Origin of the sequence: Rathayibacter sp. AY1D9 (assembly GCF_002932395.1) — a bacterium.
Lineage (GTDB): Bacteria > Actinomycetota > Actinomycetes > Actinomycetales > Microbacteriaceae > Rathayibacter.
The window spans coordinates 57,672-98,609 of the sequence record NZ_PSVQ01000006.1; the positions used below are offsets into that span (position 1 = coordinate 57,672).

A 40,938-nucleotide genomic window follows, 5' to 3' on the forward strand; every position below is an offset into this window, starting at 1 on the left:
CCTGGACCACCTGGGAGGCGTCGACCATCACCCTCCTGCAGAAGCCGGAGCTGATCGCGGACTGGTCCGATCCCGTCTTCGCGCTCGCCTTCGCCCGCATCGAGAACCACTTCTTCGTGCACAGGGGCTGGTTGGAGGAGGGGCAGCTGATCCGCGACGCCGGCGTCCTCCGCGACATCCCGGCCGTCATCGTGCAGGGCCGCTACGACATGTGCACCCCGGCCTTCACGGCCTGGGACCTGCACCGGGCCTGGCCCGAGGCCGACTTCCGGATGATCGCCGACGCGGGCCACGCCTTCGACGAGCCGGGGATCCTCGACGCGCTGATCGAGGCGACGGACCGCTTCGCGTCCTGACGGGCGGGGCGGTCCGCGCCTCGCGGCCGGGATGCCCGGGCGCCCGTGCCTGAGCGTCCCGCGCCCGGTGCCGTCGTGTCCCGGGAGCGGGTCTACCCTGATCAGATGCGCGCGGACGACGCCTCCGGGATGGAGGACTGGCCCACCGGCCGGCTGCTCTCCACCGCCTCCCGGATGGTCGAGCACGCCTGGCACGGCGCCCTCGCCGAGATCGGCCTCACCCACGCCGGCCTGATCGTGCTGCACCTCCTGCAGGCGGGTCCCGTCGCGCAGAAGGAGCTGGCCGCCGCGGCCCACGTCGAGGTGCAGACCATGTCGCGCACCATCGAGCGCCTCGAGCGCGAGGGCCACGTCTCGCGCACCACGGATCCGTCGGACCGCCGCCGGCAGCTCGTCGCGCTCACCGACGTGGGCAGCGAGGCCTGGCGCCGGGCGCACCGCCTCGAGGTCGACATGTTCCCGGGCTCGCTCGAGCACGGCCCCCTGCGCGAGGCGCTGCTCGAGATCATCCGCTCGGCCAGCGAGTCGCGCTGGGGCTGACCGCAAGCCCGAGCGGAGCCCGTCCGCGGAGCGCTAGCTTCGTCGGCATGACCTTCAACGACGACTCCCAGCTCAGCGGCGGCAAGGTCCGCCGTCGCGGCCGCACCACCGGCATCGCCGTCGGCGGGGGCGCGGTGGGCGTGGTCGTGCTCGCGCTGCTCTCGCAGCTGCTCGGCGTGAACCTCTCGGGCCTCGGCGAGGTGTTCGGCGGAGGCGGGTCCTCGCCGGAGGGCGTCACCTCCACCGCGGTGGCCTGCGACAGCGGCGCCGACGCGAACACGCAGGTCGACTGCCGCCTCGAGGGTGCGGCTGAGTCGCTCGACCGCTACTGGGGCGAGCAGACTCCGACCCTCGGAGTCGCCTACACGACCCCGACCGGCGTCGACCTGTTCGAGGACAGCACCACCACCGGCTGCGGGAGCGCGACCGCCGCGGTCGGCCCGTTCTACTGCCCGCCGGATCGGACGATCTACCTCGACACCGACTTCTTCGACGAGCTGCGCACCCGGTTCGACACCTCGGGCGGATCGCTCGCGCAGATGTACATCCTCGCCCACGAGTGGGGCCACCACATCCAGAACCTGACCGGCGCGATGGAGTCGGCGGACCGCTCCGGCACCGGCCCCGAGTCGGACTCGGTGCGCCTCGAGCTGCAGGCCGACTGCTTCGCCGGAGCCTGGGTGGGCGACGCCTCGACGGTGCCCGACGAGACCGGCACGCCCTACCTCAAGCCGGTGACGGCGCAGGAGTACCAGGACGCGCTCGGCGCCGCGGCCGCCGTCGGCGACGACCGCATCCAGGAGCAGGCCACCGGCACCGTCGATCCGGAGGGGTGGACGCACGGCTCGGCCGAGCAGCGCCAGCGCTGGTTCCAGGCCGGCTTCGAGGGCGACGCCATCGACTGCGACACCTTCGCCGCCGCGCAGCTCTGACCCGGCGCCGCTGAGCGCTCCTCGCCGCTCGATGAGGACCCGCGCGGGTCAGGACACGGAGTCGGCCGGCTCCTCCATGTACCACTCGGTGAACGAGCGCGCCCGCCCGTCAGGGGCGAAGCGGATGACCCAGAGGTTCAGGTAGGTGCGGTCGCCCGGATAGACGGTGCGCGCCTCCACCACGGCGGTCTCCTCCGTCAGCGCGACCAGGCCCCACGCGAACGTCGGGTCGGCGGGCTCCTCCTCCGCCAGCCACCACTCCACGATCGCGTCGCGCGGAGTGATCGCGTCGCGGTGCGGCGCCGTGAAGTACTCGGCGTCCTCGGTGAACAGTGCGGCCACATCGGCCGCGTCGTCCGTGGCCCAGGCCTTCTCGTAGCGGGCGATCCAGCTCTCGATGTCGATCATCCGCCCATCCTCGTCCTGCCCGACGCGCGCGGGAAGGAGAAGGAGGGAACAAAGCGGCGCCCCGCGCTGTTGAGCCCCGAGCCGGTCGAAAGCAGAGCCGAGCGATACGATCCCGCCGACGACGGCCCGCCCGCCGCCGCGGTCCGGGTGCGCGTCCGCCGCCGACACGAAGGACAGCCGTGCCCGACTCCGACAGACGCTCCCTGACCCGCTCGCCGGACCCGCGCCTCATCACCGCCGTCCTCGCCTTCGCGGGGATGAGCGCCTCCTTCATGCAGACGCTGGTCGTCCCGATCCAGTCCGAGCTGCCGACGCTGCTCGGCGCCGACCGCACCGAGACCGCGTGGGTGATCACCGCGACGCTGCTCAGCGCCTGCATCCTCACCCCGGTCTCCGGCCGCCTCGGCGACCTCTACGGCAAGCGGCGGATGGCCGTGGCCGCGCTGGTCGTGCTCGTGATCGGCTCGATCGTGTGCGCCTTCGCGGGGGACGTGTGGACGCTGGTCGTGGGCCGGGCCCTCCAGGGCGCGGTGATGGGCGTCATCCCGCTCGGCATCTCGATCCTCCGCGACACCCTCCACCGCGACCGGCTCCCCGGTGCGATCGCCCTGGTCAGCGCGACCCTCGGCATCGGCGGCGCGCTCGGCCTGCCGCTCAGCGCCCTCATCGCGCAGAACACCGACTGGCACGTCCTGTTCTGGATGTCCGCGGGCCTCGGCGTCCTCGACATCGTCCTCGTCCTCCTGGTCGTACCGGTGTCGACGCTGCGCTCGCCCGGCACCTTCGACGTGGTCGGCACGATCGGCCTCGCCCTCGGACTGAGCGGCGTGCTGATCGCCGTCTCGCGCGGCAACGACTCCGGCTGGACGAGCCCCGCGATCCTGGGCTCCGGCCTCGGCGGCATCGCCGTCCTGCTCCTCTGGGGCTGGTACGAGCTGCGGCAGGAGAGCCCGCTCGTCGACCTCCGGGTGGCCGCCCGCCCCGCCGTGCTCTTCACCAACCTCGCCTCGGTGGCGGTCGGCTTCGCGTTCTTCGGCGCCCAGATCACCCTGCCGCAGCGCCTCGAGCTGCCCGCCGCGTCGGGCGTCGGCTTCGGCCTGAGCCTGATCGTGGCGAGCCTCGTGCTCGCCCCCTCGGGCCTGGCGATGATGGCGACGTCCCCGCTCGCCGCCCGCCTCTCGGCGCAGTCCGGGCCGCGGCTCGTGCTGATCGCCGGCTCCGGGCTGATCGCGGTCTCGTACCTGCTGATCCTCCCGTTCGGCGGCGAGGTGTGGCAGATCCTGGTGATCAACGCCCTCATCGGCGTCGGCCTGGGCCTCGCCTACGCCGCGATGCCGACGCTCATCATGCACGCCGTCCCCGCCTCGGAGACCGCCGCCGCGAACGGGCTGAACTCGCTGATGCGCACCCTCGGCACGACGCTCTCCTCCGCCGTGACCGCGGGCGTGCTCGCGCAGCTGACCGTGTCCGTCGGCGACGTGCAGCTGCCGAGCTCGCAGGGCTTCGAGACCACGTTCGTGATCGGCGCGATCGGAGCGCTGGTCGCCGTCGCCCTCGGCCTGCTCATCCCGCGGGCGCCCCGCCCTGAGGCGCGACCCGCTCTGCCCTGACCGGCCCGCGCGTCGTCGGCCGCGAGTGCTCCTCGCTGAGGAGACCTGGTCGCGGCCGGCGACGCGCGGCCCGCTACTCGTCCTCGAGCAGCATCCGCTCGATCTGCAGCTCGCGCAGCCGCGTCGAGGCCTGCAGGTTCTCGCGCGCGGCGAGCACCAGGCGGCACAGCAGCACCAGCAGCACGATCGCGAGCACCGCGACCGCCGTCACGACGACTCCGTACAGCGCGGTCAGGACTCCCCAGGTCTGGATCATCCCTCGACGCTACGGAGCCGCACCCGCCCTCGCGTCCCCCGCCCGACGGAGTGCGCGGGGCGGGGCGAGCGGCCCGTGCAGGGGCAGCGGACGCGCAGAGCCCTGCCCGCAGGGGCTCAGCCCGCGAACGCCCCGCGGTACGCCCGCGCCGGGTGCGTCGCCGGCAGCTCGTCCGTCCCGAACAGCTTGCGGCGCAGCGTCCCCTCGGCGTACTCGGTCTGCGCGAGGCCCCGCTCCTGCAGCACCGGCATCACCCGGTCGACGAACTCCTCGTAGCTGCCGGGCAGGATCCAGTTGACGACGTTGATCCCGTCGATCCCCGCGTCGCGCCAGCCCGCCAGGTGGTCGGCGATCTGCTCCGGAGTGCCGACGACCCGTCCGCGCAGCTTCGCCGAGAGCCGGGCCAGGTCGCGGACGGTCGGCTCGCGGTCGGGGGAGGCGTCGCGGATCCACTGCAGGTGGCTCTGGCCGGCGTAGGTCTCGATCGCCGAGAGCGGCAGGTCGGGGTCGAGCTTCTCGCCCGTCGTCGGGTCGAAGCCGAGGTTCGAGTGCACGAGGAAGGCGTCGGAGGAGAGGTACTCGTCGATCTCGCGCTCAGCGCGGCGCGCCTCCTCCTCCGTGTCGCCGGTGATGAAGGAGAGCCCCAGGTAGAAGGAGGGCGCACCCGCGCCGCGACCGGCCGCCGCGGCGAGGGCCCGCGTGTCCTCGATCAGCTCGCGGGTCTTCTCCGGCGACCCCGAGAACACGAACTGCGCCTCCGCGTTCCGCGCGGCGAAGCGCCGGCCCGCGGGGGAGGAGCCGGCCTGGAAGAGCACGGGCGTGCGCTGGGGCGACGGAGCCGAGAGGTGCGGCCCCTGCACGCGGTAGCGCTTCCCGACGTGGTCGATGCGGTGGATGCGCGCCGGGTCGGCGAAGGAGCCGCTCTTGTCGCGCAGGAGCGCGCCGTCGTCCCACGAGCCCTCCCACAGCTTGTAGACCACGTCGAGGTACTCCTGCGCCCAGGCGTAGCGCTCGTCGTGCTCCTCGAGCCGGTCGTAGCCGAAGTTGCGGGCCGCGCCGTCGAGGGCGCTGGTGACGATGTTCCAGGCGATCCGCCCCTTCGAGAGGTGGTCGAGGGTCGAGACCTTGCGGGCGAAGTCGAACGGATGCGACTGCAGCACCGAGCTCGTGAACGCGAAGCCGAGGTGCTCGGTGCTCACCGCCAGGGCCGAGAGCAGCACGGACGGGTCGTTGCTGGGCAGCTGCAGCCCCTCGCGGGCGTTGACGTCCCAGTCGCCGTCCGCCGGCCCGTAGAGCCCCGCCACGTCGGCGAAGAACATCGCGTCGAAGCGGCCGCGCTCCAGCGTCCGGGCGAGGTCGACCCAGAGCTGCACGTCGTCGAACTCGTGCTGCCGGGCGTCGGGGTGGCGCCAGAGGCCGTGCTGGATGTGGGAGGCGGTGTTCATGACGAACGCGCAGAAGCGCAGCGGGCGGGGCTCGGTGATCACGCTCCCAGGCTAGGCCGGGCGCCTCCCACCGGTCTCGAACGACTCCGCGCGTAGGGTGTCCGACTGTGGAATCCCGCATCCCCGAACCCGCGCACGCCGTCCCTCCGCTGACGGACGCCGTCGCCGAAGCGCTCGACGCCACCACCGTCGCCGAGATCCGCGCCCTGCGCGACGACTTCGCGCGCTTCATGCTCCAGTACAAGTTCGGGATGGACGAGATCGTCACGAAGGTGTCGATCCTGCAGGAGGAGTTCCGCGAGCTGCAGGAGTACAACCCGATCGAGCACGTCACGAGCCGGCTCAAGTCGGCCGACAGCCTGATCGAGAAGATCGAGCGCAAGGGCTGCGAGACGACCTTCGACGGCATCGCCGACGCGATCACCGACATCGCCGGCGTGCGGATCACCTGCAGCTTCGTCTCGGACGTCTACCGCGTCTTCGACCTGCTCACCTCGCAGTCCGACGTGACGGTGCTCGAGGTGAAGGACTACATCGCCGAGCCGAAGGAGAACGGCTACAAGAGCCTGCACGCGATCGTCGAGGTGCCCGTGTTCCTCTCCGGCGGATCGGTCGACGTCTGCGTCGAGGTGCAGTTCCGGACCATCGCGATGGACTTCTGGGCGAGCCTGGAGCACAAGATCTACTACAAGTACGACCGCCAGGTCCCGCAGGAGCTCCTCGACGGCCTCGCCGACGCGGCCCGCACCGCCGCCACCCTCGACGCCGACATGGAGCGCCTCCACCGCCAGGTCCACGGCCCGCTGCCCGGGGCGCGCACCTACGACGTCTGACGCGCCACCCCACGCCCCCGATCGGGCCGCCCCGACTCCTGCCGATCGAGCACCCCGCGCAGCGGGCCTCTCGAGATCCCCCTACGGAGTCAGCAGCGGCAGCAGCGCCAGCAGCAGCACCGCGGAGCCGTTCAGCGTCGCGTGCGAGACGATCGCCGCTCCGAGCCGCCCGGTGGTCGTCGCGATCCAGCCGTGCGCGAGTCCCGCGGTGACCGTCGTCACGCCGAGCGTCACGATCGTCGCCGGGTTCACCATCTGGTGCCCGTGCAGCAGGGCGAAGACCGCCGTGGACGCCAGGATGCTGAACGCCATCGCCCAGACGCGGCGGCCGCGGGTGGGCGCCGACTCCGCGGAGCCCCGGAGCATCCGGTTCCGCACCGCGCGCATCACGACGCCGCGGCAGAGGACCTCCTCGACCAGCGGCGCGACGACGACGGGGATGAGGACCGAGCTCAGCACGAACCACAGCGGATCGGGGTCGATGTCGAGGTTCCCCTGCGCGTCCTGGAGGAGCGGAGCGAACGCGGCGAGCACGAACAGGATCACGACGCGCACCGCGATGCCGAGCCCGATCCCGATGGGCACGTCGATCCAGCGGAACCGCAGCCCGAAGTCGGCCGCCATCGTGCCCAGCCCGCGCAGCCGAGACGCCGCGAACGGGACGATCAGCGCGACGAGGTAGCTCGCGAGCGCCCCCGCGAAGGCGAGTCCGGCGGAGTAGGGGAGCACGCCGAACCCGAACAGCAGGATGAGCACGGCCAGCGGCAGGACGATCCCGACGATCGTGAGCACGGCGGTCGGCAGGCCCCAGCGGACCCGAGGATCGGGCAGGTAGAGGAGGGAGGAGTAGGGCGCGTGGACCGAGGGGAGGGGCTCGGCCGGCCAGGACGTCGTCGCAGCGGAGTCGGGCGCGAGCGTCGCGGGATCGGGCGGCGGGAAGGCGTCGGGTTGCATGGCCGGGCCAGCCTACGCAGACCGCCTGGACGGGATCCGGGCTGCCGTCACTGCTCGGCGCGGTCCGGATCGGCAGGACGGGCGCACGTAGCGGATCGCGGCGGCGGGGACCTCCGGGTACGAAGAAACCCCCGCCATGTAGAAGCTAGGCGAGGGTTCCAGTGGCTCCGACGGGCGTCGATCCCGTGACCTCACGATTTTCAGTCGTGCGCTCTACCAACTGAGCTACAGAGCCGTTGCGACGTGATGTCGCTGGAGAGGTGATCTCCTGAAAAAGGCCCTTCCTCTCGGAAGGGCCTCTTTGCGACCCTGACGGGACTTGAACCCGCGACCTCCGCCGTGACAGGGCGGCACGCTAACCAACTGCGCTACAGGGCCTCGTTGCGAAGACAAGCATACTGCCTTCGAGGCTGTTCTATTTTCACGCCCCGACCCTCTCGAGCCGGCGCACTTTCCGGTGGTGCTGGTACTTCTGGTGGTGCTGGTAGTACCGACCCATCCGTGACCCCAACGGGATTCGAACCCGTGCTGCCGCCGTGAAAGGGCGGTGTCCTAGGCCACTAAACGATGGGGCCGGAGACTCGCGGGGCGACCCTGCGGCCGACCCCCCATGACTACCGACACGCAAGCATAGAGGGCCGCGGCGCAGGATGCAAAATCGACGGTTCCGCAGGCGACGTGCACCCCGTCCGGGGTTGACCCGGGTCTAGGAGATCGGGCAGGGCCGCGGTTAGGGTGGGGCGGAATCGCTCTTCCCCCCACCCGCGCGCCGGAGCCGCACCGCCGCGGAGGGAGGGCCCCCTATCCCCGAGGTCCCATGCCCCACTCCCTGCGCCGTCCGCGTTCCGCTCGCCTCCCCGGCGCGCCGCGACTCGGGCGACTCCGAGGTGCTGCCCTGGCCTCCGCCGTCGTCGCGCTCGTCGCCGGCCTGCTCGTCGCCACTCCCGCCCAGGCGGTCGAGTACCCGTCGTGGGCCGACGTCGAGGCGGCGAAGGGCGACACCGCCGCCGCGGCCGCTCAGGTCGACCGGATCACGTCCCTGATCGGCGACCTCCAGAGCGAGGTCGCCTCCGCTCAGCAGCTCGCGCAGCAGCGCGGCGACGAGCACTTCGCCGCTCAGCAGGCGTTCGACGAGGCCTCGGACCAGTCGAAGAAGCTCGAGGACCGGGCCGCCGCCAGCGCCGAGGAGGCCGACAAGGCCTCGCAGCAGGCGGGCCTGCTCGCCGCGCAGCTCTACCGCAGCACCGGCACCGACCTGTCCGTCAACATCTTCCTCGACCAGAAGGCCGGCCAGGCCGACCAGCTGCTGTCGAAGATCGGGAGCATGACCAAGCTGGTCGAGCGCTCCTCCGCGATCTACGAGCAGGCCAGCACCGCCCGCAACACCGCGTCCTCCCTCGCCGACCAGGCCGAGGTCGCGCAGACGGAGCGCGAGCGCCTCCGCGTCGCCGCCGAGCAGAAGCTGGCCGAGGCGACCGCCGCCCAGGAGGCGTCCGAGGCCGCGCTCGCCGAGCAGCAGGAGCAGAGCGTCGTGCTCGAGCAGCAGCTCGCCGCGCTCCGCGACACCGAGTCGAAGACCGTGGCCGAGTACGAGGCCGGCGTCGCCGCCCGCGAGGCCGAGCGCCTCCGGAAGCTCGCCGAGGAGGAGGCCGCCCGCCAGGCCGCCGCCCAGGCCGAGGCCGCGCGCCGCGAGGCCGCCCGGGCCGCGTCCAGCGGCGGCAGCGGTGGCGGCGGCGGGTACGTCGCCCCCTCGGGCGGCGGCGGCTCCAGCGCCGTCAGCGACTCCGGCTGGGTCCGCCCTGCCGGAGGCCGCATCACCGGCACCTTCGGCCCGCGCGACAGCATCTCGACCGGCGGAGGATCCTCCGGCTCGTACCACCGCGGCACCGACCTCGCGGGCGGCTGCGGCATCCCGATCTTCGCGGCGCACAGCGGCACCGTCTCCTACGCGGGCCCCAACGGCACCTACGGCAACTGGGTTCTGATCGACCACGGCAGCGGCATCAGCACCGGCTACGCCCACATCATGTCCGGCGGGATCTTCGTCCGCGTCGGCCAGCAGGTCCAGGCGGGCGAGCAGATCGCCGCCGTCGGCTCGACCGGCGCCTCCACCGGCTGCCACCTGCACTTCGAGACCCGCGTCAACGGCTCCGCCGTCGACGCCCAACCTTTCATGGCCCAACGAGGAGTCACCCTTGGCTGACGCACAGACGACCGCACGCACCTTCACCCCGGCACCCCGGGAGCGCGCCTGGAAGGGCCGCCTCCCGCTCGTCATCTCCGCCGCCTTCGCGGTCACGGCGGTCACAGCGTCCCTCGGCATCACCCCGGCCCTCGCCGACGACGCGAAGTACCCCTCGTGGGACGACGTGCAGAACGCGAAGAAGGACGAGGCGAGCAAGCAGGCCGAGATCGACTCGATCACCGGCCTCATCGCGAGCCTGCAGACCGCGGTCGACGAGAAGTCGATCGCCGCGATGAAGAAGGCCGAGGCCTGGCGCCAGGCCAAGGAGGCGCTCGACGCCGCTGCGAAGGCCGTCGCCGACCTCGAGGAGAAGGCGACCACCGCCTCCGCCAAGGCCCAGACCTCGAAGATGCGCGCCGGCCTGCTGGCCGCGCACCTCTCGCGCGCCGCCGGCGGCGACCTTTCCGCCAGCCTCGTCGCCAAGGGCAAGGACGCGGGCGACCTGCTCTACCAGCTCGGCGCGATGTCGCAGCTCTCGGAGCAGTCGCAGAAGGTCTACGCCGACGCCCTCGCCGACAAGCAGAACGCGGAGTCGCTCGGCGACCAGGCCGACCGCGCCGTCACCGAGCACCAGGCGCTCTCGGACGAGGCCGACGCCGCCCGCAAGGACGCCGACGCCGCCGCCGAGTCGGCCCGCGCGTCGCTCTCGGCGCAGGAGGAGAAGTCGCAGGAGCTGGTCGCCCAGCTCGCGCTGCTGAAGGACTCCTCAGTCGAGGCCGAGACCCAGTACCTCGCGGGCGAGCAGAAGCGCCAGGCCGACGAGGCCGCCGCCCAGGCGCAGGCCGAGGCGGAGGCCGCCGCTCAGGCGCAGTCCACCGCCCGCTCCGCCCAGCAGCAGTCCTCGGCGCAGGCCGACACCGCCGCCCCGTCGCGTCAGACCGCGTCCCTCCCGCAGCCCGCCGCGCCGCAGCCCGCGCAGCAGCAGCCCGCTCCTGCTCCGGCCCAGCCCGCTGCTCAGCCGGTCGCCCAGCCGGCGGCTCAGCCGCTCCCGCAGCCGGTGACCGCTCCGGTCCTGGTGCCGACCAGCGGCGCCGTCGAGAACGCGATCTCGTACGCGATGGCTCAGCTCGGCGAGGAGTACGTCCTCGGCGGCATGGGCCCGGACCAGTGGGACTGCTCCGGCCTCACCAAGGCCTCGTACGCGTCCTCGGGCATCTACATCGGCACCCACTCGGCGACGAACCAGTACAACACCATGGCCGGCGCCGGCAAGCTCGTCCCCTACAGCCAGCGCCAGCGCGGCGACCTGATCTTCTGGGGCGGCGGCGGAGACTACTACCACGTGGCCATCTACCTCGGGAACAACCAGATCATCGAGGCCGCCGACTACGGCAAGCCCGTGCGCATCTGGAACACCTGGGGCACGCCCGCCGGCATGGTCGGCCGCCCGGCCGCCTGAGCCGCGGCCGTACCGCGCAACGAGAGAACCCCCTCCTGTCGAGACGACGGGAGGGGGTTCCTTCGTCGGTGCGAGGGGTCAGTGACCCTCTTCGGCCAGCTTCTTGATGCCGTCCTGGACGATCTGCTCCGCCTCGGCGGCGTCGCCCCACGCGTCGACCTTGACCCACTTGCCGGGCTCGAGGTCCTTGTAGCGCTCGAAGAAGTGCTTGATCTCGTTCTTCGTCTGCTCCGGGACGTCGCCGATGTCCTGGATGTGCTGCCAGCGCGGGTCCTTCGCGGGGACCACGATCACCTTCGCGTCGGAGCCGGCCTCGTCGCTCATGTTGAGCACGCCGACCGGGCGGACGGAGACGCCCACGCCCGGGAAGACGGGGTACTCGAGCAGCACCAGCGCGTCGACGGGGTCGCCGTCGAGGCCGAGGGTGTTCTCGAAGTACCCGTAGTCCGTCGGGTAGACGAAGGAGGTGAAGAGCACGCGGTCGAGGTAGACGCGACCGGTCTCGTGGTCGACCTCGTACTTGTTGCGGCTCCCCTTGGGGATCTCGACGACGACGTCGTATGCGGCCATGCTCTCTCCTTGAGTCGGTGGCGCCGTGAGCGGCGCATCGGCGGACGGATCGGCCTCCGGAACGCTCGCGCGGGTGCGCGCGCGGGAGGGGCGGATCGCTGGCATTACGTTACTTGATGTGCCCGATCGCCCCCGCCTGACCCCCGCCGTCGCCGATCTGCGGCGGGCGGTGCGCGAGAGCCTCGACGGGCTCGACCCCGGAGCGCTGGTGCTGGTCGCGCTGAGCGGGGGAGCGGACTCGCTCGCGCTCGCGGCGGCGGTCGCCTTCGAGGCCCCGCGGGGCGGGAGGCGGGCCGGCGCGGTGATCGTCGATCACGGGCTGCAGGAGGCGTCGGCGGAGGTCGCGCGGCGGGCCGCGGAGCAGGCGCACGGGCTGGGGCTCGCGCCGGTGCTGCGCGAGGTGGTGACGGTGTCCGCCGAGGGCGGTCCGGAGGCGGCAGCCCGAAGCGCTCGCTACCGCGCCTTCGACGACGCGCTGACCGCGACGGGCGCCGCCGCGATCCTCCTGGGCCACACCCTCGACGACCAGGCCGAGACGGTGCTGCTGGGCCTGGCACGAGGAGCCGGTGCGGCCTCGCTGCACGGGATGGCGCCGGTGAGCGGGCCGCTGCGTCGGCCGATTCTGGGCCTGCGCCGCGAGACGACCCGTCTCGCCTGCTCCGACCAGGGGCTCGTGCCGTGGGACGACCCGCACAACGACGACCCCCGCTACTCGCGGGTCCGGGTGCGGAACCGCGTGCTGCCCGTGCTGGAGGACGAGCTGGGGCCGGGAGTGGCCCAGGCTCTGGCGCGCACGGCCGAGCAGCTGCGGGAGGACGGGGACGCGCTCGACGCGCTCGCCCTCGACTGGGCGCTCGAGCTGGTGGGCCAGGACGAGGCGGGGCACGTCACGGTCGACGCGCGCGGGCTCGCGGCGGACCCGCCGGCGCTGCGGCAGCGGATCATCCGCCTGGTCGTGGCGAACGAGTTCGGAGTCGCGCTCTCGCGCTCGCAGACGCTGGCGGTCGCCGCGCTGGTCACCGACTGGCACGGCCAGAAGGGCGTCGACCTCCCCGGCGTCCTCGCCACCCGCCGCGGCACCACCCTCGTCTTCGCACCCGCGGCCCCCTGACCCCGTTTCCGCGAGGCCGGTCCCCGCGAGACGCCCGGCCCCTCCCCGCAAGATGCCGCTCCGGCACGCGACTCGCCGGCGGAGGTGTACAGGAGCGGAGTCTCGCGGAGGGGAGACGGGGGCCGGGCACCCGTAGAGTGGCCGGGTGGAAGCAGCCGACATCGCCGACGACATCACCGAGGTCCTCTACACCGAGGCCGAGATCCACGAGCGGATCCGCGCCCTGGCCCGCGCGATCGAGCGCGACTACGCGGGCGAGAACCTGCTCATCGTCGGGGTGCTGCGCGGCGCCGTGATGGTGATGGCCGATCTGGCCCGCGAGCTCAAGCTCGACATCGTCATGGACTGGATGGCCGTCTCGTCCTACGGGAGCGGCACCAAGTCCTCCGGCGTCGTGCGGATCCTGAAGGACCTCGACTCCGACATCACGAACCGCAAGGTGCTGATCGTCGAGGACATCATCGACTCCGGCCTCACGCTCTCGTGGCTGCAGGGCAACCTCCGCAGCCGCGGCGCCGAGTCCGTCGAGATCTGCGCGCTGTTCCGCAAGCCCGCGGCCGCCAAGGTCGAGGTCGACGTGGCCTACGTCGGCTTCGACATCCCGAACGAGTTCGTGATCGGGTACGGGCTCGACTACGCCGAGCGCTACCGCAACCTGCGCGATGTCGCCGTCCTCGCCCCGCACGTCTACGAGTAGCGCCGCGGACACCGCGCAGGAGAGCCTCGAGCGGCTCTTCGCGGTGCCCCTGCTGGGCTATCACATGAGCTACCCGACCTCCCTGCGGGCCGACCTCGAGTTCAACTACTGGTGGCTTGCGCACGCGATCGACGCGGCCGTCGACGCCTTCGAGCGCACGGGCGACGAGGCGCACCTGGAGCGTGCCCGGCGGATCCACCGGGCGATCCGCCTCCGCAACGGCGGGCGCCTGGTCAACGGCTACTTCGACGACATGATGTGGCTCGGCGGCGCGCTCGCCCGCCTCGGGGAGGCCTCCGGCGACCCGCGGTTCCTCGACCGGGCCGACCGCCTGTGGCGCTTCGCCGTCGCGAAGGGCTGGAACCTCCGGCACGGGGCGAGCCTCGCCTGGCGCCGCCGGCAGCTGGACTACAAGAACGCGCCCGCGAACGGCCCGTTCGCGATCCTCGGCGCGCGCCTGGAGCGGCTGCGGCCGGACGGCCGGGAGGAGCTCTCTCGCGCCGCTCTGGACTGGATGCACGTGCGCCTCCGCGACGACGACACCGGATTCGTCGCCGACGGCATCGGCCGCGAGGGCGGCTCCGCGCGCGACGACTGGGCCTTCAGCTACAACCACGCCGTCTACATCGGCGCGGCGCTCGCCCTGCACCGCCTGCGGCCCGACCCCCGCCTGGTCGCCCACGCCTCCCGCACGGCCGAGGACCTGCTGGACCGGCTCGCCCCCGACGGCGTCTTCGTCGACCAGGGCTCGGGGGACGGCGCCCTGTTCGGCGGCATCGCCTACCGGCACCTCGTCGACCTCGCCACGACGAGCGGAGTCGCGCCCGCGGTGGCGGCTCGCGTCCGCGGTTTCGTCACCGGCAGCGTCGCCGCGCTGCAGAGCTCGAGTGTCCGCCGCGGCGTGCTGCTGGCCGGGCCCCGCTGGGACGTGCCTCCGTCGCTGCCCGCCACACTCTCGGCCGAGATCGGCGCCGTGCTCGCCCTGGAGGCGTCAGCGCGACTGGACCGGTCGCCGGTGCCGTCAGACTGACGGGGTGAAGGCACCCGAGAAGCGCACCGTCGCCGTCGTGATCAACCCGAGCAAGTTCGACGACGTCGGCGCCGCGGAGGACCTGGTCGCGACGATCGCGCGCCGCCACGGCTGGAACGAGCCGCTCTGGTTCGAGACCAGCCCGGGCGACTCCGGTGCCGCCGCGGCCCGCGCCGCGCTCGAGGCGGGCCCGGACCTGGTGTGCTCGATGGGAGGCGACGGCACCGTCCGCGCCGTCGCCACAGTGCTGCGGGGGACCGGCGTCCCCTACGGCCTGCTGCCCAGCGGCACGGGCAACCTCCTCGCGCGGAACCTCGGGATCCCGCTCGGCTCGCTGCCCGAGGCGGTCGAGATCGCCCTGCTCGGGCAGGACCGCGCCATCGACGTGGGCACGGCCGCGTTCGACGACGGCGAGGAGCGGGTGTTCATGGTGATGGGCGGGGTGGGCCTGGACGCCGAGATCATGGACAAGACGGACGAGGAGCTGAAGAAGCGGGTGGGCTGGGGCGCCTACTTCGCGGCGGGCGCGCCGGCGATGTTCAAGGCCGGATTCGAGGTGACCCTCACGATCGACGGCGCGGAGGAGCCTCCGCAGCGCTGCTTCATGGTGCTGGCCTGCAACTGCAGCTCCGTGGTGGCGAACATCGAGCTGGCCGCGGGCGCGGTGCTCGACGACGGCGACCTGGAGCTGGTGCTGCTGCGTCGGCGCTTCGGCCTCGCGCTGGATGTCGCGACCGGCAACCGCAACGGGCTCGCCTCCCTCCGGCAGTGGCCCGGCCGCGAGTTCTCGTTCGAGCTCGACCAGCCGGTGCTCGCCGAGCTGGACGGCGATCCGGTCGGCCGCACCCGCTCCGGGCGCTTCGGCGTGGATCCGGGCGCCCTCCTCGTGCGCCTGCCGGTGCCGACGCCGCGGAGCCCGGGACTGACTCCGCACGACTCGGTGATCGTCGACACGTCCGCCATCGCGACGCTGCTCCCGGAGCCGCCCTCCTCCTGACGCTTGCGCGCTCTTCTTTACGGTTGTAAGTTATCTTACGGACGTAAAGAAGGCGCTCCTCGCGCCGGGAAGAAGGACCCCGTGACCGATCCGCGGCTCACCCGCTCGCGCGAGCTCCTGCTCACCGCGATCACGAGTGCCCTCGACCGCCCGGGCGACGACCAGCCCTCCATCACGGAGCTCTGCGGCGCCGCGGGCGTCAGCCGCCCCACGTTCTACCAGCACTTCGGGGATGTGCCGTCACTGATCGAGGCCGCCGCGGTGGAGCGGATGCATGCGCTGTTCGGCGACGTCGCTCCCGGCACCGCCCCCGCCGACTGGGAGGGCGCGGTCCCCCGCATCGTCCGCGGGCTCCTCGAGGGCCTGCTCGTGCACGCCGACTTCTACCGCCGCGTGCTGAGCGGAGGGACGGCCCGCGCCGTGCAGGAGTCGGTCGTCGCGTTCCTCGCGCAGCGGCTCCTCGCCTTCTCGCCCCTCGCTGAGCGCGGATCGGGCGGCGGCGACCACGCCCGCGTCGAGCGCTTCGCCGTCCTCCTCGCCGCCGGCACCACCTGGCTGGTCGTCGGCTGGCTCCTCGACGGCGACGCCCGCCGTCCCGTGGCCTCGGCCTCCGCCGACATCGCCGAGCTCCTCGTCACCGGAGTCGCCTCGCCGCGGCTCGCCGCCCTGCACTCCACGAAGTAGAAGGACCATGACCACCTCCCCGCTCCGCCGCGCCCTGCGCGCCGTGAACCCGCGCCTCGTCGTCGTCTTCGCCGCGATCGCGCTCATCCCGCTGATCTACGCGGGACTGCTGACCTCGGCCAACCTCGATCCCACGCACCACCTCGACACGGTGCCCGCCGCGATCGTCAACGAGGACACCGGCGCGACCGCCTCGGACGGCTCCGCGCTCGCCCTCGGCGACGACCTGACCGAGCAGCTCACCACCGACACGTCCGGCTGGGACTTCGCCTGGACGGCGACCGGTGCCGACGAGGCGTCCCGCGAGCTCGCCTCCGGCGACGTCCTCGCCGTGCTGACGGTGCCGGCCGGCTTCTCGGCCGACGTCGCCTCTGTCGGTGGCGACGACCCCGCCGCGGCCGTGCAGGCGAAGCTGTCGATCGAGACGAACGACGCGGCCAACCTGATCGTCGGCAACATCGCCTCCACCATCGGCACCACCGTGACGAGGACGCTGGAGGAGAAGGTCGGCGCGACCTACCTCGAGAACGTCTACCTCGGCTTCACCGATGTGCACTCGAGCCTCGAGCAGGCGGCCGACGGCGCCGCTCAGCTGGCGGACGGCGCCGGGACCGCCGCGTCCGGCTCCTCCGAGCTGGTCGTCGGGCTCGCGCAGCTGCAGGACGGCACCGCGCAGCTGGCGACCGGCGCCGACTCCCTCCGCTCGGGCGCGGGGAGCGCGGCCTCCGGAGCGTCCGACCTCTCGTCGGGACTCCAGCGGATCGCGAGCGGGACCGGGCAGCTGCCCGACCAGGCGGCGGCGCTCGACACGGGAGCCCGCACGGTCGCCGACGGCGCCCAGCAGCTCGACGGCGGAGCGGCGTCGCTCGCCTCGGGCGCCACCGACCTCGCCGCGGGGACGTCGACCCTGAAGGACGGCGCGGTCTCGGCGGCATCCGGTGCCGCGGCGCTGGCCACCGGGTCCGCCTCCCTCTCCGACGGAGCGGGGAAGGCCCTCGCAGGAGCCCAGCAGCTCGCGACCGGCGCGGGAGCGCTCGCGACCGCCACTCCGCAACTCGCCATCGGAGCGACCGGAGTCGACTCCGGCCTCGCCTCCCTGCTCTCGCGGTACGACTCGCTGTCCGATGCCCAGCGCGTGGCCGAGCTGACCGCCCTCGAGCAGGGTGCGGCCGCTCTCGCGGGCGGAGCCGCCTCGGCGGACGCGGGCGCGCAGACGCTCGCCTCCGGTGCGACCGCGCTCGTCGGCGACGACGGCAGCGGACTGACGGCGCTCGCCGCCGGTGCCGCCACGGTCTCGAGCGGAGCCGCCGACCTCGCGACCGGCACCGCCGCTCTGTCCACCGGGGCGACCTCCGCCGCCGACGGCGCCCAGAAGCTGCAGACCGGTGCGCAGGCCCTCGCCCAGGGAGCTGCGACCCTCGACGGCGGAGCCGCGCAGGTCGCCGGCGGAGTGGACACCCTCTCCGGCGCGGTCGGCCCGCTCACCAGCGGGATCGCCTCCGCGGCCGCCGGCGCCTCCGACCTCGCCTCCGGGACGGCCGCCCTCGCGACGGGCGCGTCGGACCTCGCGGACGGCGCCGAGACCGCCGCGACCGGCTCGGCCGACGCGGCCACCGGTTCGCAGGAGCTCGCCGACGGGATCGACTCCCTCGCCTCCGGATCGCGCACCCTCGACACGAAGCTCTCGGACGGCGCGGACGACGTGCCCACCTACACCGGCGAGCAGGCGCAGGAGCTCAGCACCGTCGCGGCCGCCCCGGTCGGGATCGACGCCGAGCGGATGAACCGCGTGCCGTCCTACGGCTACGGCCTCGCCCCCTACTTCATGGCTCTCGCGCTCTGGGTCGGCGCGCTGGCCTTCTACCTGATGAGTGCCCCGCTCAGCTCCCGCCTCCTCGCCGCGCGCCGGCCCGCCTGGGTCATCGCGCTGCGCAGCTACCTGCCCGGCGCGCTGATGGCGGTCGCCCAGGGCGTCCTGGCCGCGCTCGTCATCCGCTTCGGAGCGGGCGTCGAGGCGTCGAACCTGCCCGGGCTGATCGGGATCGCCGTGCTCACGAGCCTCACCTTCGTGGCGATCAACCAGGCGCTGATCGCGCTGCTGGACGCCCCGGGCCGGTTCCTGGCGCTGCTGATGATCGTGCTGCAGCTGTCCTCGGCCGGAGGCACCTACCCGGTCGAGACCGCTCCCGCCTTCTTCCAGGCGATCCACGGAGTGCTGCCGCTGACCTGGACGGTGGAGGCGTTCCGCTCGCTGATCGCCGGCGGCAGCATCGGAGTCGCGCACGCGGTCCTGGTGCTCGTGCTCTGGCTGGTCGGGGCGCTCGCCGTGACCGTGCTGGCCGCCGCCCGCCGCCGCCGCGGCCTCGTGCCCGCCCTCCGCGACCCGGAGCCCCTCCTCGAGTCGGCCTGACCCGGGCCGGGCGGGCCCGGTCCGTCCGCGTCTGCCGCCCCTCGTCGCGGCACGCCCCGCCCGGACACCTTCGCCCCCCACCGAGACCGCAGTAGTCGTCGCTGTCGAGCTCGAGTGCGACAACTCCTGCGCTCTCGCGGCGCGCCCCGCTCGGACACCTTCGCCCCTCCCGAGACCGCAGTAGTCGTCGCTGTCGAGCTCGAGTGCGACAACTCCTGCGCTCTCGCGGCGCGCCCCGCTCGGACACCTTCGCCCCCCACCGAGACCGCAGTAGTTGTCGCTGTCGAGCTCGAGTGCGACAACTCCTGCGCTCTCGCGGCGCGTCCTGCTCGGACACCTTCGCCTCCTTCCCGAGACCGCAGTAGTCGTCGCTGTCGAGCTCGAGTGCGACAACTCCTGCGCTCTCGCGGCGCGTCCTGCCCGTGAGACTTCCGCCTCCACCCGCAAGGCAGAGGACGCGGACCGGGAAACGCGTGCCAGCGTTTCCCGGCAGTCCGACAGCACCCGCTCTGCGAAACGCACCCCGTCGCGAAGCCGACCGCGCGCGGGGATGCGGCCCGCCGCATCCCCGCCAGACGACACCGCCCGCGGCCGTTCGGCCCACGGCGAACGCGTGGGCGGCGCTCAGAGTGCGGGAGGTAGCCTGGCAGGCACAATCTCCTCGTCAGAAAGGCGCCGGGTGTCGCACCCGCAACAAGCATGAACGTGAAGCGCATCTTCCGGGGTCCCATCCTCTACGTCGTCCTGGCGATCGTCGCGGTGTGGATCGGCTCCTCGCTGATCACCATGTCCGGCTTCCGGCCGGTCACGACGCAGGAGGGTCTCGACCTCCTGAAGGACGGCAAGGTCGACTCGGCGAAGATCGTGGACGGCGAGCAGCGCGTCGATCTCACGCTCAAGCAGGCCGACGGCGACAACGGCACGCAGGTGCAGTTCTATTACGTGGCCCCTCGGGGCGCGGAGGTCGTCGACGCGGTGTCCGCGGCCGATCTCGGCAGCACCGGCTACAACGACGAGGTCCCGCAGACCAACTGGTTCCTCTCGGCTCTCGGCTTCCTGCTCCCCATCCTGCTGATCGGCGCGTTCTTCTGGCTGATGCTCTCGGGCATGCAGGGCGGCGGCAACCGCGTCATGCAGTTCGGCAAGTCGAAGGCGAAGCTCGTCTCGAAGGAGTCGCCCAAGGTCACGTTCGGCGATGTCGCCGGCGCCGACGAGGCGATCGAGGAGCTGCACGAGATCAAGGAGTTCCTCAAGGAGCCCGCGAAGTTCCAGGCCGTCGGCGCCCGCATCCCGAAGGGCGTCCTGCTCTACGGCCCTCCCGGCACCGGCAAGACCCTGCTGGCGCGCGCGGTCGCGGGCGAGGCGGGCGTCCCCTTCTACTCCATCTCCGGATCGGACTTCGTCGAGATGTTCGTCGGCGTCGGCGCGAGCCGTGTCCGCGACCTGTTCCAGCAGGCGAAGGAGAACTCGCCGGCCATCATCTTCGTCGACGAGATCGATGCCGTCGGCCGCCACCGCGGCGCCGGGATGGGCGGCGGTCACGACGAGCGCGAGCAGACCCTCAACCAGCTGCTGGTCGAGATGGACGGCTTCGACGTCAAGACGAACGTCATCCTGATCGCGGCGACGAACCGCCCCGACATCCTCGATCCCGCGCTGCTGCGTCCGGGCCGCTTCGACCGCCAGATCGGCGTCGACGCCCCCGACCTGCTCGGCCGCAAGCGGATCCTCGAGGTCCACGGCCGCGGCAAGCCGCTCGCCGGCGGAGTCGACCTCGAGGTCGTCGCCCGGAAGACCCCGGGCTTCACCGGCGCCGACCTGGCCAACGTCCTCAACGAGGCCGCGCTGCTCACCGCCCGCTCCAACGCGCAGCTGATCGACAACCGCGCGCTCGACGAGGCCATCGACCGCGTCATCGCGGGGCCGCAGCGCCGCACGCGGGTCATGCGCGACAAGGAGAAGCTGATCACCGCCTACCACGAGGGCGGACACGCTCTGGCGGCGGCGGCGATGCGCCACACCGACCCCGTGACCAAGGTCACGATCCTTCCGCGCGGTCGCGCCCTCGGCTACACGATGGTGCTCCCGCTGGAGGACAAGTACTCCACGACCCGCAACGAGCTCCTCGACCAGCTCACGTACGCGATGGGCGGCCGCGTCGCGGAGGAGATCGTCTTCCACGACCCCACGACCGGAGCGTCGAACGACATCGAGAAGGCGACCTCCATCGCGCGCAAGATGGTCACCGACTACGGCATGTCCGCGAACGTCGGAGCGGTCAAGCTCGGCCAGTCGTCGGGCGAGATGTTCCTCGGCCGCGACATGGGCCACCAGCGCGACTACTCCGAGCAGATCGCCGAGACGGTCGATGCCGAGACGCGCCAGCTCATCGAGCAGGCGCACGACGAGGCGTGGCAGGTCATCAACGACAACCGCGACATCCTCGACCGCCTCGCGATGGAGCTGCTCGAGAAGGAGACGCTCGACCACGACCAGCTGGCCGAGATCTTCAAGGACGTCCGCCGCATCGACGAGCGCCCGCAGTGGCTCTCGAGCGACAAGCGCCCCCTGTCCGACCTGCCGCCCATCGCGGTCCCGGTCGCCAAGGCGCCGATCGACTCGGGTGCGACGGACGGGGGAGTCTCCTCCGCCGGTGCGGACGAGGTCGCGCCGAAGCGTCCGCCGCTGATCAACCCGCGCCCCGCGACGGCGTAGCGCGCGCGTGCCCGTCGACAAGGCGCGCATCGAGGCGGCCGTCGCCGAGATCCTCGCGGCCATCGGGGACGACCCGGGCCGCGAGGGACTCCTCGACACGCCGCGGCGGTTCGCCGAGGCGTACGAGGAGTTCTTCGGCGGGTTCGACGACGACGCCGCGGCCCAGCTGACCGAGACGTTCGCGGTGGTGGAGGGCGGCCAGGAGTCGCCGCTCGACCAGACGGTGATCGTGCGCGACCTCGCCTTCCGCTCCGTCTGCGAGCACCACCTCCTGCCGTTCCTCGGCGTCGCGCACATCGCCTACCGGCCGCGCGAGCGGGTCGTCGGCCTCGGCCGGCTGCCGCGCGTGGTCGAGACGGTCGCGTCGCGACCGCAGATCCAGGAGCGGATGACCGAGCAGATCGCCGACGCGCTCGAGCAGGGCCTCGCTCCCGAGGGAGTGCTCGTCGTGGTCGACGCCGAGCACGGCTGCGTGCGGATGCGCGGGCCGCGCCAGACCGCGAGCTCGACCGTGACGGTCGCCGCACGCGGCTCCCTCGCCGACCCGGCCGCCCGCGCCGAGATCATCGCGCTGATCGGCGCCGCGCGGGGGGAGTGACGTGGCCACCACCGTCGCCGACCTCACGCCGACCGGCCGCGCCGCGCTCCTCGGGATCCTCAACGTCACTCCGGATTCGTTCAGCGACGGCGGACGCTGGCTGTCCGTCGACGACGCCGTCCGCCACGGCCTCGACCTGACCCGGCCCGCCGGGGACGGACCCGCCGCGTTCGGCGCGGACCTGGTCGACGTCGGCGGCGAGAGCACCCGCCCCGGTGCGGCGCGCGTCGACTCCGCCGCCGAGCAGGGCCGCGTGCTGCCCGTCGTCCGCGCCCTCGCCGCGGAGGGGGTGCGCGTCAGCATCGACACGATGAGCGCCGCCACAGCGGAGGCCGCTCTGGACGCGGGCGCCGTCGTCGTCAACGACGTCTCCGGCGGCCTCGCCGATCCGCGGATGCTCCCGCTCGTCGCCGAGCGCGGCGCCGTCTACATCGCGATGCACTGGCGCGGGCACAGCGCGGGCATGACCGCTCTCGCGTCCTACGGCGACGTGGTGGCGGACGTCCGCGGCGAGCTCGAGCGCCGCGTCGACGCCGCCCGTGAGGCCGGGATCCGTGACGACCGCCTCCTGCTCGACCCGGGCCTCGGCTTCGCGAAGGTCGGCGCGCATGACTGGGCGCTGCTGGCCGGCCTCGACGCGATCGTCTCGCTGGGCTTCCCGGTCCTGGTCGGCCACTCGCGCAAGCGGTTCCTCGCTCCGTTCGCCCCCGCCGGCGCCCCGGCCGCCGAGCGCGACGAGGTCTCCGCCATGCTGAGCCTCGTCGCAGCCGAGCACGGCGCCTGGGGCGTCCGGGTCCACGACGTCCGCTCGTCCGCCCGCGCCCTGGCCCTCGCCGCCCGACTCCAGGAGGAGACCCCGTGACCGCGATCGACCCCGCCGCCCTCGCCGTGCGCGACTCCATCACCCTCACCGGGCTGCGCGTGCGCGCGCACCACGGCGTCTTCGACTTCGAGCGCGAGAACGGCCAGGACTTCGTGATCGACGCGACGGTCTGGCTCGACACCGCGCCGGCGGCCGAGGGCGACGCGCTGGCCGAGACGGTGCACTACGGCGAGCTCGCGATCGCCCTGGCCGACGCGGTGACCCGCGACCCGGTCGACCTCATCGAGACTCTGGCCGAGCGCCTCGCCCGGGTCGCCCTGGGCTTCCCCGCCGCCGACGTCGTCCGCATCACCGTCCACAAGCCGGACGCGCCGATCCCGCTGCCCTTCGAGGACGTCGCCGTGCAGATCACGAGGACCCGCTCGTGAGGCCGCGGCAGGAGCGCGTCCGCCCGGTGCGCCACGTCGTGCTCGCGCTCGGCAGCAACCTCGGCGACCGCCTCGCGCACCTCGAGGAGGCGCTGCGGGCCCTCGCCACGACGCCGGGCCTGCGCATCGAGGCGGTGTCCAAGGTCGTCGAGTCGCCCGCGTGGAAGCCCGAGGGCGTCGACGAGGACGCGCCCGGCTACCTCAACGCGGTCGTGACCGGCTCGACCGTCCTCGAGCCCGACGACCTGCTCGCGGCGACGGCGGCGATCGAATCGGCCGGCGGCCGGATCCGCGGCGAGGGCGAGGAGCGCTGGGGCGACCGGACCCTCGACATCGACGTGATCGCGGTCGGCGGCGTGCTCCGCGACGACGCGCACCTGACCCTCCCGCACCCGCGGGCGGCCGAGCGGGCGTTCGTGCTCGAGCCGTGGCTCGACGTCGAGCCGGCGGCGGTCCTTCCCGGGGCCGGACCCGTGGCCGAGCTGCGCGCACGGGCGACCGACCGCGTGACCGACCACCCGGCCGGGCTGATCTGGCCGGGGCGCGACTCCGCCCGCGGCAGCACCGCCGATCCCGAGAGCAGGACTCCGTGAGGCGCACCCGCATCAGCACCCTGCTCGGACTCGGCCTCGCCGGGGCCGTCGCGGGGTTCCTCCTCGACCTCGCGATCGCCGCCGCCGGCCGCCCCGTGCTCATCCCGCCGCTGACGGTTCCGCTGACCCTGATCGTGGTCGCGGCCCTCGTGCTCGGCTTCGCCGTCCCGATCCACCGCGCCACGAAGGGCACGCTGCACCGGCCCATCGATCCGTTCCGGGCGATGCGCGTCGTGGTGCTGGCGAAGGCGTCCAGCCACGTCGGTGCTCTGCTGCTCGGAGCCTCCGGCGGCATCCTGGTGTACCTGCTGAGCCGTGCGATCCCTTCGCTAGGCTCCGTGTGGCAGGACGTCGCGACCATCGTGGGTGCGCTCGTCCTGCTGGTGGCCGGCCTGGTCGCCGAGCACCTGTGCACCATCCCGCCGAGCGACGACGACGACACCGCCGTCGGCGAGGTGAACCACGCCTGACGCCGACGCCCGGACCGCCGCGGGCAGTGAGGACGACGCCATGCCCGCCGAGCCCGAGGACGCGTCGCCGACGACCCGCCGCGACGCGAGGGGACGCCGGCGGGACCGCCTCGACATCACGGGGGAGTGGCGCCGCGTCTCGCCCCGGTACGTCGCGGTCGAGATCGTGTCGGCCGTCGTGTCGAGCGTGCTGCTGCTCGCCGTGCCCGTGGTGCTGATGCTGATCGGCCTGCCGTGGGGCTGGATCCCGCTGGCCGCCGCGGCCGCCCTCGCGGTGACCCTCCTGATCGTGGCCCCGCGCCGTGCGCGCGCCTACGGCTACCTCCTGCGCCAGGACGACCTCCTCTTCCGCCGCGGCATCATGTTCCAGCGCTTCGTGTCGGTGCCGTACGGGCGGATGCAGCTCATCGACGTCAACCGCGGGCCGCTCGCCCGGGCGCTCGGCCTCGCCGACCTCCGCTTCGTCACCGCCGCCGCGGCGACCGGCGTCAGCATCCCGGGCCTGGCCGAGCAGGACGCGGAGGAGCTCCGCGACCGCCTGGTCGAGCTCGCCGAGTCGCGCCGGGCCGGCCTGTGACCGAGCTCCGCGCCGTCGAGACGGACCTCGCCGACGGGGAGTGGCACCGCCTCCATCCCGCGACCCCGGTCCTCAAGGGCGGGATCGGCCTGCTGGTCGTCCTCGGCATCGTGATCACGAACCTCCGCGAGCGCCTGGTCGAGCTGTTCCTGCCCGGGCCTGAGGGGTACGAGAGCGGCGATCCGGTCGACGAGCTGCTGCGTCGCGGTCTCGTCGGCTGGGCGCTGCTGGCGGTCGCGGTGGGCCTGGCGGTCGCCGTCTTCGCGTTCTGGCTGTCCTGGCGGATGCACACCTTCCGCATCACGGACGAGCTCGTCGAGGTGCGCTCCGGCGTGCTCTTCCGGACCAACCGGCGGGCGCGGCTGGACCGCATCCAGGGCATCGCGGTGCAGCGTCCGCTGTTCGCGCGGCTGTTCGGGGCCGCGAAGCTCGAGGTGAGCGTGGCCGGGCAGGACGCGAACGTCCAGCTGTCGTACCTCGGCTCGCGGCTGGTGGACGCCCTGCGTCGCGACATCCTGCGGCTCGCCTCCGGGGTGCGCGAGCGGGAGGCGACGGTCGACGGTGCGGCTCCGGCGGGCGGGTTCCTGGCGCGCCGGCTGGAGGAGTTCGGCGAGCCTCAGGACGAGACGCCGCCCGAGTCGGTCGTCTCGATCCCGGCGGGCCGACTCCTCGGCTCGCTCGTCTTCAGCGGCTTCACGCTGTTCCTGGCCGCCTCGGTCGTCGCCGTGGTGTTCGTCGCCGTCTACGGCTCGCCCTACGTGCTCTTCGCGATCCTGCCGGGCCTGATCGGCTCGGGCAGCTACTACGTCCGCCAGTTCGTGCGCTCGCTCCGGTACTCGATCGCCGCGACGCCCGACGGAGTGCGGGTCGGCTACGGCGTGCTCTCGACCAGCAGCGACACGATCCCGCCCGGCCGGATCCACGCCGTCGAGATCACGCAGCCGCTGCTCTGGCGCCCCTTCGGCTGGTGGCAGGTGCGGATCGACCGCGCCGGACACGCGGCCTCCCGCGGGGCGAACGGCGAGCCGAACACCACGATCCTGCCCGTGGGCGACCTCGCCGCGGTCGAGCGCGTCCTCGCCCTCCTGCTGCCCGGACCGGCCGAGGGAGCGGAGTCGACGCCCGTCGGCGACGCGCTCCGGCACCGCGACGCGGCCGGCTTCACCCGGGCGCCGCGCTCGGCGGTGTGGCTCCGCCCCTTCTCGTTCCGGAGGACCGGGTACCGGCTGACGGACGAGGTCGCGATCCTGCGCAGCGGAGCGGTCTGGCGGCGGGTCGCCGTGGTGCCCCTGGCGCGGATGCAGAGCGTCGGGGTCCAGCAGGGACCGCTCCAGCGCCTGCTCGGGCTGGCCTCGGCGCGGGTGCACACGGTGGCCGGCCCCGTCACTCCGCTCGTGCCGGTGATGAGCGCAGCCGACGGACTCGCCTTCTTCGAGAGCCTCGCGACGGCCGGAGTGCGGGCCGCCGACCGCGACGCGAGCCACCAGTGGGGGCGGCGGGCGGCCGCACCCGCCCTGCCCGACTGGCCCGCTCCGGAGGGGGAGCCGCATGCCTGAGAACCGCCGCGACGGACGCCTGGGCGTCGGCGTGATCGGTGCCGGACGCGTGGGCCCGGTGCTCGGTGCCGCGCTCGCCGGGGCCGGCCACGCCGTGATCGGTATCGCCACCACCAGCGAGAGCGGCCGCGAGCGCGCCGACGCGCTGCTCCCCGGAGTCCCCGTGCTCGCGATCCCCGAGCTCGTCGAGCGCAGCGAGCTGGTGATCGTCGCCGTCCCCGGGAGCGAGATCGCCGCCCTCGTCGCGGGGCTCGCCGCGACCGGAGCGTGGCAGCCCGGCCAGCTGGTGCTGCACACGGCGCCTGAGCACGGCTACGGGGTGCTCGCTCCGGCGCTCGCCTCCGGGGTCATCCCCCTGGCAGTCCACCCGGCGATGGCCTTCAGCGGCACCAGCCTCGACCTGGCGCGCCTCGCCGAGACCTACTTCGCCGTGTCGGCACCGGGCCCGGTGCTGCCGATCGCGCAGGCGCTGGTGGTCGAGATGGGCGGGGAGCCGGTCACCGTGGCGGAGTCGGACCGCGCCGCCTACGCGGAGGCCGTCTCGACCGCCACGACCTTCTCGACCGCGATCGTCGACCAGGCGGCGGGACTGCTGGCGGGCATCGGCGTCGAGAAGCCGGGCTTCTTCCTCTCCAGCCTCGTCCGCTCCTCCGTCGACGACGCCCTGCGCCGCGCGGCGGGCTGACGGGCGGCGCCGCTCGAGACGCCGCTCCCCGGGCCGGACGCCGCTCGGGAGGCGGCGCCTCGCGGAGGAGCGCGGCGTCCCGGTGCCGAGGGCCCCGGCGGCCGCGGGCCCGCCGGTAGCATCGTCGGGTGATCAGCACCGTCCACCGCATCGGCGACCTCCGCGAGCGGCTGCAGGAGGCGCGGCGGGCCGGTCGGCGCATCGCGCTCGTGCCGACGATGGGCGCCCTGCACGCCGGGCACCTCGCCCTCGTCGAGCGGGCTCGCGAGCTGGCCGACGTCGTCGTCGTGTCGGTGTTCGTGAATCCGCTGCAGTTCGGCCCGTCCGAGGACCTGGACCGCTACCCGCGCGACCTCGAGGGCGACACCGCCCTGCTCGACGCGGCCGGGGCCGACCTCCTCTTCGCTCCGGGAGTCGCCGAGATGTACCCCGACGGGCCGTCCTCCACGAGGGTCGTCGCGGGCGAGGTCGGCGGCCTCTACGAGGGGCGCGCGCGGCCGGGGCACTTCGACGGGATGCTCACCGTCGTCGCCAAGCTCCTGAGCATCGCCCAGCCGGACGTCGCGGTCTTCGGGCAGAAGGACGCGCAGCAGCTGTTCCTCGTGTGCCGCATGGTCCGCGACCTCGACCTGCCCGTGGAGATCGAGGGCGTCGGCATCGTGCGGGAGGAGGACGGGCTCGCCCGCTCCAGCCGCAACCGCTACCTCGACGAGGAGCAACGCCGCGCGGGCCTCGTGCTGCCGCGCCTCCTCGCGGCCGCCGCGGAAGCCGCGGACCGCGGTGCCGCCGCGGCGATCGAGGCCGCCGAGGCCGTCGCGCACGCCGAGCCGCTCGTTAAGCTGGACTACCTCGTCGTCGTGGATCCCGCGACGCTCCTCCCGGTCGACGCCGACCACCGCGGCCCGGCACTCGTGCTCGTCGCCGCGATCGTCGGCACCACCCGCCTCCTCGACAACGCCCCGATCCTGCTCGCCTGATCGCGGCCGTCCGCCCCGAACCGAAAGCACCGCGACCCCTCATGGCCGACACCCCCGACGTCCCCGAGTCCACGACCCCCGCCGCCGAGCAGTCCGACTCCGAGCAGGCCGCCGCCGAGCGGGCCGCGCAGCAGGAGGCCTCCGAGCAGAAGGCCGTCCGCCTCGCCAAGCGCGAGCGCCTGCTCGAGCTCGCGGGCGACGACCTCGGCGCCGGCGCCTACCCCGTCGCGGTCGGAGTCACCGACAAAATCGCGGCCGTCCGGGCGCGACACGAGGGCATCGAGCCGGACGTGAAGACCGGCGAGCGCGTCGGCCTCGCGGGCCGCGTGGTGTTCCAGCGCAACACGGGCAAGCTCTGCTTCGCGACGCTGCAGGCCGGCGACGGCGAGCGGATCCAGGCCATGGTCTCGCTCGGCGACGTGGGCGAGGAGTCGCTGGCGGCGTGGAAGGAGCTCGTCGACCTGGGCGACCACCTCTTCGTCGAGGGCGAGGTCGTCTCGAGCAAGCGCGGCGAGCTGAGCGTGTGGGTGTCGCAGTGGACGATCGCCGCGAAGGCGATCCTGCCGCTGCCGAACCTGCACAACGAGCTCGGCGACGAGACCCGGATGCGCCAGCGCTACCTCGACCTGATCGTGCGCCCCCAGGCCCGCGAGACGGTCGTCACCCGCGCCCGGGTGAACGCCTCCCTCCGCGACACCTTCGCCTCGCACGAGTTCCTCGAGGTCGAGACCCCGATGCTGCAGGTGATGCACGGCGGCGCGTCCGCCCGCCCCTTCGCCACGCACTCCAACGCGTTCGACACCGAGCTGTACCTGCGCATCGCGCCCGAGCTGTACCTCAAGCGCGCCGTCGTCGGCGGCATCGACCGGGTCTTCGAGATCAACCGCAACTTCCGCAACGAGGGCGCCGACTCCACCCACTCGCCCGAGTTCGCGATGCTCGAGGCGTACCAGGCGTACGGCGACTACACCTCGATCGCCGCCCTCACCCAGGAGCTGATCCAGAACGCGGCGCAGGCCGTCGCGGGCTCGCACGTGGTCACCTGGGCCGACGGCACCGAGTTCGACCTCGGGGGGCAGTGGGACCGCATCTCGATGTACGAGAGCCTGTCTGTAGCTCTTCGCGAGGGCTACGTCGGTGGAAACAGCGAAGGCAACGAGTGGAATTACGCCGCTCCGCCGCCCGAGGAAATCACCCCCGAGACTCCTCTTGCCGTTCTGAAATCGATTGCAGATGCATTCGGCATCGAGGTGCACGTCCCCACGCACGGCAAGTACGTCGAGGAGCTGTGGGAGCACTTCGTGAAGGGCGGCCTGACGCGTCCGACCTTCGTGATGGACTTCCCCGTCGACACCTCGCCGCTCGTGCGCGCGCACCGCAGCATCCCGGGCGTCGTCGAGAAGTGGGACCTCTACGTCCGCGGCTTCGAGCTGGCCACCGGCTACTCCGAGCTGATCGACCCCGTCGTGCAGCGCGAGCGCTTCGTCGAGCAGGCCCGCCAGGCCGCCGCGGGCGACGACGAGGCGATGCGCCTGGACGAGGACTTCCTCCGCGCCCTCGAGCACGGCATGCCCCCCACCGGCGGCATGGGCATGGGCATCGACCGCCTCCTGATGGCGATCACCGGGCTCGGGATCCGCGAGACGATCCTGTTCCCGCTCGTCAAGTAGGGTCGCAGGAGCCGAGGGGGAGACATGGTCAGGGCATCGAGCATCGTCGCGGCCGTCGCGGCGGGCGTCCTCACGATCGCGCAGTTCGGTGTGGGGACCGCGGTCGCCGCGAGCGTCCTCACCTCCTCCGGCGACGTCGGCACCGCGCTGGCCGACCGGCGGGCGGCCGAGGCGTTCACGCCCGACCCCACGATCGCCGGCTTCGCGGAGCGGACCGCCATGTCCGACCGCGGCCGCGCCCTCTACTACGCGTCGAGCCCGTCGGTCGAGCCGACCGCCGGCTTCAACGACCTCTGCGGCTACGGCGCCTCCGACGACATCGTCCTCGGCTGCTACACCGGCACCAGCATCTACATCTCGGACGTCGCCAATCCCGACCTCGACGGGATCCGCGACGTGACGGCGGCCCACGAGATGCTGCACGCCGCGTGGGTGCGGCTCGACGCGGAGGAGCAGGCCGAGCTGGGCGACGAGCTCGAGGCCGCGTACGAGACCCTCCCGCAGGACGGCACGATCGCCGAGCGCCTCGAGCTGTACCGCACCGGCGGCCTCGGCGAGCGCGTCAACGAGCTGCACTCGATCCTGGGGACCGAGGTGGCCGACCTGCCGCCGGCGCTCGAAGCGCACTACGCCGAGTTCTTCGACGACCGCTCGGTCGTCGTGGGCTTGAACGCCCGCTACGAGGCGGTCTTCACCGATCTCGAGAACCGCATCGAGGACCTGGTCTCCCGGATCGAGACGATGTACGCCGACCTCACGGCGCGGGTCGACGCGAACAACGCCGAGTACGACGCGCTCAACGTCGAGATCGACGACTTCAACTCGCGCGCCGACAGCGGCGACTTCGGATCGACGGCCGAGTTCGAGACGGAGCGCGCCGATCTGCTCGCCCGCAGCCAGGCCGTCGACGCCACCCGCGCCGCCATCGACGCGGACATCGCTGTGTACGACGGCCTGCGCTCGGAGCTGGAGGGCCTCAACTCCGATGCCGCGGCGCTGAACAAGTCGGTCGAGAGCCAGTAGCGCCCAGCGCCCGCGAAGGCCGCTGGGCGCACGGGCCTCCGGGCTCACGGCTCCCGCGCCGGTGCCGCGGGTAGGATCGCCGCATGGACTGGGAGCTGTGGAACCAGGGGCTGTGGGCCCTCGTGCCGACGATCACGGTCGGAGCCATCTTCTGGTTCGTGATGCGCGCCCTCATCCGCTCGGACCGCAACGAGCGCCGCGCGTACGACCGCATCGAGGCCCGCGAGCGCGAGCGCCGCGGCCTGCCTCCCCGCGACGCCTCCTGACCACCGCCGCCGCGCGGGTGCCTTCCACGCCCGCTGAGCGGCTCCGCACGATGAACGAGGAGGCGCGGTGCCCGCACCCGACTGGGCCGTGATCCTCCCGATCGCGGCCGTCGTCGTCGAGCTCGTGGTCCGCGTGATCGCCGTGATCGTCGTGCCGCGGAACCGTCGTCCGACCACCGGCCTCGCCTGGCTGATGGCGATCTTCCTCATCCCGTACGTCGGCATCCTGCTGTTCCTCTTCATCGGGAGCTACCGGCTGCCGCGCAAGCGCCGCCGGAAGCAGCAGGAGATCAACCGGTTCATCCTGGAGTCGACCGACGGCATCGACCGCGTCGCCCGGGAGCACCCGTGGCCGCAGTGGCTGGAGTCGGTGGTCACCCTCAACCGCAACCTCGGCGCGATGCCGCTGGTCGGCGGGAACGATGCGCGCCTCCAGGGCGACTACGAGCAGACCATCCGCGCGATGGCCGCCGAGATCGACCGCGCCCGCCGGTACGTGCACTGCGAGTTCTACATCCTCGCCGCCGACTCGACCACCGCGCCCTTCTTCGACGCGCTCGACCGCGCGGTGGCGCGCGGGGTGCGGGTGCGGATCCTCCTCGACCACATCGCGTCGATCCGCGTGCCCGGCTACTACAGCGGCACCCATCGCCGGCTGCGCGCCCTCGAGCGGGCGGGCGCCTCGTGGTCGTACATGCTCCCCGTGCGGCCGTGGCGCGGGCAGTACCAGCGGCCGGACCTGCGCAACCACCGCAAGCTGCTGATCGTCGACGGCAACGCGGCCTTCATGGGCTCGCAGAACGTCGTCGACTCCAGCTACAACAAGCGCGGCAACATCCGCCGCGGCCTGCACTGGCACGACCTGATGGTGCGCCTCGAGGGGCCGGTGGTGCAGGGCATCAACGCCATCTTCATCACCGACTGGTACAGCGAGACCGACGAGCTGCTCCTGCGGGAGTCGGAGCCGATGGAGGCGCTGCAGCAGCGCGACACCATCGACTGCCAGGTGGTGCCGAGCGGCCCGGGGTTCGAGGGCGAGAACAACCTGCGCCTGTTCCTGACGCTGCTCTACTCGGCGCAGAAGTCGATCATCATCACCAGCCCGTACTTCGTGCCCGACGAGGCGATGCTCTACGCGATCACGACGGCGACCCGGCGGGGCGTGCACGTGGAGCTCTTCGTCTCCGAGATCGGCGACCAGGCCGTGGTCTACCACGCCCAGCGCTCGTACTACGAGACGCTGCTGACCGCGGGCGTGCGCATCTGGATGTACCGCAAGCCGACCATCCTGCACGCGAAGCACTTCACGATCGACGACGACGTCGCCGTGATCGGCTCGAGCAACATGGACATGCGCTCCTTCACGCTCAACCTCGAGGTCTCGCTGATGGTGCGCGGCTCGGAGTTCGTCGAGGACCTGCGCCAGGTGCAGCAGGACTACCGCGAGCACTCCCGCGAGCTGACCCTCCGCGAGTGGCGGCAGCAGCCGCTCCGCTCGACCCTGCTCGACAACCTGGCGCGGCTCACCTCGGCGCTGCAGTAGCGCGGCTCCCGTCCGCCCGCAGGCGGAGGATGCGCGGCCCCGGCTCGTCGCGCAAGGCCCTGTGCGGGCCGCCGCGCCCCGCGTAGCGTCGGAGCGTCCTCAGCACCATCCGGTTCCGCCTGCCCGGCGCCGGGTTCGAGAAGGGAACGGACATGACGGCATCCCGTACGACGCGCATCCTCATCCTCGGCGGCGGCTACGTCGGCCTGTACACGGCCTGGGGCCTCGAGAAGAGACGGGGGGAGGCGCCGATCGACGTCACCGTCGTCGAGCCGAACCCCTACATGACCTACCAGCCGCTGCTGCCCGAGGTCGCCGGCGGCCACGTCCAGCCGCGCCACGTCACGGTGCCGCTGGTCTCCGCGCTCAAGCGCACCCGCGTGATCCGCGGCGCGATCACCGGCGTGAGCCTCGCCGAGCGCAGCGCCACCGTCGCCGCGATGGACGGCTCCACCCGCACGATCGAGTTCGACCAGGTCGTCTTCGCGCTCGGAGCCGTCACCCGCACCTTCCCCACGCCGGGTCTCGCCGAGCACGGCATCGGCTTCAAGACGGTGGAGGAGGCGGCGCACCTGCGCGACCGCGTCATCGAGAACATCGCGAAGGCGGCGCTCACCACCGATCCCGCCGAGCGTCGGCGCCTGCTCACCTTCGTCTTCGTCGGCGGCGGCTACACCGGCGTCGAGGCGCTGAGCGAGCTGCTCGACCTCAGCCGCAAGACGCTCGCCGCGCAGCCCTCGCTCTCGATGGGCGACGTCACCTGGCACCTCGTCGAGGCGTTGGACCGGGTCGCCCCCGAGGTCGGTCCCGAGCTCTCGAAGTGGACGCTCGACCACCTCCGCTCGCGCGGCGTGCACGTGCACCTGAAGACGACGATGCCCTCCTGCGAGGACGGCGTCGTGGAGCTCTCCTCCGGCGAGCGCATCCCGACGGCCACGATCGTGTGGACCGCCGGCGTGAAGCCGAACCCGATCCTCGACGCGACCGATGCGCCCCGCGGGCCGAAGGGCCACGTCATGGCGGATGCGCGCCTGCGGGTCATCCGCGAGGACGGCGAGCCGGTGGGCGGCGCCTGGGCGGCCGGCGACGGCGCGCAGGTGCCGGATCTCACCAGCGAGAAGCAGCCCGCGTACTACCCGCCGAACGCGCAGAACGCGGTTCGGCAGGCCAAGCTCCTGGCGCGCAACATCATCGCCGACCTCACCGGAGGCACCGTGGAGGAGTACCGCCACGCCTCCGTCGGGACCGTCGCCGAGTACGGCATCGGCAAGGGCGCGGGCCTGATCAAGGGCGTGAAGCTGCGCGGCCTCCCCGCCTGGCTCGCCCACCGCGCCTACCACGGAGCGGCGATGCCGACCCTGGACCGCAAGTGGCGGATCATCACGGGCTGGCTCGTCGACGCCGTCACTCCGCGCGACCTCTCGCCGATGAGCGCGCTGCAGGATCCGCGCCGCGCCTTCCGCGAGACGGCCGAGGCCACCGATCGCGAGGCCGCGGCGAAGGCCGCCGCGAAGAAGGAGTCGGACGCGTCCTGACGCGCCGGTGAGAGCGCGGGAGTCGCGGTGGTCGAGCGGGATCATCGCGACTCCCGCGCTCCCGAGTCGTGGGCCCCGCCTCGGAGCGCCTCGGCCTGACGGTCTCGGCTCAGGCCCGGCGGCGCGGCTTGAGGCGCACGGTCGGCAGCACGGGCGCGGGGAGCGCGCGTCCGCCGTACCCGTCGACGGTGCCGAACGGTCCCGCGGGATCCGCCCCGGCGATCACGTCGGACTGCCAGCGCTCGCGGGCGGACGCCACGTCGTCGTGGCTGCGGCCGACGAAGTTCCACCACATCACCAGCTCCTCGGCGAACGGCTCGCCGCCGAGCAGCACCACGCGGGCTCCAGCGTCCCCGGCGGCCAGCACCAGGTGCGAGCGGCCGGGCGTCAGGTAGGCGAGGTCCGAGCGCGGGACGTCCGCGCCCTCGACCGCCACGGGGCCGGCGTCGACGAGCACGCCGTACTCCCACGACTCCTCGACCGGCAGCTCGACCCGGGCACCCGGCTCGAGGTCGATCTGGGCGGCGACCAGCGGAGTGAAGGTGCTCGCGGGCACCGACGCGCCCAGCATCCCTCCGACGAAGACGCGCACCAGCGCGCCGGGCAGCTCCACCGGCACGCCGCGGTGGTGCTCGAAGAACGGATCGACGAGCCGCGCCTCCTCGGGCAGCGCGACCCAGAGCTGCACCCCGTGCAGAACGGGCGCGCCCCCGGTCGAGACCTCCGAGTGCGAGATGCCGCGTCCGGCCGTCATCAGGTTGAGCTCGCCCGGGCGCACCACGGCGAGGCTGCCGACGCTGTCGCGGTGCTCGATCTCGCCCTCGAAGAGCCAGCTCACGGTCTGCAGGCCGGTGTGCGGGTGCGGCGGGACGTCCATCCCGGCCTCCTCGCCGAGCCGCACCGGGCCGTAGTGGTCGGCGAAGCACCATGCGCCGATGGTCGAGCGCGAGCGCTGGGGGAGGGTGCGGCGCACCTCGATCGCGCGCGGACCGCCGAGCGGGACGAGCCGTGCCTCCAGGATCTCGACCGCGCCGGGCTCGCGAGGGACCGGCTCCGCGGCGACGGGGAGCTCGTCGGGATGCTCCTCCAGGTTGCTCATGCGGGAAGTGTATGCCTTCGCATGGACCGGTGGACGGGACCGCCGCCCGCACCCCTCCCGGATCGCGTGCACGCCCAGGGCGAACAGGCCTGCTCACCGGGGGGAGCGCTGGTTACAGTCGACGTATCGGAGCCCACCCCTGCGGGTTCTGTAGGGAGTGACAGCATGTTCGAGAGATTCACCGATCGCGCGCGGCGCGTCGTCGTCCTGGCCCAGGAAGAGGCCAAGATGCTCAATCACAACTACATCGGCACGGAGCACATCCTGCTCGGCCTGATCCACGAGGGCGAGGGAGTGGCCGCGAAGGCGCTCGAGTCCCTCGGGATCTCGCTCGACGCTGTGCGCGAGCAGGTGCAGGACATCATCGGCCAGGGGCAGCAGCAGCCGACCGGCCACATCCCCTTCACGCCTCGGGCGAAGAAGGTCCTCGAGCTGTCCCTGCGCGAAGCGCTGCAGCTCGGCCACAACTACATCGGGACCGAGCACATCCTGCTCGGCCTCATCCGCGAGGGCGAGGGCGTCGCCGCTCAGGTGCTGGTCAAGCTCGGTGCCGACCTGAACCGCGTGCGCCAGCAGGTCATTCAGCTGCTCTCGGGCTACCAGGGCAAGGAGCAGGTCGCCGTGGGCGGTGAGCAGCAGCAGCCTCAAGGGGGATCGCAGATCCTCGACCAGTTCGGACGCAACCTCACCCAGGCGGCGCGCGACAACAAGCTCGACCCGGTCATCGGGCGCGAGAAGGAGATCGAGCGGGTCATGCAGATCCTCTCCCGCCGCTCCAAGAACAACCCCGTCCTGATCGGCGAGCCCGGCGTCGGCAAGACCGCCGTCGTCGAGGGCCTCGCCCAGGCGATCGTGCGCGGCGACGTGCCCGAGACGCTGAAGGACAAGCAGCTCTACACGCTCGACCTCGGCTCGCTCATCGCCGGATCCCGCTACCGCGGTGACTTCGAGGAGCGCCTGAAGAAGGTCACGAAGGAGATCCGCACCCGCGGCGACATCATCACCTTCATCGACGAGATCCACACCCTCGTCGGCGCAGGGGCTGCTGAGGGCGCGATCGACGCCGCCTCGATCCTCAAGCCGCTGCTCGCCCGCGGCGAGCTGCAGACCATCGGCGCGACCACGCTCGACGAGTACCGCAAGCACTTCGAGAAGGACGCCGCTCTCGAGCGCCGCTTCCAGCCGATCCAGGTCGCGGAGCCGTCGCTGCCCCACACGATCAACATCCTCAAGGGGCTGCGCGACCGCTACGAGGCGCACCACAAGGTGTCCATCACCGACGGCGCGATCGTCTCGGCGGCCAATCTGGCCGACCGCTACATCAGCGACCGCTTCCTCCCCGACAAGGCGATCGACCTGATCGACGAGGCCGGCGCACGCCTGCGCCTCTCGATCCTCTCGGCGCCGCCGGAGCTGCGCGACTTCGACGACCGCATCGCCGTGGTCCGCTCCGCCAAGGAGGCCGCGATCGAGGACCAGGACTTCGAGAAGGCCGCGTCGCTCCGCGACGAGGAGAAGCAGCTGCTCGGTGAGCGCCTGCGCCTCGAGAAGCAGTGGAAGTCGGGCGACGTCAAGGCCACCGGCGTGGTCGACGAGGGCCTGATCGCCGAGGTCCTCGCCCAGGCGACGGGCATCCCGGTCTTCAAGCTCACCGAGGAGGAGTCCTCGCGGCTCGTCTTCATGGAGAAGGCCCTCCACCAGCGCGTCATCGGCCAGGAGGAGGCCATCGCGGCCCTCTCGCGGACGATCCGCCGCACTCGCGCGGGCCTCAAGGACCCCAAGCGCCCCTCGGGCTCGTTCATCTTCGCCGGCCCCACGGGCGTCGGGAAGACCGAGCTGGCCAAGGCGCTCGCCGAGTTCCTCTTCGACGACGAGAACGCGATGATCTCGCTCGACATGTCGGAGTACGGCGAGAAGCACACCGTCTCGCGGCTGTTCGGCGCCCCTCCCGGGTTCGTCGGCTTCGAGGAGGGCGGCCAGCTCACCGAGAAGGTGCGCCGCAAGCCGTTCAGCGTGGTCCTCTTCGACGAGATCGAGAAGGCGCACCCGGACATCTTCAACTCGCTCCTCCAGATCCTGGAGGAGGGTCGACTGACCGACGGCCAGGGCCGTGTCGTCGACTTCAAGAACACCGTCATCATCATGACCACCAACCTCGGTGCTCGTGACATCGCCGGTGGTCCCGTCGGGTTCCAGATCGAGGGCGACAACGCCACCGGCTACGACCGCATGCGCGGCAAGGTCAACGAGGAGCTCAAGAAGCACTTCAAGCCCGAGTTCCTCAACCGCGTGGACGACGTCATCGTCTTCCCGCAGCTGTCGAAGCCCGAGCTGCTCCAGATCGTCGACCTCTTCATCAAGCGCCTGGGCGACCGTCTGCTCGACCGTGACATGACGGTGGAGCTGACGCAGCCGGCCAAGGAGCGCCTGATCGAGGTCGGGTTCGACCCGGCCCTCGGTGCGCGCCCCCTGCGCCGCGCGATCCAGCGCGAGATCGAGGACCAGCTGTCCGAGCGGATCCTGCACGGCGAGCTCGGCGCCGGAGACCACATCCACGTGGACTTCGCCGACAACAAGTTCGTCTTCACCACGACCCCGCGTCTGATCTCGATCAGCGCCGGCGCGTCCACCGGAGCAGCCACGGCCGGCCCGGCGACGCCCGACCTGATGTCGTAGCAGGCTGCCGAACGACCCCGTGCCCGTCCCCTCTCGCGAGGGGGCGGGCACGTCGTCGTCCGGGGGTGGGCGCCTGCTCGCAGGATCCCGCGCCCGGTGCGGCCTAGGCTTGTCGAATGGCCGATTGGAAGTACCCGGTGCGCCGCGCGCGCACGAGCGATGTCCCCTTCATCCAGGAGCTCAGCGAGCCGCTCGTGAACGAGCGCATCCTCCTGGGCAAGGACCGCGTGGTGCTCTACGGCGCCGTGCAGGAGTTCCGCATCGCCGAGGACGGCCACGGGACGGCGATCGGCTGCGGTGCGCTGCATGTGATGTGGGACGACATCGCGGAGGTGCGCACCCTCGCGGTCGCGCAGGACTGGCTCGGGAGGGGTGTGGGCCACCACATCCTGGAGCGCCTCGAGAACGACGCGCGCGAGCTCGGCCTGAAGCGCCTGTTCTGCCTCACCTTCGAGGTCGACTTCTTCGCCCGCCACGGCTTCGAGCCGATCGGCGAGAAGGTCGTCGACCCCGAGGTCTACGCCGAGCTGCTCCGCTCTCCCGACGAGGGAGTCGCCGAGTTCCTCGACCTCGCCCGGGTGAAGCCGAACACGCTCGGCAACACCCGCATGCTGAAGACGCTCTGACCGCCGCCACGTCGTAGCCTGTCCCGGTGACTCCGCCGCCCCGCCGCCTGCCCTCCCGGGTCTACCGGCGACGCCGCGCCGGAGTGCTGCTCGCGCTGGTCGTCATCGTCGCGGGCCTGGCGGTGGTGCTGTCGCTGCTCCCGCGGATGACCGGCTCCGACGCCGCGTCGAGCCCCACGCCGACCGTCGTGCTGCCGACGCTCTACCCGACCACCTCGCCCGGTGCGACGCCCGGCGCCGCACCCGCCTGCACGGCCGACTCCGTCGCCGTCACCGCGGTCACGGACGCCACGAGCTACGCGCCCGGCGAGGATCCGCAGCTCTCGCTCTCGCTGGCCAACATCTCGAGCACCGACTGCGTGATCGACGCGGGCACGAGCAAGCAGGTCTTCACGATCACGAGCGGCTCCGAGCAGATCTGGACCTCCACGGACTGCCAGACCGGCGCGGCCGATCTGCCGGTGCTCCTCCAGGCGGGCCGCTCGGTGATGGGCAGCGCGCTGACGTGGGACCGCACCCGCTCCTCCGCCGACACCTGCTCCGGCGGACGCGAGGCGGTCGAGGCGGGCGGCGCCGCCTACAACCTGTCGGTGTCGGTCGCCGGCATCCCCTCGGGCTCGCCCACGCAGTTCCTGCTCCAGTAGTCCGCCCGGGGGACGTGCCGGGCGTGCGTCGGCGCGTAGCATCGCAGGCATGTGGGGGCTGCTCGGCACGATCCTGTCCGCCTCGACCGGCCGCGCGGGGGTGGTCGCGCGGCGCGCGGCGGCCGTGGCCCTCGCGGTCCCGCTGCTGGTCGGCGGAGCGGCGGCGCAGGCCGTGGCGGCTCCGCACCCTGTCGCGGCTCCGCAGCCCGTCGCGGGTGTCGTGCGCGCGGATGTGGACGGCTTCCGGTTCTCGGAGTACTCGGCCGACTTCCGCCTCGACCGCGACGAGGAGGGCCGCTCGACGCTGACCACCGTCGAGACCTTCGTCGCCGAGTTCCCGCCGTCGCAGAACCGCGGCATGCAGCGCGCGATCCCGCTCGACTACGAGGGGCACCCGACCGACGTCGACCTGGTGTCCGTCACCGACGGCGACGGGGCGGCGCGGCCGGTCGACACCGAGCGCGAGGACGGCTTCCTCCTGGTCACCAGCGCAGCGGACGAGTTCGTCAGCGGCAGCCAGACCTATGTCTTCACCTACACGCAGCACAACACGACCCTGCCTGGATCCGGCACGCGCAGCGGCGAGGACGAGTTCTACTGGGACGTCAACGGCACGGGCTGGCGCCAGTCCTTCGACCGCTACGACGTGCGCGTCGAGCTCGCCGGTTCGCTGGCCTCCGCCGCGACGGGGACCGTCAGCTGCTACCGGGGGCCGGAGGGCTCGACGACGCCCTGTCCGATCGGCCGCGACGGCGCGGTCGTCACGGCATCGGGGGAGTCGCTGGCTCCGGGGGAGAACGTGACCGTGGCGATCGGCTTCGCTCCCGGGACCTTCACGCCGCGCGACGACCGCTACCTCGCCTCCGGCTGGTCCTGGGTGCAGCTGGGCGGCCTCGCCGCGGTCCTGATCGGCCTCGCGCTCGCCGTGCGCCGCCGCCGGACCGTGCTCCGCGACGCTCCCGGCCGCCCGACCGTCGTCGCCGAGTACGACCCGCCCGCGGAGGGGCTGTTCCTCTCCGCCGCGCTGCTGCGGAAGACGTCGAAGGCCCCCGCGGCCGGACTCCTGGACGCCGCCGTCCGCGGTCTCGTGCGCATCGAGGAGACGGGGGAGGGGCGGAAGCAGGAGTACGCCGTGCGGGTGCTCGACCCCGCGACGACGCCGACGCGACGCGCGGGACGCCCGCGGCCCCTCGCCTCCGACGACCGCGAGTTCCTCGACATCGCCCTCGGCCGGGTGCCGGGGACGGTGCGTGAGCTCTCCGGCAAGGACAAGGAGTTCGGCAAGGCAGTCGGACAGTTCCGGACCGCGCTGGGCAACCGGGTGACCGAGGCGGGACTGAAGAAGGCCGGGACGATCGGCGGCAGCGTGCTCGTGATCGTCCCGCTGCTGCTGGGTGTCATGGCCGCCTTCCTGGGCGCGATCCTCCTGATGACCCGCTCCTTCGGCGGAGCGCTCCCGCTCGTGCTGATGCTGGTCGCGATCGTCGCGGCCGTCGTCGGGACGATCCTGGTCTCGAGGGTGCCGCTGACGGCCGCGGGTGCGGAGCTGCGCGACCATCTGCGCGGGCTCGAGCTGTACATCCGCCTGGCCGAGGCCGACCGGATCGCGATGCTGCAGTCGCCCCGCGGGGCGGATCGGCGCACGGTCGGACCGGTCGAGGTGGTCGAGGTGACGGAGCGCCTGCTGCCGTGGGCCGTGCTCTTCGGTCTCGAGAAGGAGTGGTCGGCGGAGCTCGCGTCGGCCTACGAGCGCACCGGCGAGGAGCCGGTCTGGTACTCCGGACCGAACGGCTTCCACGCGGCGGCCTTCGCCGGCAGCGTGTCCTCGTTCTCGTCGTCGACGTCGAGCTACGTCGGATCCTCGTCGAGCTCCTCGAGCGGCGGCCGGGAGCGTCGCGGAGCACGGTCCGGCGGCGGCGCACGGCGAGCGCGAGGCCGATCAGGACCGCGGCGAGGC

Annotated in this window: 38 protein-coding genes and 3 tRNA genes (1 of these 41 cut by a window edge); 32 read left to right on the plus strand and 9 right to left on the minus strand. The window is 72.7% G+C overall.

What is annotated here, in order from left to right:
- From pip to C5C50_RS04675, 3 genes are all read left to right on the plus strand, one after another.
- On the plus strand, positions 1–356 hold the 3' portion of the coding sequence (pip, locus tag C5C50_RS04665; protein WP_104226020.1) for a prolyl aminopeptidase. The gene continues 601 nt to the left of window position 1, outside the view; 356 of the gene's 957 nt are visible here — the last part of the coding sequence; its start codon lies beyond the left edge, outside the window; it ends in the stop codon at positions 354–356.
- Positions 357–461: 105 nt separating this feature from the next.
- The gene (locus C5C50_RS04670; protein WP_104247849.1) at positions 462–896 is read left to right on the plus strand and encodes a MarR family winged helix-turn-helix transcriptional regulator; all 435 of its coding nucleotides are present in this window, start codon (positions 462–464) and stop codon (positions 894–896) included.
- Positions 897–943: 47 nt separating this feature from the next.
- Positions 944–1,828, plus strand: a complete 885-nt coding sequence (locus C5C50_RS04675) for a neutral zinc metallopeptidase (protein WP_104247848.1) — start codon at positions 944–946, stop codon at positions 1,826–1,828.
- Between the two features lie 48 nt (positions 1,829–1,876).
- Here the strand turns inward: C5C50_RS04675 and C5C50_RS04680 are convergent, their stop codons facing one another.
- Entirely contained in the window at positions 1,877–2,236 is a 360-nt protein-coding gene (locus tag C5C50_RS04680) for a nuclear transport factor 2 family protein (RefSeq protein ID WP_104247847.1), read from the minus strand.
- 179 nt (positions 2,237–2,415) lie between these two features.
- Between C5C50_RS04680 and C5C50_RS04685 the strand changes: the two genes are divergently transcribed.
- On the plus strand, positions 2,416–3,846 hold the full coding sequence (locus C5C50_RS04685; protein ID WP_244230520.1) for an MFS transporter: 1,431 nt from the start codon (positions 2,416–2,418) through the stop codon (positions 3,844–3,846).
- Positions 3,847–3,919: 73 nt separating this feature from the next.
- Here the strand turns inward: C5C50_RS04685 and C5C50_RS04690 are convergent, their stop codons facing one another.
- The gene (locus C5C50_RS04690) at positions 3,920–4,102 is read right to left on the minus strand and encodes a hypothetical protein (protein WP_104224402.1); all 183 of its coding nucleotides are present in this window, start codon (positions 4,100–4,102) and stop codon (positions 3,920–3,922) included.
- Between the two features lie 116 nt (positions 4,103–4,218).
- The gene (locus C5C50_RS04695) at positions 4,219–5,547 is read right to left on the minus strand and encodes an NtaA/DmoA family FMN-dependent monooxygenase (RefSeq protein WP_374954324.1); all 1,329 of its coding nucleotides are present in this window, start codon (positions 5,545–5,547) and stop codon (positions 4,219–4,221) included.
- Between the two features lie 230 nt (positions 5,548–5,777).
- Between C5C50_RS04695 and C5C50_RS04700 the strand changes: the two genes are divergently transcribed.
- The gene (locus C5C50_RS04700) at positions 5,778–6,380 is read left to right on the plus strand and encodes a GTP pyrophosphokinase family protein (protein WP_104247860.1); all 603 of its coding nucleotides are present in this window, start codon (positions 5,778–5,780) and stop codon (positions 6,378–6,380) included.
- 81 nt (positions 6,381–6,461) lie between these two features.
- On the opposite strand, the gene C5C50_RS04705 is transcribed toward C5C50_RS04700, so the two are convergent.
- From C5C50_RS04705 to C5C50_RS04720, 4 genes are all read right to left on the minus strand, one after another.
- Positions 6,462–7,334, minus strand: a complete 873-nt coding sequence (locus C5C50_RS04705) for a CPBP family intramembrane glutamic endopeptidase (protein WP_104272965.1) — start codon at positions 7,332–7,334, stop codon at positions 6,462–6,464.
- A 162-nt stretch (positions 7,335–7,496) separates the two neighbouring features.
- Positions 7,497–7,569: transfer RNA gene (locus C5C50_RS04710), tRNA-Phe, on the minus strand.
- A 69-nt stretch (positions 7,570–7,638) separates the two neighbouring features.
- Positions 7,639–7,712, minus strand: a tRNA-Asp gene (locus C5C50_RS04715).
- Between the two features lie 124 nt (positions 7,713–7,836).
- Positions 7,837–7,909: transfer RNA gene (locus tag C5C50_RS04720), tRNA-Glu, on the minus strand.
- Between the two features lie 242 nt (positions 7,910–8,151).
- On the opposite strand from C5C50_RS04720, the gene C5C50_RS17420 reads away from it, so the two are divergent.
- Together C5C50_RS17420 and C5C50_RS04730 are read left to right on the plus strand one after the other, a co-directional pair.
- Positions 8,152–9,537: a peptidoglycan DD-metalloendopeptidase family protein gene (locus tag C5C50_RS17420; RefSeq protein WP_104272966.1), complete on the plus strand. Its 1,386-nt coding sequence runs from the start codon at positions 8,152–8,154 to the stop codon at positions 9,535–9,537.
- Positions 9,530–10,978: a C40 family peptidase gene (locus C5C50_RS04730; RefSeq protein WP_258067658.1), complete on the plus strand. Its 1,449-nt coding sequence runs from the start codon at positions 9,530–9,532 to the stop codon at positions 10,976–10,978. The genes C5C50_RS17420 and C5C50_RS04730 overlap by 8 nt, the downstream gene beginning before the upstream one ends.
- A gap of 78 nt (positions 10,979–11,056) precedes the next feature.
- On the opposite strand, the gene ppa is transcribed toward C5C50_RS04730, so the two are convergent.
- Complete coding sequence (gene ppa, locus C5C50_RS04735; RefSeq protein WP_068255683.1) at positions 11,057–11,548, minus strand: inorganic diphosphatase; 492 nt, start codon at positions 11,546–11,548, stop codon at positions 11,057–11,059.
- 118 nt (positions 11,549–11,666) lie between these two features.
- Between ppa and tilS the strand changes: the two genes are divergently transcribed.
- From tilS to C5C50_RS04840, 21 genes are all read left to right on the plus strand, one after another.
- On the plus strand, positions 11,667–12,659 hold the full coding sequence (tilS, locus tag C5C50_RS04740) for a tRNA lysidine(34) synthetase TilS (protein ID WP_104272967.1): 993 nt from the start codon (positions 11,667–11,669) through the stop codon (positions 12,657–12,659).
- 145 nt (positions 12,660–12,804) lie between these two features.
- Positions 12,805–13,356 (plus strand): hypoxanthine phosphoribosyltransferase, encoded by a 552-nt coding sequence (gene hpt, locus C5C50_RS04745; protein ID WP_104238400.1) that lies wholly within the window; start codon positions 12,805–12,807, stop codon positions 13,354–13,356.
- Between the two features lie 64 nt (positions 13,357–13,420).
- On the plus strand, positions 13,421–14,386 hold the full coding sequence (locus C5C50_RS04750) for a glycoside hydrolase family 76 protein (RefSeq protein ID WP_181133887.1): 966 nt from the start codon (positions 13,421–13,423) through the stop codon (positions 14,384–14,386).
- A 4-nt stretch (positions 14,387–14,390) separates the two neighbouring features.
- Positions 14,391–15,383 (plus strand): diacylglycerol kinase family protein, encoded by a 993-nt coding sequence (locus C5C50_RS04755; protein WP_104234307.1) that lies wholly within the window; start codon positions 14,391–14,393, stop codon positions 15,381–15,383.
- Between the two features lie 81 nt (positions 15,384–15,464).
- On the plus strand, positions 15,465–16,067 hold the full coding sequence (locus tag C5C50_RS04760) for a TetR/AcrR family transcriptional regulator (protein WP_104272970.1): 603 nt from the start codon (positions 15,465–15,467) through the stop codon (positions 16,065–16,067).
- A 7-nt stretch (positions 16,068–16,074) separates the two neighbouring features.
- Entirely contained in the window at positions 16,075–18,477 is a 2,403-nt protein-coding gene (locus C5C50_RS04765; RefSeq protein ID WP_104272971.1) for a YhgE/Pip domain-containing protein, read from the plus strand.
- 699 nt (positions 18,478–19,176) lie between these two features.
- Entirely contained in the window at positions 19,177–21,192 is a 2,016-nt protein-coding gene (gene ftsH / locus C5C50_RS04770; RefSeq protein ID WP_104224104.1) for an ATP-dependent zinc metalloprotease FtsH, read from the plus strand.
- A 7-nt stretch (positions 21,193–21,199) separates the two neighbouring features.
- A complete protein-coding gene (gene folE, locus C5C50_RS04775; RefSeq protein ID WP_104224103.1) occupies positions 21,200–21,790 on the plus strand; it encodes a GTP cyclohydrolase I FolE in 591 nt (196 codons plus the stop codon).
- 1 nt (position 21,791) lies between these two features.
- Complete coding sequence (gene folP / locus C5C50_RS04780; protein ID WP_104226011.1) at positions 21,792–22,652, plus strand: dihydropteroate synthase; 861 nt, start codon at positions 21,792–21,794, stop codon at positions 22,650–22,652.
- A complete protein-coding gene (gene folB / locus C5C50_RS04785; protein ID WP_258067659.1) occupies positions 22,649–23,041 on the plus strand; it encodes a dihydroneopterin aldolase in 393 nt (130 codons plus the stop codon). The genes folP and folB overlap by 4 nt, the downstream gene beginning before the upstream one ends.
- On the plus strand, positions 23,038–23,634 hold the full coding sequence (gene folK, locus C5C50_RS04790) for a 2-amino-4-hydroxy-6-hydroxymethyldihydropteridine diphosphokinase (RefSeq protein WP_104272972.1): 597 nt from the start codon (positions 23,038–23,040) through the stop codon (positions 23,632–23,634). Before folB ends, folK begins: the two co-directional genes overlap by 4 nt.
- The gene (locus C5C50_RS04795; RefSeq protein WP_104248065.1) at positions 23,631–24,104 is read left to right on the plus strand and encodes a DUF3180 domain-containing protein; all 474 of its coding nucleotides are present in this window, start codon (positions 23,631–23,633) and stop codon (positions 24,102–24,104) included. The genes folK and C5C50_RS04795 overlap by 4 nt, the downstream gene beginning before the upstream one ends.
- A 40-nt stretch (positions 24,105–24,144) precedes the next feature.
- Positions 24,145–24,681, plus strand: coding sequence for a PH domain-containing protein (locus C5C50_RS04800; protein ID WP_104234302.1), 537 nt, complete (start codon positions 24,145–24,147; stop codon positions 24,679–24,681).
- On the plus strand, positions 24,678–26,237 hold the full coding sequence (locus C5C50_RS04805; protein ID WP_104272973.1) for a PH domain-containing protein: 1,560 nt from the start codon (positions 24,678–24,680) through the stop codon (positions 26,235–26,237). Before C5C50_RS04800 ends, C5C50_RS04805 begins: the two co-directional genes overlap by 4 nt.
- Positions 26,230–26,922 carry a Rossmann-like and DUF2520 domain-containing protein gene (locus C5C50_RS04810; RefSeq protein ID WP_104224097.1) on the plus strand — a complete coding sequence of 231 codons (693 nt, stop codon included), beginning with the start codon at positions 26,230–26,232 and terminating at the stop codon, positions 26,920–26,922. Before C5C50_RS04805 ends, C5C50_RS04810 begins: the two co-directional genes overlap by 8 nt.
- A gap of 128 nt (positions 26,923–27,050) precedes the next feature.
- Positions 27,051–27,899, plus strand: coding sequence for a pantoate--beta-alanine ligase (panC, locus tag C5C50_RS04815; protein WP_104272974.1), 849 nt, complete (start codon positions 27,051–27,053; stop codon positions 27,897–27,899).
- A gap of 41 nt (positions 27,900–27,940) precedes the next feature.
- Positions 27,941–29,569 (plus strand): lysine--tRNA ligase, encoded by a 1,629-nt coding sequence (gene lysS, locus C5C50_RS04820; protein WP_104272975.1) that lies wholly within the window; start codon positions 27,941–27,943, stop codon positions 29,567–29,569.
- Between the two features lie 24 nt (positions 29,570–29,593).
- Positions 29,594–30,592, plus strand: a complete 999-nt coding sequence (locus tag C5C50_RS16875) for a hypothetical protein (RefSeq protein ID WP_104255539.1) — start codon at positions 29,594–29,596, stop codon at positions 30,590–30,592.
- Between the two features lie 83 nt (positions 30,593–30,675).
- On the plus strand, positions 30,676–30,858 hold the full coding sequence (locus C5C50_RS04830) for a hypothetical protein (protein ID WP_104224094.1): 183 nt from the start codon (positions 30,676–30,678) through the stop codon (positions 30,856–30,858).
- 67 nt (positions 30,859–30,925) lie between these two features.
- Entirely contained in the window at positions 30,926–32,401 is a 1,476-nt protein-coding gene (gene cls, locus C5C50_RS04835) for a cardiolipin synthase (RefSeq protein ID WP_104224093.1), read from the plus strand.
- Positions 32,402–32,553: 152 nt separating this feature from the next.
- On the plus strand, positions 32,554–33,936 hold the full coding sequence (locus C5C50_RS04840) for an NAD(P)/FAD-dependent oxidoreductase (RefSeq protein WP_104272976.1): 1,383 nt from the start codon (positions 32,554–32,556) through the stop codon (positions 33,934–33,936).
- Between the two features lie 109 nt (positions 33,937–34,045).
- On the opposite strand, the gene C5C50_RS04845 is transcribed toward C5C50_RS04840, so the two are convergent.
- The gene (locus tag C5C50_RS04845) at positions 34,046–35,035 is read right to left on the minus strand and encodes a pirin family protein (RefSeq protein ID WP_104255541.1); all 990 of its coding nucleotides are present in this window, start codon (positions 35,033–35,035) and stop codon (positions 34,046–34,048) included.
- A 165-nt stretch (positions 35,036–35,200) separates the two neighbouring features.
- Here C5C50_RS04845 and C5C50_RS04850 point away from each other — a divergent pair, with 165 nt between their 5' ends.
- The 4 genes from C5C50_RS04850 to C5C50_RS04865 all read left to right on the plus strand — a co-directional run.
- Positions 35,201–37,711 carry an ATP-dependent Clp protease ATP-binding subunit gene (locus tag C5C50_RS04850; RefSeq protein WP_104224090.1) on the plus strand — a complete coding sequence of 837 codons (2,511 nt, stop codon included), beginning with the start codon at positions 35,201–35,203 and terminating at the stop codon, positions 37,709–37,711.
- Positions 37,712–37,827: 116 nt separating this feature from the next.
- Entirely contained in the window at positions 37,828–38,337 is a 510-nt protein-coding gene (locus C5C50_RS04855) for an amino-acid N-acetyltransferase (RefSeq protein ID WP_104224089.1), read from the plus strand.
- Positions 38,338–38,363: 26 nt separating this feature from the next.
- Complete coding sequence (locus C5C50_RS04860; protein WP_104226002.1) at positions 38,364–38,981, plus strand: hypothetical protein; 618 nt, start codon at positions 38,364–38,366, stop codon at positions 38,979–38,981.
- 49 nt (positions 38,982–39,030) lie between these two features.
- Positions 39,031–40,938: DUF2207 domain-containing protein (locus C5C50_RS04865; RefSeq protein ID WP_104272977.1), on the plus strand; the 1,908-nt coding region annotated here is incomplete at its 3' end.

Excerpts from the sequence above, each read along its gene's own strand:
- C5C50_RS04670 (WP_104247849.1), top strand. The coding sequence starts at position 462 with ATGCGCGCGGACGACGCCTCCGGGATGGAGGACTGGCCCACCGGCCGG.
- C5C50_RS04675 (WP_104247848.1), top strand. The coding sequence starts at position 944 with ATGACCTTCAACGACGACTCCCAGCTCAGCGGCGGCAAGGTCCGCCGT.
- C5C50_RS04680 (WP_104247847.1), bottom strand. The coding sequence starts at position 2,236 with ATGATCGACATCGAGAGCTGGATCGCCCGCTACGAGAAGGCCTGGGCC.
- C5C50_RS04690 (WP_104224402.1), bottom strand. The coding sequence starts at position 4,102 with ATGATCCAGACCTGGGGAGTCCTGACCGCGCTGTACGGAGTCGTCGTG.
- C5C50_RS04695 (WP_374954324.1), bottom strand. The coding sequence starts at position 5,547 with ATGAACACCGCCTCCCACATCCAGCACGGCCTCTGGCGCCACCCCGAC.
- C5C50_RS04700 (WP_104247860.1), top strand. The coding sequence starts at position 5,778 with ATGCTCCAGTACAAGTTCGGGATGGACGAGATCGTCACGAAGGTGTCG.
- C5C50_RS04705 (WP_104272965.1), bottom strand. The coding sequence starts at position 7,334 with ATGCAACCCGACGCCTTCCCGCCGCCCGATCCCGCGACGCTCGCGCCC.
- C5C50_RS17420 (WP_104272966.1), top strand. The coding sequence starts at position 8,152 with ATGCCCCACTCCCTGCGCCGTCCGCGTTCCGCTCGCCTCCCCGGCGCG.
- ppa (WP_068255683.1), bottom strand. The coding sequence starts at position 11,548 with ATGGCCGCATACGACGTCGTCGTCGAGATCCCCAAGGGGAGCCGCAAC.
- C5C50_RS04750 (WP_181133887.1), top strand. The coding sequence starts at position 13,421 with ATGAGCTACCCGACCTCCCTGCGGGCCGACCTCGAGTTCAACTACTGG.
- C5C50_RS04765 (WP_104272971.1), top strand. The coding sequence starts at position 16,075 with ATGACCACCTCCCCGCTCCGCCGCGCCCTGCGCGCCGTGAACCCGCGC.
- ftsH (WP_104224104.1), top strand. The coding sequence starts at position 19,177 with ATGAACGTGAAGCGCATCTTCCGGGGTCCCATCCTCTACGTCGTCCTG.
- C5C50_RS04800 (WP_104234302.1), top strand. The coding sequence starts at position 24,145 with ATGCCCGCCGAGCCCGAGGACGCGTCGCCGACGACCCGCCGCGACGCG.
- C5C50_RS04810 (WP_104224097.1), top strand. The coding sequence starts at position 26,230 with ATGCCTGAGAACCGCCGCGACGGACGCCTGGGCGTCGGCGTGATCGGT.
- lysS (WP_104272975.1), top strand. The coding sequence starts at position 27,941 with ATGGCCGACACCCCCGACGTCCCCGAGTCCACGACCCCCGCCGCCGAG.
- C5C50_RS16875 (WP_104255539.1), top strand. The coding sequence starts at position 29,594 with ATGGTCAGGGCATCGAGCATCGTCGCGGCCGTCGCGGCGGGCGTCCTC.
- C5C50_RS04830 (WP_104224094.1), top strand. The coding sequence starts at position 30,676 with ATGGACTGGGAGCTGTGGAACCAGGGGCTGTGGGCCCTCGTGCCGACG.
- C5C50_RS04840 (WP_104272976.1), top strand. The coding sequence starts at position 32,554 with ATGACGGCATCCCGTACGACGCGCATCCTCATCCTCGGCGGCGGCTAC.
- C5C50_RS04845 (WP_104255541.1), bottom strand. The coding sequence starts at position 35,035 with ATGAGCAACCTGGAGGAGCATCCCGACGAGCTCCCCGTCGCCGCGGAG.
- C5C50_RS04850 (WP_104224090.1), top strand. The coding sequence starts at position 35,201 with ATGTTCGAGAGATTCACCGATCGCGCGCGGCGCGTCGTCGTCCTGGCC.
- C5C50_RS04855 (WP_104224089.1), top strand. The coding sequence starts at position 37,828 with ATGGCCGATTGGAAGTACCCGGTGCGCCGCGCGCGCACGAGCGATGTC.